Source organism: Microcoleus vaginatus PCC 9802 (genome assembly GCA_022701275.1).
GTDB classification, from domain to species: domain Bacteria; phylum Cyanobacteriota; class Cyanobacteriia; order Cyanobacteriales; family Microcoleaceae; genus Microcoleus; species Microcoleus vaginatus_A.
In genome coordinates, this window is the sequence record CP031740.1 from 3,076,243 (window position 1) to 3,133,913 (window position 57,671).

At 46.0% G+C, this 57,671-nt stretch carries 41 protein-coding genes, 3 pseudogenes and 1 riboswitch; of the genes and pseudogenes, 28 read left to right on the forward strand and 16 right to left on the reverse strand.

The window, feature by feature from the left end:
- Nucleotides 1-252: 252 nt before the first annotated feature.
- Nucleotides 253-1,386 carry a succinylglutamate desuccinylase gene (locus D0A34_12435; protein ID UNU19566.1) on the reverse strand — a complete coding sequence of 378 codons (1,134 nt, stop codon included), beginning with the start codon at nucleotides 1,384-1,386 and terminating at the stop codon, nucleotides 253-255.
- A gap of 209 nt (nucleotides 1,387-1,595) precedes the next feature.
- Between D0A34_12435 and D0A34_12440 the strand changes: the two genes are divergently transcribed.
- The 12 genes from D0A34_12440 to D0A34_12495 all read left to right on the forward strand — a co-directional run bounded on the left by D0A34_12440 (nucleotide 1,596) and on the right by D0A34_12495 (nucleotide 22,807).
- Nucleotides 1,596-4,343, forward strand: coding sequence for an RNA helicase (locus D0A34_12440; GenBank protein UNU19567.1), 2,748 nt, complete (start codon nucleotides 1,596-1,598; stop codon nucleotides 4,341-4,343).
- A gap of 408 nt (nucleotides 4,344-4,751) precedes the next feature.
- On the forward strand, nucleotides 4,752-7,493 hold the full coding sequence (locus D0A34_12445) for a hypothetical protein (protein ID UNU22271.1): 2,742 nt from the start codon (nucleotides 4,752-4,754) through the stop codon (nucleotides 7,491-7,493).
- A 457-nt stretch (nucleotides 7,494-7,950) separates the two neighbouring features.
- A complete protein-coding gene (locus D0A34_12450) occupies nucleotides 7,951-11,895 on the forward strand; it encodes a PAS domain S-box protein (protein UNU19568.1) in 3,945 nt (1,314 codons plus the stop codon).
- A gap of 7 nt (nucleotides 11,896-11,902) precedes the next feature.
- The gene (locus tag D0A34_12455) at nucleotides 11,903-13,327 is read left to right on the forward strand and encodes a hybrid sensor histidine kinase/response regulator (GenBank protein UNU19569.1); all 1,425 of its coding nucleotides are present in this window, start codon (nucleotides 11,903-11,905) and stop codon (nucleotides 13,325-13,327) included.
- Between the two features lie 210 nt (nucleotides 13,328-13,537).
- On the forward strand, nucleotides 13,538-13,930 hold the full coding sequence (locus D0A34_12460) for a response regulator (protein ID UNU19570.1): 393 nt from the start codon (nucleotides 13,538-13,540) through the stop codon (nucleotides 13,928-13,930).
- Nucleotides 13,927-16,497: a hybrid sensor histidine kinase/response regulator gene (locus tag D0A34_12465; GenBank protein ID UNU19571.1), complete on the forward strand. Its 2,571-nt coding sequence runs from the start codon at nucleotides 13,927-13,929 to the stop codon at nucleotides 16,495-16,497. Before D0A34_12460 ends, D0A34_12465 begins: the two co-directional genes overlap by 4 nt.
- Nucleotides 16,472-18,130: a response regulator gene (locus D0A34_12470; protein ID UNU19572.1), complete on the forward strand. Its 1,659-nt coding sequence runs from the start codon at nucleotides 16,472-16,474 to the stop codon at nucleotides 18,128-18,130. Before D0A34_12465 ends, D0A34_12470 begins: the two co-directional genes overlap by 26 nt.
- A 68-nt stretch (nucleotides 18,131-18,198) precedes the next feature.
- Nucleotides 18,199-18,714 carry a DUF1499 domain-containing protein gene (locus tag D0A34_12475; protein UNU19573.1) on the forward strand — a complete coding sequence of 172 codons (516 nt, stop codon included), beginning with the start codon at nucleotides 18,199-18,201 and terminating at the stop codon, nucleotides 18,712-18,714.
- 390 nt (nucleotides 18,715-19,104) lie between these two features.
- On the forward strand, nucleotides 19,105-19,959 hold the full coding sequence (locus tag D0A34_12480) for a DUF2382 domain-containing protein (GenBank protein ID UNU19574.1): 855 nt from the start codon (nucleotides 19,105-19,107) through the stop codon (nucleotides 19,957-19,959).
- Nucleotides 19,960-20,180: 221 nt separating this feature from the next.
- On the forward strand, nucleotides 20,181-21,074 hold the full coding sequence (locus tag D0A34_12485) for a DUF2382 domain-containing protein (protein UNU19575.1): 894 nt from the start codon (nucleotides 20,181-20,183) through the stop codon (nucleotides 21,072-21,074).
- A gap of 290 nt (nucleotides 21,075-21,364) precedes the next feature.
- Nucleotides 21,365-21,850 carry a glutathione peroxidase gene (locus D0A34_12490; GenBank protein ID UNU19576.1) on the forward strand — a complete coding sequence of 162 codons (486 nt, stop codon included), beginning with the start codon at nucleotides 21,365-21,367 and terminating at the stop codon, nucleotides 21,848-21,850.
- A gap of 495 nt (nucleotides 21,851-22,345) precedes the next feature.
- Entirely contained in the window at nucleotides 22,346-22,807 is a 462-nt protein-coding gene (locus D0A34_12495) for a VOC family protein (GenBank protein UNU19577.1), read from the forward strand.
- Between the two features lie 93 nt (nucleotides 22,808-22,900).
- On the opposite strand, the gene D0A34_12500 is transcribed toward D0A34_12495, so the two are convergent.
- The 4 genes from D0A34_12500 to D0A34_12515 all read right to left on the reverse strand — a co-directional run bounded on the left by D0A34_12500 (nucleotide 22,901) and on the right by D0A34_12515 (nucleotide 29,068).
- Nucleotides 22,901-25,486, reverse strand: coding sequence for a PAS domain S-box protein (locus tag D0A34_12500; GenBank protein UNU19578.1), 2,586 nt, complete (start codon nucleotides 25,484-25,486; stop codon nucleotides 22,901-22,903).
- 131 nt (nucleotides 25,487-25,617) lie between these two features.
- Entirely contained in the window at nucleotides 25,618-25,893 is a 276-nt protein-coding gene (locus D0A34_12505; protein ID UNU19579.1) for a hypothetical protein, read from the reverse strand.
- 544 nt (nucleotides 25,894-26,437) lie between these two features.
- Nucleotides 26,438-28,576 (reverse strand): PAS domain-containing protein, encoded by a 2,139-nt coding sequence (locus tag D0A34_12510; protein ID UNU19580.1) that lies wholly within the window; start codon nucleotides 28,574-28,576, stop codon nucleotides 26,438-26,440.
- Between the two features lie 147 nt (nucleotides 28,577-28,723).
- Nucleotides 28,724-29,068: a hypothetical protein gene (locus D0A34_12515; GenBank protein ID UNU19581.1), complete on the reverse strand. Its 345-nt coding sequence runs from the start codon at nucleotides 29,066-29,068 to the stop codon at nucleotides 28,724-28,726.
- A 455-nt stretch (nucleotides 29,069-29,523) separates the two neighbouring features.
- On the opposite strand from D0A34_12515, the gene cynS reads away from it, so the two are divergent.
- From cynS to D0A34_12530, 3 genes are all read left to right on the forward strand, one after another.
- Nucleotides 29,524-29,967, forward strand: coding sequence for a cyanase (gene cynS / locus D0A34_12520; protein ID UNU19582.1), 444 nt, complete (start codon nucleotides 29,524-29,526; stop codon nucleotides 29,965-29,967).
- A 227-nt stretch (nucleotides 29,968-30,194) separates the two neighbouring features.
- Nucleotides 30,195-31,577, forward strand: coding sequence for an ATP-dependent protease ATP-binding subunit ClpX (gene clpX / locus D0A34_12525; protein UNU19583.1), 1,383 nt, complete (start codon nucleotides 30,195-30,197; stop codon nucleotides 31,575-31,577).
- Between the two features lie 55 nt (nucleotides 31,578-31,632).
- Complete coding sequence (locus D0A34_12530) at nucleotides 31,633-32,235, forward strand: hypothetical protein (GenBank protein ID UNU19584.1); 603 nt, start codon at nucleotides 31,633-31,635, stop codon at nucleotides 32,233-32,235.
- Here D0A34_12530 and D0A34_12535 read toward each other — a convergent pair.
- Together D0A34_12535 and D0A34_12540 are read right to left on the reverse strand one after the other, a co-directional pair.
- Nucleotides 32,227-33,501: a serine/threonine protein kinase gene (locus D0A34_12535; protein UNU19585.1), complete on the reverse strand. Its 1,275-nt coding sequence runs from the start codon at nucleotides 33,499-33,501 to the stop codon at nucleotides 32,227-32,229. The two genes, D0A34_12530 and D0A34_12535, sit on opposite strands and share 9 nt — an antisense overlap.
- Nucleotides 33,502-33,584: 83 nt before the next feature.
- On the reverse strand, nucleotides 33,585-35,546 hold the full coding sequence (locus D0A34_12540) for a serine/threonine protein kinase (GenBank protein UNU19586.1): 1,962 nt from the start codon (nucleotides 35,544-35,546) through the stop codon (nucleotides 33,585-33,587).
- 134 nt (nucleotides 35,547-35,680) lie between these two features.
- Nucleotides 35,681-35,828, forward strand: a riboswitch (cobalamin riboswitch).
- 24 nt (nucleotides 35,829-35,852) lie between these two features.
- Here D0A34_12540 and D0A34_12545 point away from each other — a divergent pair.
- From D0A34_12545 to D0A34_12565, 5 genes and pseudogenes are all read left to right on the forward strand, one after another.
- Complete coding sequence (locus D0A34_12545; GenBank protein ID UNU19587.1) at nucleotides 35,853-36,260, forward strand: DUF1636 domain-containing protein; 408 nt, start codon at nucleotides 35,853-35,855, stop codon at nucleotides 36,258-36,260.
- A 190-nt stretch (nucleotides 36,261-36,450) separates the two neighbouring features.
- Nucleotides 36,451-37,486 (forward strand): annotated as a pseudogene (gene cobW / locus D0A34_12550) (cobalamin biosynthesis protein CobW).
- 182 nt (nucleotides 37,487-37,668) lie between these two features.
- Nucleotides 37,669-38,640: a GTP-binding protein gene (locus D0A34_12555; protein ID UNU19588.1), complete on the forward strand. Its 972-nt coding sequence runs from the start codon at nucleotides 37,669-37,671 to the stop codon at nucleotides 38,638-38,640.
- 189 nt (nucleotides 38,641-38,829) lie between these two features.
- On the forward strand, nucleotides 38,830-39,885 hold the full coding sequence (locus D0A34_12560) for a hypothetical protein (GenBank protein ID UNU19589.1): 1,056 nt from the start codon (nucleotides 38,830-38,832) through the stop codon (nucleotides 39,883-39,885).
- 159 nt (nucleotides 39,886-40,044) lie between these two features.
- Nucleotides 40,045-40,161 (forward strand): annotated as a pseudogene (locus tag D0A34_12565) (TenA family transcriptional regulator).
- A gap of 23 nt (nucleotides 40,162-40,184) precedes the next feature.
- Here the strand turns inward: D0A34_12565 and D0A34_12570 are convergent.
- Together D0A34_12570 and D0A34_12575 are read right to left on the reverse strand one after the other, a co-directional pair.
- The gene (locus D0A34_12570) at nucleotides 40,185-41,021 is read right to left on the reverse strand and encodes a metal ABC transporter permease (protein ID UNU19590.1); all 837 of its coding nucleotides are present in this window, start codon (nucleotides 41,019-41,021) and stop codon (nucleotides 40,185-40,187) included.
- Between the two features lie 128 nt (nucleotides 41,022-41,149).
- On the reverse strand, nucleotides 41,150-41,869 hold the full coding sequence (locus D0A34_12575; GenBank protein UNU19591.1) for a metal ABC transporter ATP-binding protein: 720 nt from the start codon (nucleotides 41,867-41,869) through the stop codon (nucleotides 41,150-41,152).
- A 90-nt stretch (nucleotides 41,870-41,959) separates the two neighbouring features.
- Here D0A34_12575 and D0A34_12580 point away from each other — a divergent pair, with 90 nt between their 5' ends.
- Complete coding sequence (locus D0A34_12580) at nucleotides 41,960-43,045, forward strand: metal ABC transporter substrate-binding protein (protein UNU19592.1); 1,086 nt, start codon at nucleotides 41,960-41,962, stop codon at nucleotides 43,043-43,045.
- 100 nt (nucleotides 43,046-43,145) lie between these two features.
- On the opposite strand, the gene D0A34_12585 is transcribed toward D0A34_12580, so the two are convergent.
- Both D0A34_12585 and D0A34_12590 read right to left on the reverse strand, forming a co-directional pair.
- Entirely contained in the window at nucleotides 43,146-43,406 is a 261-nt protein-coding gene (locus D0A34_12585) for a hypothetical protein (protein ID UNU19593.1), read from the reverse strand.
- A gap of 288 nt (nucleotides 43,407-43,694) precedes the next feature.
- Nucleotides 43,695-43,862 (reverse strand): metallothionein, encoded by a 168-nt coding sequence (locus D0A34_12590; GenBank protein UNU19594.1) that lies wholly within the window; start codon nucleotides 43,860-43,862, stop codon nucleotides 43,695-43,697.
- Nucleotides 43,863-44,007: 145 nt separating this feature from the next.
- Between D0A34_12590 and D0A34_12595 the strand changes: the two genes are divergently transcribed.
- Nucleotides 44,008-44,415, forward strand: a complete 408-nt coding sequence (locus D0A34_12595) for a transcriptional regulator (GenBank protein ID UNU22272.1) — start codon at nucleotides 44,008-44,010, stop codon at nucleotides 44,413-44,415.
- Between the two features lie 121 nt (nucleotides 44,416-44,536).
- Here D0A34_12595 and D0A34_12600 read toward each other — a convergent pair whose 3' ends face one another.
- The 4 genes from D0A34_12600 to D0A34_12615 all read right to left on the reverse strand — a co-directional run bounded on the left by D0A34_12600 (nucleotide 44,537) and on the right by D0A34_12615 (nucleotide 47,389).
- A complete protein-coding gene (locus tag D0A34_12600; GenBank protein ID UNU19595.1) occupies nucleotides 44,537-44,734 on the reverse strand; it encodes a copper chaperone in 198 nt (65 codons plus the stop codon).
- 174 nt (nucleotides 44,735-44,908) lie between these two features.
- Complete coding sequence (gene aroF, locus D0A34_12605; protein ID UNU19596.1) at nucleotides 44,909-45,769, reverse strand: 3-deoxy-7-phosphoheptulonate synthase; 861 nt, start codon at nucleotides 45,767-45,769, stop codon at nucleotides 44,909-44,911.
- 142 nt (nucleotides 45,770-45,911) lie between these two features.
- Entirely contained in the window at nucleotides 45,912-46,268 is a 357-nt protein-coding gene (locus D0A34_12610; protein UNU19597.1) for a hypothetical protein, read from the reverse strand.
- 356 nt (nucleotides 46,269-46,624) lie between these two features.
- Nucleotides 46,625-47,389, reverse strand: coding sequence for a sulfotransferase (locus D0A34_12615; GenBank protein UNU19598.1), 765 nt, complete (start codon nucleotides 47,387-47,389; stop codon nucleotides 46,625-46,627).
- 579 nt (nucleotides 47,390-47,968) lie between these two features.
- On the opposite strand from D0A34_12615, the gene D0A34_12620 reads away from it, so the two are divergent.
- The 5 genes and pseudogenes from D0A34_12620 to D0A34_12640 all read left to right on the forward strand — a co-directional run bounded on the left by D0A34_12620 (nucleotide 47,969) and on the right by D0A34_12640 (nucleotide 56,431).
- The gene (locus D0A34_12620) at nucleotides 47,969-53,209 is read left to right on the forward strand and encodes a hypothetical protein (protein ID UNU19599.1); all 5,241 of its coding nucleotides are present in this window, start codon (nucleotides 47,969-47,971) and stop codon (nucleotides 53,207-53,209) included.
- A 40-nt stretch (nucleotides 53,210-53,249) separates the two neighbouring features.
- Nucleotides 53,250-53,879 carry a prepilin-type cleavage/methylation domain-containing protein gene (locus D0A34_12625; GenBank protein ID UNU19600.1) on the forward strand — a complete coding sequence of 210 codons (630 nt, stop codon included), beginning with the start codon at nucleotides 53,250-53,252 and terminating at the stop codon, nucleotides 53,877-53,879.
- Between the two features lie 79 nt (nucleotides 53,880-53,958).
- Complete coding sequence (locus tag D0A34_12630; protein UNU19601.1) at nucleotides 53,959-55,017, forward strand: hypothetical protein; 1,059 nt, start codon at nucleotides 53,959-53,961, stop codon at nucleotides 55,015-55,017.
- A gap of 58 nt (nucleotides 55,018-55,075) precedes the next feature.
- Entirely contained in the window at nucleotides 55,076-55,681 is a 606-nt protein-coding gene (locus tag D0A34_12635; GenBank protein ID UNU22273.1) for a prepilin-type N-terminal cleavage/methylation domain-containing protein, read from the forward strand.
- 111 nt (nucleotides 55,682-55,792) lie between these two features.
- Nucleotides 55,793-56,431: pseudogene (locus D0A34_12640) on the forward strand (Uma2 family endonuclease).
- Nucleotides 56,432-56,630: 199 nt separating this feature from the next.
- On the opposite strand, the gene D0A34_12645 reads toward D0A34_12640, so the two are convergent.
- Nucleotides 56,631-56,873, reverse strand: a complete 243-nt coding sequence (locus D0A34_12645) for a hypothetical protein (protein ID UNU19602.1) — start codon at nucleotides 56,871-56,873, stop codon at nucleotides 56,631-56,633.
- 4 nt (nucleotides 56,874-56,877) lie between these two features.
- On the opposite strand from D0A34_12645, the gene D0A34_12650 reads away from it, so the two are divergent.
- The gene (locus tag D0A34_12650; GenBank protein ID UNU19603.1) at nucleotides 56,878-57,498 is read left to right on the forward strand and encodes a transcriptional regulator; all 621 of its coding nucleotides are present in this window, start codon (nucleotides 56,878-56,880) and stop codon (nucleotides 57,496-57,498) included.
- The last annotated feature ends 173 nt before the right edge of the window (nucleotides 57,499-57,671 follow it).

Below are 57,671 nucleotides of genomic sequence, written 5' to 3' on the forward strand. Positions count from 1 at the left end.
ATTTGCAGGGTCAAGACCCGTTTTGGGCGGTTTTGCAATGATGCGGTTCCTGTGCGCGATCGCACTTCAGCCATTCCTCAACCGCTAGCCACAGTTATCGATCGCGCTTTAATTGACAATCCTGATATTTATTATAAAAGTGCAGCGGTATTTAAACAAGCCCTATTCAATAGTATATCGTAATTTATGGTTCGACTAGCAATAGGTTTTCAGAAACGCGGTTTCTTGAATAAACCGCGTTTCTTGGTATTCTTAATCTGCCATCACAGACAACACATACTCTCCTTGATTTACTGACTGATTGGTCGAAACATCAAAAATGAAAACATCCGACTCAGCACAAACATCAACCAAACTGGGGAATTCCCCATTCTTATTAAAGCTGAGAATTTGATAAAGCCGATCGCCCTTTTTGACATAACTCCCCAACTCCACTCGATTTTGAATCATCCCGCCCGCCGGCGCGTAGTATTTGAACACCGAATTCTTGGGGGTAAAAATAACTTGATGGGCGGCAGTTTCCGGCAGGGGAAATCCATCTATTTTCACTAAACCCTTACTGGCTAAGTAATTTTTGATTCCCCGCAAGCCATTCGCCACCGACTCGGGACTCATTTCCATCCCCGAACCTAATTCTAAAGTCCAGGCTTCCACGTCAAATTCGATCGCACTTCCCAACTGGGCCAAAATCTTCTCCAAAGCCAGCCAAGGCTTGAGAAACGCCTCGTCAAAAGCATCGCCGTCGTACTCGTTCATCAAGATAGCGCGATCGAGCAAAAAAGCTTTCGCACTCTCCTGGCGGGAATTAAAACAGTAAAGGTAATCTAAACTTTGATTCGTAGAACTGTGCAAGTCCAGCACATAGTCAGCATCCAAACACAAAGATTGTAGCTGATATCGGTAAAGTTCGCTGTAGGGGCGGCAACTAGGAGCGTTAATTTTTTCCAACTCTTTCGCAAAACTCAAAGCAATAGCTTTTCTGTAATTAACTTTGACAGTATCGGCATCGAGATGGATGTGAGACTTAGCAAAACCCAGAATATCTTCCCCTTGTTTTTCAAAATCCCAGAAAATCCGGTTCCAATTTACCCCATCATAAAGATTGTAGCGACCCGGAGAAAAATGGTGCGATCGCTGACTGACACCCACAGGATTGCAAACCGGAACTAGCCAAATTTCGCCGCTTAACTGACTGCTGTCCAAAGACATTAAAAACTCAATTAATTGGTGAATCACAGCATTACCGCTAATCTCAGCGCCGTGCAGGTTAGATTGGAGATAAGCTTTTTTGCCGGGAATCGCACCTTGGAACTGATAGACTTGCAGTGAAAGCCGATCGCCCGAAGCAAGCTGCACCACAGGAATAGTCGAAATAACTGGAATCATAGAGAAGGAAGAGGGAAGAGGGAAGAGGGAAGAAGGAAGAGAGAAGAGGGAAGAAGGCAAAAATTTTTTTCTTTATTGTGCCAACTGCCAACTGACTTATTCCTTAATAGCCGATTTGCTGACGAAGGTCTAAAATCAATACAGTTCTCTGCTGCCTTGCTTTCAGCAAGATTTAAGCATACTTACCCTGAAACCTCATAATAATCCTTGTGTCAGACACTGCCCAGAACCGCCCAGAGCTGGATCTGAAGACCATATTTCCCTTCGAGCTAGATAACTTTCAGAGAGAGGCGATCGCCGCCCTCGATGCAGGTAAATCCGTTGTCGTGTGCGCTCCCACAGGCTCTGGGAAAACGTTAATCGGGGAATACGCCATCCATCAAGCACTCTCCAGGGGGCGGCGCGTCTTCTACACCACTCCCCTCAAAGCACTCTCTAACCAAAAGCTGCGCGACTTCCGCAGTCAATTTGGAGACGACAACGTAGGTTTGCTCACGGGCGACATCTCCGTCAATCGAGATGCGCCGATTTTGGTGATGACTACCGAAATATTTCGGAATATGCTCTACGGTACGCCGATCGGAGAAGTCGGTACTTCCCTCACCGGAGTCGAAACCGTGGTGCTCGACGAGTGTCACTACATGAACGATCGCCAGCGTGGTACCGTCTGGGAAGAATCCATCATCTACTGTTCGAGCGAAATTCAACTACTCGCCCTCTCAGCAACCGTTGCCAATAGCGAGCAACTCACAGACTGGATTAACAAAGTCCACGGGCCCACAGAACTCGTCTACTCAGACTTTCGGCCAGTGCCGCTGCAATTCCACTTCGCCAACCAAAAAGGGATATTTCCCCTGCTAGACGAGACCGGCAAAAGAGCTAATGTCCGGTTAGTCCCCAAAAAGAAGCAGCAAAAAGTAGAAAGAGGCAGCATCCCCACTCCGAGTTTGACCGATGTTTTGGCGCGGTTGGACGATCGAGATATGCTACCAGCAATTTACTTCATCTTCAGCCGTCGCGGGTGCGACCAAGCAGTCGCAGAAGTCGGCAATTTCTCCCTGGTTAACGAAGCCGAAACAGCCGAACTCAAACGCATCATTGACGATTTTTTACAGCGAAACCCAGAAGCCGAACGCTTCGGTCAAAAAGAAGCACTTTTAAAAGGCATCGCCGCCCACCACGCAGGCATTTTGCCCGCTTGGAAAGGTTTAGTAGAAGAACTCTTTGGCAGAGGTTTGATTAAAGTCGTATTTGCCACCGAAACCCTAGCAGCCGGGATTAATATGCCCGCCCGCACCACAGTCATTTCCACCTTGTCCAAGCGCACCGACAAGGGACACCGACTGCTAAACGCTTCAGAATTCCTGCAAATGGCCGGTCGGGCTGGTCGCAGGGGCATGGACAAGTTGGGGCACGTCGTCGCAGTTCAGACGCGCTTTGAAGGCGCAAAAGAAGCCTCTTATTTGGCAACAGCCAAAGCCGACCCCCTGGCCAGTCAGTTTACGCCCAGCTACGGCATGGTGCTGAATTTGCTGCAAACTCACACTCTCGACGAAGCTCAAGAGTTGGTAGAACGCAGTTTTGGTCAATATCTGTCTACCTTGTACTTGCAGCCCCAGCAATCAGAATTAGACCGGCTGCAAACAGAATTGGCTGTGCTGGAACAGTCCCTGGCCGCCGGAGGCAATGTCTCCACCCTGGAAAAAGAGCTTGCCCATTACGAAAAATTGCAGGGAAGACTCAAAGAAGACAAACGTTTGCTCAAAATTCTCTTGCAGCAAGCTGAAGAAGCGCGATTTAAGGAGATGTCCGTAGCTGTGGCTTTTGCAGTGCTCGGCACGGTTCTGAGTCTCAAAGGCAAGCACGTTCCGACAGCCAAACGATCGCACACAAATCCTGTACCCGCCGTATTGGTTGCCAAAATCGCAGGTTCCGGCCAAGCACCAAATTTGGTGTGCTTGGGCAAAGATAACCGTTGGTATGTCGTCGCCATTAGCGATGTCGCTACCCTGCACGCGGAATTACCTCGCTTGAGCGTTGCAGATACCTTGAACCCGCCGTCGGAAATGCCGCTGAGACTCGGCCAGTGCCGCTTGGCAAATGAAGAAACTGCTTCAATTGCTGCATCGATTCCAGAATTGCCGACACCGGAACCGAGTCCAGAGGCGATCGAGCAACAGCAGAAAATCGCAGCCCTAGAAGCTCAGCTAGAAGTTCACCGGGTTTTAGAATGGGGCAATCCCGGTACTTTGCTCAAACGCCAGCGCCGCCGGGAAGAATTGAAAAAAGAAATCCGCAAAAGCGAACAAGAGTTAGAAAAGCAGCGAGCTCGCTACTGGGAGCAATTTCTCAATTTAATTGACATCTTGCTGAATTTCGGCTGCTTGGAAAGAGTAGTTTCGGCAACGGGAAACCGAGATGACTCCTCCGACAGGTTGGTACCCACAATCTTGGGCCAAGCTTGCGCGGCTATTCGCGGCGATAACGAACTGTGGCTGGGTTTGTCCCTGATGTCTGCGGAGTTTGACGAACTCGACCCCCACCACCTCGCTGCTGCTTGTGCGGCCTTAGTTACAGAAGTTTCTCGGCCCGACAGTTGGACTCACTACTCGCTGTCGCCAGAAGTTTTGGCACCTTTGGACAATCTGCAAAAAGGCTTGCGCCGCCGGTTGTTTCAAGTTCAGTACCGTCATGAAGCTGCCATCCCGATTTGGCTCGAACGGGATTTAGTGACTTTGGTTGAGCAGTGGGCTCTGGGTGTTGAATGGCTGGAACTGATTAGCCATACGAGTTTGGATGAAGGGGATGTGGTGCGGATTTTGCGCCGGACTTTGGATTTCTTGTCTCAGATTCCTCATGTTCCTCATGTTTCGGATTCTTTGCGGAGAAATGCTTGTCGGGCGATGCAGTTAATTGATCGATTCCCCGTGAATGAAGCTGCAACGCCAGAAAATTAGTTGATTGACAGTTGACTGTTGAGTGTTGGCTGTTGACAGTTGACAGTTGAGTGTTGACTGTCCGGCATCTAAATTGTATTTTTGGTTTTTCAACCCAAATGCACGCAGATTTTAATCTAAAATCGTTTCCGGTTGCATCGGTATTGTTCAAATGTCCAAACAGTCCACACTCAACAGTCAACTGTCAACTGTCATCAGGACTACACCCAGATTTAAATCTAAAATCCCAAATCTAAAATCGCAAATCTAAAATCGCTCGATCGCACATTTTCCTGATTCAGGTTGCAGGGCAGGATAGAAAATTGTATGGTGCGGATCGATCGCTCTTAATTGTTATTGAATTTTTGTCTAGCGGTGTGCTGGGTAATTCTCCTATTTATGATGCAACAAATCAAAAAGCCTCATCAAATGCCTGATGCCTGCTCCCAGGCTCAAAGAATTCGCTTTTTTACTTTCTTGCAAAGAGTCTTAATTGGAACTCTAGCGAGTACATTACTCAATCTATTCATCCTATTTCCCTCTCCGAGTTTCGCAGAAGTAGTTCTGGGCGTTGTTCGCAGTTCCGAGAATTCTCCCGACTGGGTGAAGATTACCACGCGCCTCTGGGAAAGCGGCATTGCTTACAAACCAATCAATTTGGAAGAAATCAAAAATTTGGCGGATTTAGCAGGCGTTAACGTGCTGTTTTTGCCCAACATTGAAACTTTGAGTCCGGCGCAAATTAAAGTTTTAGAAGCTTGGACAAAACAGGGCGGCCGCTTGATTGCTTCGGGCCCAGTCGGCCGCAGTTCCCCGGCTTTGGTGCGCCAATCTTTGCGATCGCTCCTCGGGGCCTATTGGGCTTTTCCGTTAACCCAGCCGGCTACCCCGCAACCGCGCAGCCGCTGTCGGGATCTTGCTTGCACTACTTCTAGCAATTGGGTGCCGACTGCACAACAAAATGCTTCTGTCCAAGGTGGTGTCTTGATTCCGGCTGATGCGAACAGTCAAACAATTGCTACTTGGAAAGATAGTTCCGGTTCCTCCGCAGCCATCGCCACAGATCGCGCTACCTATCTCGGCTGGCGCTGGGGTAGCGACGGTTCGGGAAATGTAGATAAGGCTTGGCTGCAAGCCTCGATCGCCCGCTGGGGAGGCACAATCGCTTCAGGGCCTGTAGCGCCGCCCACTGCTGCCACGACCCCACTGCCAACTCCCCCCTCAAGAGTCACTAGAAATAGCCCTAGTTCGCCGCGTAGTACCCCGCTGAGCCGACTTTCTCCCTCTCCCTCGCTTCCCGATTCAGTTCCTCCAACTTTTACAGACCCTTCCGATCAGTCGGCGCCGCCCGGTTTGGACGTGCAGGTAAATTCCAATAAGCCGATCGTCAGCATTGAAGCGTACTTGATGCGCCAAGAACTCACTAACCTCCTCGGCCGGTTTGAAAGCGCCCTAACAGCATCTAATTCAGGCAATACCGCCATCAATCTCAATGCTGCTACCTCCCCTCAACTGGTGGCTGCAGAACAGGGCGGAGGCGCCCCGGCAAGCAGCCGCCTCCCTGTTCTACAAGCGAGCAGGACGGGGGCGATCGCCCAAGCGCGGCAGGTTTTGCAAACTTTCGACCAACTTCTGCAAGAGCAAAACTACGCCGAGGCTAGAAAGCAGTGGGTGGAAGCGCGGCAGTTGCTATGGCAAAATTACCCGAAGGAAGGACAGCGCGTTGGGGCGGAAATTCGGGCGGTTTGGCTCGATCGCGGGACGATCGTCGCAGCGCGATCAGAACAGGGTTTGGCGGCAGTGTTCGATCGACTCGCAGCCGCCGGTATCAATACCGTTTTCTTTGAAACTTTGAATGCCGGATATACGATTTATCCCAGTCAAGTTGCACCGCAACAAAATCCCCTAACAGTTGGCTGGGACCCGCTGGCATCTGCGGTTAAATTAGCTCACGAGCGAGGCATGGAACTGCACGCTTGGGTTTGGGTTTTTGCCACAGGAAATAAGCGCCACAATACTTTAATTGGTCAGCCTACTTCTTATCCCGGTCCGGTGCTTTCCGCTCATCCACAGTGGGCGAATATTGACAATAAAGGACGCACGCAAAATCCTAACGATGGTAAATTTTATATCGATCCGGCAAACCCGGAAGCGCGTAATTATTTGCTACGAATTGTCAGCGAAATTGCCAACAACTACAAAGTAGATGGGGTGCAATTAGACTATATTCGCTATCCTTTTCAAGATGACAATGCGAATTTTACTTACGGTTACGGGATTGCGGCTAGGCAGCAATTTAGGCAGTTAACTGGTGCAGATCCGGTGAATATTTCCCCCAGGGACGGCAGTTTGTGGCGCCAGTGGGTTGAGTTTAAAACTAATCAAATTAATAGTTTTGTAGCTGAAGTTTCTCAGCTTTTGCGGCAGAATTATCCGCGCACAATTCTGTCGGTGGCTGTGTTTCCGCACCCGGAAAGTCAGCGGATTTACAAAATTCAGCAAAATTGGGAAGTTTGGGCTCGTCAGGGCATTGTAGATTTGATTGTGCCGATGACTTATGCTTTGGATACGAACCGACTTCAGCGCATCACCGAACCGTTGGTAAAGGAACAAATTCTGGGTTCGGCTTTGATTTCTCCGTCGGTTAAGTTGTTGACTCTCCCGGAAGTTGTGGCGATCGACCAAATTCAAGCTTTGCGCGATTTGCCGACAGGGGGCTATGCTATTTTTGCCGTGGAAAGTATCAGCAGCGGGATGCAGGGGTTTTTTAACCGCACTCAAGGCACGCCAGTGCGTTCCACTTCTGCTACGGAGCCGATTCCTTACCGACAGCCGTTTGCGGCGGCGGCTTCGCGGTATACTGCTCTCAAGCAGGAATGGAGTTTTTTGTTGGCTAACAATCAGTTGCGGATGTCGGAATCTGAACTGAAAGTTTTGCAAAGTAGAGCGGATGAATTGGCGCAAGCTTTGAGCAAGTTGGCGGCAAATCCTTCTACGGAAAGTTTAGCAACTACTAAAAGATTGTTAAGGGGTTTTCAATCTCAATTTCAATCTTCGATGCGCTTGCATTCTGCTGAAAATAGCTATCAGGTGCAAACTTGGCAAAATCGTTTGGAGAGTTTGGATATGCTGTTACGTTACGGCGAAAGGATGGAGTTGAATCGCAGGTAAATACAGATTTTTGGGCAGAGTTCTTGTTTAGCTACTGTTTGTTCAAACTGAGATGTTGCACTATTCTCAATAACCCTTCTCTGGGCGGGCAGGATGCCCACCCCACAAGAAAATGTACTTGTTGTGGAACAGGCATCTTGCCTGTTCCACAATAAAATTCATCTCTTGTGGAACAGGCATCTTGCCTGTTCCTAAATAAGTAATTGAGAATGGTGCAATACATAAGATGATTTCGGCTTAGGCTGATAACGCCCACTTATCTGTATCAGTAGTTACGAAAAAACTCTGAGTATAAATCCGCTATATTGAGTTAAATTGATCGACGGTACTGTCGTCAGTAAACTACAGCATCAGGAGAAAAGGAATGGCAAAGGAAACATAATTTACACTCAAAACTCCCAACAGTTACCAATGCCCAATTCCCCATGCCCAATTCCCAATTCCTCTTAGGATGGCTATGTTTCCTAAACCCCTAAATCGTTTGGCTACAAAATTTATCGGCAAAGCTCCATTACAAACGGTGCTCGTGGTTCCTTTTTTAGTGCAAATAGTGGGCACGGTAGGAGTTGTAGGTTGGCTATCTTTCCAAAACGGTCAGCGGGCAGTCAACGAGGTTGCCGCTCAGTTGCGGGGAGAAATTAGCGATCGCATCAAAGACCGCATGGAAAATTATATGTCAATTCCCCACATTGTCAATCACCTGAATGTTCAAGGCATAAAATTGGGGCAGTTGAACTTAGAAAACCAGCAAAAACTAGAACATCATTTCCTAGAACAAATTCAATATTTTGATTCGATCAGCATCATTTACACAGGTAAAGAAAATGGAGAACATTCGGGAGCAATCCGCACTAAAGAGCGGACTTTGATATCTGCTGCCGACAGCTCTACTGGCAATAAATTAGCTCGGTATAGTGCTGACTCTCAGGGAAACCGCGTTCAATTAGTGCAAATTTCATCCGATATTTACGACCCGCGAACTCGCCCTTGGTACATAGCTGCGGCTGCGGCAAAAAAACCTATTTGGACTCCAATCTATACAGATTTTTTGACTAGGGAACTGGCAATTACTGCTGCTTTACCTATCTACGACGACGCTGGCAAATTGTTAGGAGTAGCGGGCAGTGATTTGCTTTTTTCCCGAATCAAAGAATTTCTCGTTAGCCTCAAAATTGGCAAATCAGGACAAACTTTTGTGATGGAGCGCTCGGGGATGTTAATTGCTACTTCAACGGCGAGTCAAGAATTCGTGGTAGAAGGTAAAGAAACAAGACGCATCAAAGCTTCAGAAAGCGAGAATCCGGTAATTCGACAAACCGCACAGCATTTAGATAAACACTACGACAGCTTAGCTAAAATCAATAATTCTCAACAGCTTACTTTTGATGTTGACGGCCAGCGAAATTTTATTCAGGTAGCTCCTTTTAAAGACGATCGAGGGTTGGATTGGCTAATTGTAGTAGTTGTACCAGAGTCTGACTTTATGGAGCAAATTAACGCCAATACGCGCACGACTTTTTTACTGTCGCTTGCAGCTTTGATGGGGGCGGCAATCCTGGGGATTCTTACTGCTAAATGGGTAGTTCAGCCGATTTTAAGATTGAATGCGGCGGCGAAAGCTTTGGCGCGGAATGAATGGGATACAAAGCTCACTCTAAATCGCCAAGACGAACTCGGAGAACTTGCGACTGCTTTTAACAGCATGGCAGAGCAATTGCAGCATTCATTTACTTCCCTCTCAGAAAGCGAAAGCCGAGTCAAACAATTTCTCAATGCAGTACCGCTAGGCATTTTTATTGCAGAGCCAAACGGTCAACCTCACTACATTAACCCTACAGGAAAAAAACTTTTATCTCAAGGAATTGTGGCAGCCGATGCCGAAAAACTGCGCCAATTATACCGAGTTTATTTAGCTGGGACTCAGGAAATTTACCCGGCGGAACGCGACCCAATTTTAAATGCTTTGCAGGGCAAAAGTGTAACTGTTGATGACATGGAAATCTCCTCCAATAACAAAACTGTTCCCCTGCAAGTTTGGGGGACTCCTATTTACGACGCCCAAGGAAATATTATTTACGGAATGTGCGCTTTTCAAGATATTACGAAACGCAAAATAGCGGAGAAATTATCAAGGGCATACAACCAAAATTTAGCAGTGCAAGTTGCAGAACGCACCGCAGATCTTGGCAAGGCCAAAGAAAAGTTTTCTAAAGCTTTTCGTTCGAGTCCGAATGCGATTACAATTACAAGAATTAGTGACGGTTGCCACCTAGAAGTTAATGATAGTTTTTGCCGAATGATGGGCTACACCCAGGAAGAAATTATCGGTAAAACAGCAGTTGAACTCAACTTCTGGGCGAGTTTGAAAGAGCGTGACCGCATGATTCAAATGTTAAAAGATAAGACAGCAATTCACAATTATGAGCTGAGGTTTCGCAATAAAAATGGTACAGAAAGAACGGCACTGCTGTCTATAGAAACCATCGATATTGATGGAGAAGCTTGTTTTTTGTCGATTTCTAGCGATATTACCGATCGCCAAAAAGCAGAAACTGCCCTCCGGGAAGCCGAAGAAAAGTACCGCAACATTTATGAAAATGCTTTGAATGGAATTTTTCAAACTGCTGTTGACGGGAAATACATCAGCGCTAACCCCGCTTTAGCAAACATCTACGGTTACGACTCGCCAGCAGATTTAATAGCAGCACAGCCGAATTTCAATAACCAGCTTTACGTGAAACCCAACCGCCGCGACGAATTTGCAGCGCTGATGAACGAGTGCGGGATACTATCAAACTTTGAATCGGAAATTTACCGCAAAGATGGCAGCATAATCTGGATTTCGGAAAATTGTCGCGCTGTCTGCGATGAAGCAGGAAATTTACTTTACTACGAAGGTTTTATTAAAGACATTACTGATAGCAAACAAGCGGAAATCAAAATGCAGCAGGCGAAAGAAGCGGCCGAAGCAGCAAACAAAGCTAAGAGTACCTTTCTCGCCAATATGAGCCACGAATTGCGATCGCCCCTGAACGCGGTCATAGGCTTTGCTCAAGTCCTGATCCGCAGTCAAACGTTGTCTCAGGAAAATCAAGAAGATGTCGGAATTATCCTGCGGAGTGGCGAACATTTACTGGCTTTAATTAACCAAGTTTTAGACTTGTCAAAAATCGAAGCCGGACGCACGACGCTTAATGCCAAAAGCTTCGATTTGTACCAACTAATCGACGATTTAGAAGATATGTTTGCTCTCAAAGCGGAGCAAAAAGGTTTGCAGTTAATCTTCGACAGAGACGCAGAAGTTCCCCATTACATTTGTACTGATGAAGTTAAATTGCGTCAAGTGTTAATTAATTTGCTCAATAATGCAATTAAATTTACTTCAGAAGGGGGAGTGTCGGTGCAAGTCAAAGGAGAAAGGCGGAATATACATAAAAACAGCACTGACCAATTGCCCAGCCCCTACTGGCTGCATTTTGAAGTTCAAGATACTGGTGCAGGCATTGCTGCTGAGGAAATCCATCAGTTGTTTGAAGCATTCGTGCAGACGAAAACAGGTAAAGATTCTCACGAAGGAACGGGTTTAGGTTTAGCTATTAGCCGCCAGTTCGTGCAATTAATGGGAGGTGAAATTACTGTTAGCAGCGAGATCGGAAAGGGTGCATTATTTCAGTTTTACATCCAAGTTCATCTGGTTGAAGCTAGTGATATTGAAAGCAAAAAAAGTCAACGTCGAGTTATTGCCCTCGAACCGAATCAGCCGAGTTATCGCTTGCTAATTGTGGACGACAAACCTTTGAACCGCCAACTGTTAGTAAAACTTCTCAGTCCACTCGGATTTGAGTTGAGAGAAGCTAATAACGGTAAAGAAGCGGTTGATATTTTTATGGAGTGGGAACCGCATCTGATTTGGATGGACATGAGAATGCCTGTCATGGACGGCTATGAGGCAACGAAACAGATTAAAACTACAACTGGCGGGCAAGCAACGGCGATTGTGGCCCTAACTGCTAGCGTTTTGGAGGAAGAACGGGCGGTGATTCTTTCGGCGGGTTGCGATGATTTTATGCGGAAACCGTTCCGAGAGGAGGATATCTTTGTGGCAATGGGAAAACATTTAGGAGTACGCTATATTTATGAAGATCCAACCCCAGTAAGTGTCGCAGGTGTAGAGGAGTCAAGTCAGGAGGTACTCACACCGGAGGCTTTTGCCTCTCTTTCTCCAGACTGGATGGCCCAATTCAAGCAAAGTATTTTGAGTGTGGACATGGAGGCGATCGCTAGTTCGATCGCACAAATCGGCACTGTCAATCCCTCTCTTGCGGGCAAGCTTCAAGATTGCATTAATAATTTTGAATATGACAGAATTTTGAACATAATCGAACTCAGCGAGGAACCGTAAATACCCGATGACTTCAACTTTACCTAGAACCAATCGAGCTAATATTTTAGTAGTGGACGATACGCCCGAAAACCTGCGGCTGCTGGCCGGAATTTTGAGCGAAAAAGGCTATCAAGTTCGCCCCGTACCCAATGGCAAGCTAGCATTGTCTGCTGCTCAAAAAATACCCCCGGATATAGTGTTGCTGGATATTATGATGCCGGAAATGGACGGCTATCAAGTTTGTCAGCAACTCAAAAGTTCTGAAATTACCAAAGACATTCCTGTTATTTTTATTAGTGCCATCAATGACGTGCTGGATAAAGTTAAAGCTTTTGCAGTGGGCGGAGTTGACTTTATTACTAAACCGTTTCACGTTGAAGAAGTTTTAGCCCGGATAGAAACTCATTTAAAAATTTGTTCACTGCAACAAACTTTGCAAGAAAAAAATCAAGATTTAGCAACGGCGCTGCACCAACTGCAAGCCACCCAAGAGCATTTGATTCAATCGGAAAAAATGGCAGCCCTAGGACAACTTATTGCTGGCATTGCCCACGAAATAAATACCCCCCTGGGCATTATAGGTTCCTCTATTAATAATATAGCTAATTTTTCCGACGATTTTTTAGAAAAATTTCCTGAAATTTATCAACAACTTTCTGACGAAAGCAAAGCTTATTTTTTAGCTTTACTGTACAGAGCCAGCCATCAAGAAGTTTTATTCACAAGCAGAGAGAAACGCAAATTTAAGCAGCAGTTGGCGGCGGATTTGATGGCAGAATCTGTTGAGAACTCTGAGGAAATTGCGGATACTTTAGTTGACATGGAAATATACGAAAAAATAGAAGAGTTCTTGCCGCTTTTTAAATCGCCGGATTGGGAAGTAGTTTTAAATAGTGCTTACCAGTTTGCGAGCTTTAAAAAAAGTATTAGCCTGATCCAAAGAGCAACAGCGAAGTCTGGGAAAGTAGTATTTGCCTTAAAAACCTACGCTCATTTTGATAGCAAACCAGAAAAAGTCCAGGCGAACTTGCACGATGGCATTGAAACGGTGTTAACCCTTTATCAAAATCAACTGAAACACGGTATAGAAATAGTTAAAAATTATGGAGATTTACCCCAAATTATGTGCTATCCCGATGACTTAAATCAAGTTTGGACTAATCTCGTTCATAATGCCCTGCAAGCCATGGATTATAAAGGTATTTTGACAATTGAAACTCGGCAGCAAGAGGCAAAGATTTTCCTCAAGTTTACTGATAACGGCAAAGGTATTCCCTCAGAAGTTATTCCCAAAATTTTTCAGCCGTTTTTTACGACTAAATCTGCGGGCGAAGGTAGCGGTTTGGGCTTGGATATTGTGAGAAAAATTGTGGAAAAACACGAAGGCACAATTGCTGTAGATTCTGTACCGGGGCAGACCACTTTTACAGTCTCGCTGCCTATTTATTAAACACAACTTACCTGTAGGAGGCTGATTCCCCGTGACACTCGTCGCTGTCTCGCTGACAAATACAAGATTTATTACAAGAAATTGGGTTTATCTTCGGAAGTCCTATTAAAATAAGATAGGGGACAGATATGCTGCATCCTTGCCCGAAATCAATAATGTAAAAGCAAGTCATGTCAGTAAACCTACTAAAATTTAAGCAGAGAGGAAAAGATGAATAAGCCTATAATTCTTTGCGTTGATGATGAACCGGATATCTTGAATACTCTCAAGATGCAGCTCAAAAATGAATTTAAAAATGCTTACTTTTATGAATTAGCTGAAAGTGGTGATGAAGCTTTAGATTTACTGGAGGACTTTCAAGAAAAAGCTCAGGTGATTGTGGTTGTTTCTGATTGGCTGATGCCTGGAATTAAAGGTGACGAACTTTTAATTAAAGTTCACCAAAAATATCCTAAAATTATTAAAGTAATGTTGACGGGACAAGCGGATGCAGCGGCTGTTCAGCGGGCAGTAGAAGAAGCAGATTTATACTGTTGTTTGTACAAACCCTGGCAAAGCAAAGACTTAATAGAGATTATAAAATCGGGGCTGGCTAAGTTATGAAAAAACCTGTGATTGTTTGTATTGATGATGAACCTGACGTTTTGAATAGTTTAAAGATTGAACTGAAAAAGGTGATCGGCGATCAGTGTATAATTGAAACCGCTGAAGGGGGGGCTGATGCTTTAGAGTTGCTGGCTGATTTGCAGGCAGATGAATACGAGATTGCTTTGGTGCTTTCCGATTATATCATGCCGGATATTAAAGGTGATGAACTGCTCAGAAGAATTCACGAAAACTCGCCGGAGACGCTGACCATTATGCTAACGGGGCAAGCAGATTTGGAAGCCCTGAGTAATGCTATAAAGTATGCTAAATTGTACCGTTATATTCCTAAACCTTGGCAAAATGAAGACTTAAAATTAACGGTAGTAGAAGCAGTTCATAGTTATTTGCAAGATCAAAAATTAACAGATGAAATTCATAAGCGCCAAGAAGTAAACGAGGAGTTAAAGCTAGTAAATGAGGCGCTGTCTGCGAGTGAAAGCCGCCTGAGTCAATTTTTAGAAGCTTTGCCAGTGGGGGTATCTGTTTATCATCCCGATGGTTCGATCGCCTATTTAAACCAGGCAGCGCGGGATTTGCTGGGTGCAGACACGATCCCGGAAAGCACTGCGGAACAATTAGGTGCCACTTATCAACTTTATGTTGCCAATACTGATGAGCTGTACCCGCCGGATAATCTGCCAATTTTGCGGTCACTGAAAGGAGAATCTGTCAAGGTTGACGATCTAGAAATCCGTCAAGATGGCAAAAGAATTGCGATCGAGATCAATACCACGCCGATTTTTGACGCTAGCGGAAATATTGTTTATGCGATCGCAGCTTTTCAAGATATTAGCGATCGCAAACAAGCTGAAAAAATACTAGCAGATTACCAGCACACATTAGAAGCCCAAATTGAGGAACGGACAGAACAACTGCAACAAGCCGCATTAGCTGCTGAAGCAGCAAACAAAGCTAAAAGCACCTTTCTTGCCAATATGAGCCACGAGTTACGCACCCCTCTCAATTCTATACTCGGGTTTGCACAAATCATGGAACCCAGCCCGGATCTTAGTGTCGAAAACCGAGAAAATATGAGAATTATTCGCCGTAGTGGCGAACACTTGCTCACCTTGATCAATGAAGTCTTAGACTTGTCAAAAATCGAAGCGGGGCGGATGACGCTCAACCCGAAAAACTTCGACCTCTACCGCTTGCTTGACGATTTGCAAGATATGTTTCAACTGCGGGTAGAGAATCAAGACTTGCAGTTGCGTTTCCAGCGCGATGCTGACGTTCCTCAGTACGTGCGAGCCGATGACATTAAACTGCGGCAAGTGCTGATTAATCTTCTGAGTAATGCGATTAAGTTTACGCAAACAGGCGAAATTATCTTAAGAGTTATAAAGTTAGAAAAATCGGGATATCTGGATTTATTGGATAGTCCCACCGCTTGCTTTGATACCACAAGAAGTATTCGGGATTTTTCGAGAACTAGCAGTGATTTTGCAAGGGATCGATGGAGGGATGAGGCTGAGGATTCAACTGTGCCAGCTTTTTTCCTTCTGTTTGAAATTGAAGATACAGGAGTTGGCATTGCTCCCGAAGAATTGGGCAATATTTTTAAGGCTTTTGTGCAAACAGCTTCCGGTAAAAAAAATCCGAAAGGTACGGGTTTAGGATTGAAGATCAGCCGTCAATTTGTCCGCCTGATGGGAGGAGAAATTGTCGTAGAAAGTGAACTGGAACTCGGCACCACTTTTAAATTTGAAATTCCAGTCGGTGCAGTTTATGCTGCTGAGCTTCCAGATCCGCAACTTAACCGCGAAGTTAGTGGGTTGGAACCCAATCAACCGTGCTACCGGATTTTAATTGTGGACGATCGCGAAGACAACCGCCAACTTTTAGTCAAAATGCTTTCTCCTTTAGGTTTCGGGGTGGAACAAGCCACCAACGGCCAGGAAGCAATAGAAATGTGGGAAAATTGGCATCCGCATTTAATTTTGATGGATGTGCGAATGCCAGTGATGGACGGCTACGAAGCTACTAAACAAATTAAGGCTAGAATCAAGCAGAGAGAGCAAGAGCAGCAAGGAAATGGGGAAATGAATATTTCCCATCCCGACTCCCCGATTCCGAAGATTATTGCTTTGACAGCTAGTACAATTGAAGGAAAGCGATCGTTTGCTTTATTGGTCGGCTGCGACGATTTTATTAGCAAACCTTTCCGCAAAACAGATATATTTGATACCCTCAGCAAACATTTGGGGGTGAAGTATGTCTACTCTAACTCAACGGACTTTATCTCAACAGGCGATCGAAATAATTTATCTGGCTCCCTCCCTAAAGCTGCGCTTGCTTATTTACCTACACTTCCCGCAGAATGGATAGACAACATGAAGCAGGTAATTCGCAGTGCTGATTTTGACTTAATTGTCAGAACAATTGACGAAATAAGGGAGCCTCATCCTGAATTGGCGGAAATCCTCCAGGGTCATCTCGATAATTTTGATTACCAGAAAATTCTCAATTTAATTGCCGAGGCGGAGGAATCAGATCATGCAGATGAAGGCGGAACAAACTGAAAACTATCAAGCAGATATTTTAGTAGTTGACGATACGCCAGATAATCTGCGTTTGTTGATTAGAATTTTGCAAAAAAATGGCTATAAAGTTCGACCAGTTACTAATGGTTTTTCGGCGTTAGATGCAATTCAATCTAGCGCACCCGATTTGATTTTACTCGATATTATGATGCCGGATATTGACGGCTACGAACTATGTAAGAAATTAAAATCAGAATCGGAATTTAGGGAAATTCCCATCATTTTTCTCAGCGCGCTAGAAGAAGGAATAAATAAAGCCAAAGCTTTTGAAGTTGGCGGAGCAGATTATATCACCAAACCTTTTCAAGTAAAAGAAGTATTGGCGCGAGTGAGCAATCAGCTTACTGTGCGTTCATTGCAAATACAATTGCAAGAAAAAAATCAAAAATTGACCGCTCAAAATATCCAGTTGCATCAGGAAATCGCGGAACGCCACCAGGTAGAAATGGAAACAAGATTGCTGCTGCAGGCCACTCAAGCTATTAGCAAATCTGAGGATTTTGAGTCGGCTATAGATGTGATTTTAGGTTTAATTTGCCAAACTATTGAATGGAATCTGGGCGAAGCTTGGATTCCTTGCAGTGAGGGGTTTTTAAAATGCGCTACAGGCAGGTACGTCAGCGACTTGAGGTTTGCCCAATTCCGACAAACAAGTTGGCAGTTGATTTTTGCTCCCAGTGTGGGACTCCCAGGCAGGATTTGGCAGTCGCAGCAGTCTGAATGGATCGATGATGTTTCTACTGCACCGGAACAAGTTTTTTTACGCGCGGAAATTGCGGTGAGTGTGGGATTGAAAGCGGCTTTTGGGGTGCCAATTTTGGCCGACAACCAAGTGTTAGCTATTTTGATTTTTTATCGCGAAAAAGTTCTGAAATGTCAGCCGCGCTTGTTGGAATTAGTGAGTGCGGTTGCTACGCAGCTAGGTTCGTTGATTCAGCGGAAACAAGCTGAAGCAGCGCTGAAAGTGCAACAAGGACAAACCGAGAAATTGCTGCTGAATATTTTACCGAAACCTATTGCAGATCGCTTGCAAAAAGAGCAAAAGTTGATAGCGGATCATTTTGATGAGGTGAGCGTCTTGTTTGCTGATTTGGTGGGTTTTACAGAGTTTTCGGCTCACAAAAGTCCGACGCAGTTGGTAGAAATTTTGAACGGGATTTTCTCGGAGTTCGATAGGTTGTCTGAATTGCACGGGTTGGAAAAGATTAAGACGATTGGGGATGCTTACATGGTGGTTGGGGGTTTGCCGACGCCGCGGGAGGATCACTGTGAGGCGATCGCACTTTTAGCTTTGGAGATGCAGGCAGCTTTGAGGAGGTTTAATGCCAAAATGGGAGAAAATTTTCAATTGAGGCTCGGAATTGACAGCGGTTCGGTGGTGGCTGGAATTATTGGGATTAGTAAATTTAGCTATGATTTGTGGGGGGATACTGTTAATGTTGCTTCACGCATGGAATCTAACGGATTGCCTGGTAAAATTCAAGTGACGGCGGCGACTTACGAGCGTTTGAAAGAGCAGTTTGTTTTGGAAAAACGGGGTTATATCCCGATTAAAGGTAAAGGAAGAATGCTGACTTACTGGTTAATTGAAGAACAAAAGAAATCTTTTTAGTTTTTTGATGTAAATTTCAATTAATATGAAAACTAGACCGCATTTATACTTTCAGGAGGGCTAATCCTTTGCAAACATTTGAAACAAAATCGCCGACAGCATGGAAAAAAGTTCTGGTTATTTTAATATCACTGCTAGCAGTAGCGGTACTGTCGATCGCTAGTTTTATCGCTATACCAGGAGAAAAAACAATGTTTGCTGGAACAAGACCTGCCAATATCGGGATTCAGTCAGGAAAACTCGCAGCGTGCCCGAGTGCCGCCAACTGCGTCAGCAGCTTCAGTCAAGATGCCGAACACAAAATTGAGCCTTTGGGATACACTTCGTCCCAGAGTGAAGCGATGGTAAAGCTCCAAGGGGCGATCGAGTCCTATGGAAAAACTAAAATTATCACGGCAACTGATAATTACCTCTATGCGGAGTTCACCAGCGCTTTAATGGGCTTTGTTGATGACGTTGAATTTTTGGTAGATGATGAAGCAAAAGTTATCCATGTGCGATCGGCTTCGCGTCTGGGAGAGTCGGATATGGGAGTTAACCGCAGTCGGATAGAAGCTATCAGAACTCAATTCAATCAACTCTGAACTTAAAATTTCTAACTTTCCGGAAGCCCCTCTCCTGCAAGATGAGGGGCTTTGATATTTGGCTATTACTATGTAATGTTGATTTTTCACCACCTAGTTAACAATTATTAACAGTAGGCACAGCGCAAAGGAGTCTCCTGCAGGGGGAGTAGGACACAGCAATGCGGTGCCCCTACGGTTGGCTTTGAGTTTTAATACTTGTTATAAGATTGATGATTGTATAGTTTTACAATCTTTAAAATAGCTGAGCGCGCTAGCACAGAAGCAGAGAGGCCGTAGTATTCCTATAGTATTAAACACCCTAAATTATACACTTCTGACTTTAGGGAGAGGGAACTGAACGAATTAATTTCTACTATTAATGGAAGTAGAGCAAAGAGGAAAAAACACATGGCACTTCAAAGATTGGCAGAATTTTATCCTAACTATCAGGAAGAGATCTTTGCTGGAGACGACATCAAGGGATTTGATGTTTATGCTGGCGACTCTGATGAAAAAGTAGGCACTGTTTATGATGCTTTGGTTGATGACACTGGTCGTTTCCGCTATCTGGTAATTGATACCGGTATTTGGATTTTTGGCAAAAAAGTATTGTTGCCAATCGGCTCGGCTCGCTTCGACTACGGAGCCCGTCGCGTCCACGCCACAGGTCTTCGCAACAAAGCTCAAGCAGAACAATTGCCGGCTTACAATGAATTAGAAGCAGTAGATTACGATCGCGAAGAACAGGTAAGAGGCGTCTACCGCACTCAAGAAAGTGCCGCTCCAAGCACTGCAACTGCTGCTAGCTATGATCGCAGCAGCTACAACTACGATATGGACCGCCCCCTCTACGAAACCAACGAACAGCAGCACCAAAATCTCAAGCTTTATGAAGAACGCTTGATAGCCAACAAACACCGCGCAAAAACAGGCGAAGTAGCTGTTAGCAAGCGCGTGGAAACTGAAACAGCGCGAGCTTCAGTACCCATTGAAAAAGAACGAGTCGTAATTGATCGAGTAACCCCGGTAGAAGCAGGTCGAGTAGTTTCAGTCGGTGAGGCTGACTTCCAAGCAGGGGAAGTTGCACGCATGGAAGTCTACGAAGAAACGGCTGACATTCACAAGGAAGCTTTCGTCCGGGAAGAAGTCAACGTCAGAAAAGAAGTTGTTCGCACCACTGTTGAGGGCGAAGAAACCTTGCGTCGTGAAGAATTAGAGGTTAAGACCGATGGAACTGCGGTTGTAGATAATAAAAACATCTAAACCAATCGCAACAGGTATTGCATAGGAATTTCGCCTTAATCACATAATTCTGTCAGGGCGCAGGTTTGATTTGATTGGTAGCGATGGCGCAATTCCTATGTGAGCGGCGGCGGGGGTACAACACTTGTCTACTTTTGGCAAAGTTGATGCACTTTCCCCGCCTTTACCAATTTACCGTTACCACCTCATAATAAAAATCCCTAAGCAGGAAAGTTTAAAAAATGAACGGTCAAGCATCAGCAGAAAAGATAGCAACTGCCCAATCAATAACCCGTCTCAACCGGGTGCCTGAAAAAGTCAGAACTAAGCTAAAAAGTTTTACCGTCAAAGACAACAAAGGTCAGTTGGTAGGCAAAGTTAAAGATGTCTATTTTGATGCTAAAGGTCAGTTAAACTTTGTGGTAGCCGGGCTAGGTAGCGAAAATACCCGCGCTTTTTTATTAAGTATTAAGCTGCTCAAAAAAGTCGATTATCACCAAAAATCGCTGTTTGTAACTATTAATTCGGATCAAGTCGATCTGCTGCCGATTGTTTCGGCAAGTGGGGGTCATCCCTATTTAGAAAATGCGTCTGAAACGCATAGTGAATTTAGCAACAGTGAGTTAACCAATCCCTCAACAGTTATGTCAAATCTAACAGATGCCGATCGCACAGATGCAAATTTGGAGACAGATGAGGATGAGGAAAACTTCGATATTGTCGATCAAGAAGTAATTCGCCTGCTAGAAGAACGATTGGTGATCAATCGCAGCAAGCGCAAAGTTGGCGAAGTCATAGTGCGTAAAGAAATTGAAACTCGGATGGTACAAGTACCCATCCAGTGGGAAAAGCTGATTGTCGAACAAGTCGGCGACGATCCGAAGGTGTTGGCAGAAATAGATTTAGGCGAGGGCAACATCACCGGTATAGATTTGACGGAGATTAAGAGCGATCGCCAAGAACCGACCGTTAAGGCTGAATTTACCTCTGTGCAGAAAGCTAGCAAGATCTTAAATTCGATCGCCTCTCAACCCCGTCACGGTTGCGTCAAAGTCCGCCTAGAACTCGTTCTCGAAGACAAGCAACTGCAGGATACTTACCAAAAATGGATGACGGAACACCACTCCGAGAGTTAAAATATTCGTCCTTTTCCCTCTAGATTTTAGCTATTAGCGAGAAACATAAATCTAAGAGGGGACTGGCGCGAGTCGTGCTGGGGAGAAAGTTCACCGCCATCTACTAAGATCATGTTCGGTAAATTAACCGTAATTTTGGTAGGGGCGGGTTCACCCAGATCTATAATATAAGCGTGAGATCCCTCAACCCGCCCCGACCGGAATATTGAAATTTTTAGCGCTCAACCTCTAGACAAAATTGTACCCACTTGCGGTAAAATTGTGGTGGTCAAATTTAAAAGTATTTGAAAATGCCCAGCACAATCTCCGACATTAAAGTAAAAACGATCGCAGGCGAAGACAAGCAACTAGGAGAGTACGCTGGCAAGGTACTCTTGATAGTTAATGTAGCTTCCAAATGTGGTTATACACCTCAATACAAAGGGCTCGAAGAATTGAGCCAGAAGTACAGCGCCGCTGGACTCCGTGTTTTAGGATTTCCCTGTAACGACTTCGGAGCTCAAGAACCCGGAAGTAATCCAGAAATCGTCAATTTCTGCACTACAAAATACGGCGTCACCTTTGAATTATTTGACAAAGTACGCGCTAAAGGCACTCAGCAACACCCGCTGTACGCTAAGCTTACGAGTGCAGTCGATCCCAAGGGTGAGGTTTCCTGGAATTTTGAGAAATTCTTAGTTAGCAAACAGGGTGAAGTGGTTGCCAGATTCCGCAGCAGTGTTGGCCCCGATTCGCCCGAACTAATCGCTGCTATCGATCGAGAATTGGCAAAATAAGAAGTTCGGCAAATAAGCAGTGTACAGAATTTAACGGATTAAACGGATGGATGTTGAGGGAAGAGGGAAGAAATTAATAGGCTTTTTTTCTAATAAGTTGAGATCTGATTTTTTTCTTCTCTTCCCCATTGTGTGTAAGCACTCAGCAATTAACAATTACCGATGATTTTATTATTTAAGTGGAGAACGGTTTAATTTAATGGAAAATACATCGGGATTAGATTTAGTTGTAGGTGTACTTGCCTTCGCAATTCTGGCAGGTGGTCTAGTCATGCTATTTGTAGGCATGGCCTCCTTTCCTAAAGAAAAATAATAATACTAATGGATATTATGTGTGAGGGCACGACCATAATAAAAGTGCTTGTAGTGAAAACTTAAGTCCTCATAGAAATCTGAGGACTTAAGTTTTCACTACCCACTTAAAACGGTTATTTTACAGGGCACCATCTGAATAAATCTAACAGCATTCAATTTGAACATTCGCAATTGACAATCATGCACACTACCGAAAACAACGTCAAACTTGCCCTCGCGCCGGGGAATTTGCGCCGGGTTCACCATATCGCTTTAAACGTGCGCGACATGAAAGCTTCCCGCGACTTCTACGGTACAATTCTCGGCCTGCACGAACTAACAGGTGCAGAAATTCCCGCAACTTTAACAGAAATGGTAGCCGCTGGTAAAGTCGCTAATTTCGTTACCCCTGACGGCACTGTTATTGACTTATTTTGGCAGCCCGACTTAGAACCGCCAAACCCAGACCCGGAGAAAGCTTTTACCCGCGCCAACCACTTAGCCTTCGACATCGAGCCGGATTTGTTCGATCGCGCTCTGGAAGTGCTAAAGTCAAATCAAATTGCGATCGACAGTGGCCCCGTCACTCGCGCTACAGGACGCGGCATTTACTTTTACGATCCTGATGGATTTATCATCGAAATCCGTTGTGATGCAGTTTAAACAGTCGCTCTCTGGTTCTTGGTAGTCCGGGTGCACCCTACATTTACTCTTTGGAGCGCGGTGATTCGTAAACATCCTACCTTTAAAGTTGTTTTATGTTCCCTCTTGGCTAATAGGTTGCTTCGGCCAAGTAAACCGAAAAGTTGCTCCCTCACCTTCGGCAGATTCGAGGGAAATACTGCCCCCTTGACCTTCGACAATTTTTTTCACCAGCGACAAACCAATCCCAGTATTTTCTACTTTATCGCGAGCTTCCAAGGTCTGAAAAATCACAAAAACTTTATCGTGATATTGAGGAGCAATCCCCGGCCCGTCATCCTCTACAGAAAACTCGTAAAAATCCTCTAACTCTTTAACCGATATTTTTACATGACCCGATTCAGCTCGGTTGTGCTTAATTGCGTTGCTAATTAAATTAGCAAAAACCTGCTGTAGTGGCAATTTTTCGGCTACAAAAGTCGGCATTCCCGGCTCAACTTTCACCTCAAATTCAGACGGCGGCGCCAACGAATCAATAATTTCTGCTAATAAATTCTCAACTTTTACCATCTCTGAAGGCACTTGAATCCGTCCGACGCGGGAATATTGCAGCAGTCCCTCAATCAAACCTTCCATCCTGTGAACTCTGCCACGCAGCAGGTTCATTTGGTGGAGAGTATCCTCTGTCATCGACTCGCTGAGGTCTTCTTCTATCCAACTGCTAAGATTTGCGATCGCCCTGAGCGGCGCTTTCAAATCGTGAGAAACTACATAAGCAAACTGGTCTAATTCTTGATTCCGCTTTGTTAAAACATTCGTCGTTTGAGCCAGACTTTGGGCTGTCAGCCTCAATTCTTGAGCGCGCAACCGCAGCGATTCCTCCACTTTTTTGCGCTCCCTAATATCTTCTACCACACCCATCAGAAACTGACTGCCATCTTGTTCTCGCAGCAGCGAAACCGTTAAGTTTGCCCACACCAACTCTCCCTCTTTGCAGATGTAGCGCTTTTCCAGAGAGAAATTTTCAATTTCTCCTGCTAACAATTGGCGCAAAAGTTCCAGTTCGCTTGCCAAATCTCCGGGCCAAGTAATGTCCTGAAATCTTTTCTCCCCCAATTCTTGGCGGCTGTAGCCCAAAATTTCGCAAAGTTTTTGATTGACTAACAGAAATTTGCCTTCCACACTGGCTTGAACCATGCCGACTGCCGCCTGCTCAAAAGTAGCGCGAAACCGCTGCGCGCTTCGGGCCAAAGCAATTTCTGAGCGTTTGCGATCGCTAATATCGTTGCTGATTTCCAAAATAGCCACGGGTTGATTTTGATCGTCGTGCTGCAAAGTCCATCGGCTTGCGACCGTTATTTTTGTGCCGTCTGCCTTGGTACGCACCAGTTCCCCTTGCCAAGAACCCCGCTCGAAAAACACTTTTTGAATTACCTCAAAAGGTTGAGTCCATTCTGTTTGTAAAAGCTGGTGAATATTTTTTCCTATGGCTTGCGACTTCCGCCAGCCGTAGAGCCACTTGGCACCCGAATTCCAATAAGAAATCGCCCCGTTCAAGTCTAGTACCGCGATGGTATCGTTTGCCAAATCCAGCATTTGCGCTTGCTTTCGCAGAGTTTCCTCGGCTTGTTTCCGTCCTCTGGCATCGCGGCAAACTGCAATAAACAAGTGTTGATCGGCCAGACGCATTTCGCTGACAGCCAATTCCATCGGAAACTTAGTTCCGTCGTGGCGAAGTCCCACTGTTTCTTGCTGGTAAGTCTTCAGCGTAGTATCGGGATGTAACACAAAATATTCGATTGAATAATCCCCCACGCTGCTGTACGGCTGCGGTTGAGCTATCAGCCGCCGCAGGTTCGAGCCAATTATTCGATCGGCTTTGTCGCCAAAAATCTTTTCTGCTGCCCTATTAAAAGACTCAATATTTCCCCGTTCGTCCAAAGTAATAATCCCGTCAGCCGCATTATCTACCACAGCTTGAATGCGACTTTTACTTTCTTCTAAGCCCGCTTCCCGCTTTCTCAATTCCTTCTCTAAACTATCAAATAAATACCAGGAAGCCCCTGCACCCAAACAGTTGAAAAGCAAACCAGCAAATTGCAGGAAATTAGTGAAATTTCTCAACTCCTGTACTTGCTGATCTACAACTTTTTGGTACGCTTCGCTGGCCTCAGCAAACGCCTTAATTTTTGCGCGGAGGTTATCCATCTTCAATTTGCCTTGAGCGAACACCTGAATTATTTCCGGCGACTGTAAGCTGGTTGCCGAATTGTCGAGCTTATTCAAAGTGTTTTGCAACAAATTTATATACTGTTCGCTACTTTTTTTAATTTCTTCAAATCGCTGAGATTGCAGTTTATTTTCTTGAACTATAACCTGGACTTTAGCCAGCAGCGGAGGCAAACTCTTCTTTGCTTCTAAGTAGGGTGATAGAAATTCGCGGCGTTTCGTCAACCCGTAACCCCGAATGCCCGTCTCTGCATCCACCATCGTCGCTAACAAGCGGTTAGCTTCCTGAAGTATTATTTTATTAGTATCTGATCCCTTTCTTATGTGTAGGGCCCTATCGCGGAGACCTGCAATTCCTATCAGCGAAGCAAAGAGACAAATCACGGGGATAGAAACGATGATTGTTCCCCGTTGGCGAATTGGTCGGTCTGTCCATACAAACTGGACGCAGCGATCGAGCAAATACTTCACGGATATTGAAGGAGAAAGTTTGCTGCCAGTATATCGCTTTTTGGCAGTTTAGGCTATGGATAAGTTTGTTTTGTTTAGTTTGACGAGCGCCGGGGACTAACCGTGGAAACTAGATTAGACCCCTGCGATAGCTACCTGCTGACACTAACAGCAGATTTTTTGGCACGGTGTTTAAACTGAGGCACGGAGAAAGAAAGGACTTTTTTAGACACCGAGACAGCAGGCGAAGCAGAAAGGATCGTTTCTGCTTTACCTTCGTTTTCGCCTGCGGCTTCTGCTTTTAAACTAGAGTCTGTTTCGCAAGTGTTTGGAACACTTGTAACTACAGTAGTCCACCTGCCTGTAGCCGGATCGCGATAACAAGTAAAAGGATTTATTTTTAGCGGTTGACTGCAAGGTTTAATCATGTAGATGCACTCCTTTGATTCTGAGAAATTGTGCATTGCTTTCAGCAGCAGTGCTATCTCGCCAGTAGAAGCAGTATGAAGGCAAAAAGCAGAATTGTGTTTCTGCGTCCAGAGACTTTTGAGAATTCCTGATTTCCTGTTAACTTTTGCCTTCTACTGCTTCGCGACCATAGCATTACTTTTACCAAATTGCCTTTCTGGAAGCAACCCCCCACCCCCTTAATTAGGTTGAGGTGGGATTTGTAAATGCAGCGAGGCGCTTGATCGTGCCTGCAAGACAATTTTGAGATAATATAGGTATTCTAGGCTGAAAAAAAATGCTACTGTGTGATCGACAACAGAGGTGGAGCGCGATCGGTGTCACAATTAAAAAGGGAATGGGTAATGGCTAATGGCTAATTGGTAAGGGGGGAATGGGTAATTGGGGAATTATTCCCTCTTTTGCCATCCGTTAAATCCGTTAAATCCGGTACACAATTCCTGGCCCAACCCCCACCCGTTAAATCCCTTAAATCCCCTACATTTATAGTGGCCCAACTTGCTTCTAACTAATATCAACTTCTGCCTTTAAATTAACAGTAAAAGTAGAGCCAACATCCAACTGACTCTCAACAGTGATATCGCCGCCCATCATCTGACAAAACAAACGGCTAATGGCCAATCCTAAACCGGTGCCGCCGTACTTGCGAGTAGTCGAAGCGTCCCCTTGAATAAAAGGTTGAAACAAACCCTGCTGCTGTTCGACCGACATTCCAATCCCCGTATCAGATACCTGCAAATAAACCCAATCGCTGCCGCCTGCTGGTTCACGAGTCGCGCTCAACAGAACCGTTCCACCTTCGGTAAACTTCAGGGCATTCGAGAGCAAATTGAACAGAATTTGCCGGACTTTAGTCAAATCTGCATACATCACTCCCAAATTTTCAGAGCAAGAAACTTGCAATTGATTGTGATTTTTTTCGACCAAAGGGTGCAAAGTTGCAACGACTTCTTCTATTAAATTACTGAGATCAAATTTTTCTAAATAAAGCTCCATCCGACCGGCTTCTATCTTAGAAAGGTCTAGAATATCGTTAATTAAAGTCAGCAAGTGTTTGCCGGCGTTATAAATTTTTTGGGTATCGGGAATGATGTCTTTGAGTCCCGATTCCAGTGCTTCTTCTTGTAGCATTTCGCTGTAACCGATAATCGCGTTGAGCGGCGTGCGGAGCTCGTGGCTCATATTGGCTAAAAAAGTGCTTTTAGCTCTCGAAGCTGCTTCAGCTTTGTGTAAGGCTTCTTGCAAAGCTATTTCGGCTCTTTTGCGCTCGGCAATTTCAATGCGGAGCAGTTTATTGGCGGCGGTGAGTTGAGCGGTGCGCTGATCGACGGTCATTTCTAGCTGCGCTTTGGCTTTGGAGAGTGCTTCCTGAGCTCGCTGGCGCTCAAATCCCTCGATCGCCAGGGCTACCAAATTTGCCAAAGAATCGGCGAAGGTGCGCTCCTCCAGAGCCCACTGGCGGGGCGCGCCGATATGTTCGAGAGAGAGTATGCCCACGATCTGACCGCCAAGCCTAATTGCTACATTTAATATGGATGAATTGGGCTTGTTGGCATTCGGCAGCACTGCGGAATGTTCGGCTAGCGAAGATGAGTGGGACAAATCTGTTTGTAGAGATTTTTGAGTCTTTGTCGCAGGTTCTAAAGCATTGTTCGATCGCAAATTGTCGCCTGGTGCGTCGCCTTCAACATCTGAAATTGAAAATTTTAAATCGCTTGCGGATATGGACGGGCTGCTCAAATGATTTTCCTGGGTGCGATCGTACAAGTCGAGACAAACTAATTTGAGGCTGGGGATTTTAAACTTAGAATGATTAACCCCCTCGTGTTGCTGTGGGGCGGCGGCCTCTGTATCGAGTGGCTCTGTTTGGTTGTGGGCGATCGCTCTCTCCGTAAAATTTAGCTGCGGATCGATCGGGTAGCGAGTTCCAAATCTTCCATGGTTGTAAAGCCAGACGCTGACTTTTTCCACATCCAAAGTCCGGGCGGCAGCCTCAGTAATTTCGCGAATTCCCACATTCAGCGCACCGCTATTGAGAGTCCTCTGCCGACCTAGCTGCAACAAAGCCAAACTCTGGCGGCGGAGCCGCTTTTCGCTCTCTTGGAGGGTTTGTTCTGCTTCCTTGCGCTGGGTGAGGTCGTACAAGGCGCACAATGCCGTCTGCTGCCCGTTAAACACCAGCGACTGAACCGAGATCATCGCCCAGAAAGCGGTGCCGTCTGATTTTTTGCAGTGGAGTTCGTAGTTTTGGAGGTATCCGTTTTTAGCAAGTGCCTCAAGTACCTTTGGGCGATCGGCGGGGTTGAAGTAAAAGTCTGGAGTGCTGCAGCCGATCAATTTTTCTAGGGGTATGTTCAGGAGAGAAGCCAATTGAGCGTTCGCATACATAATTAAGCCGTCAGCGAGGCGAGAAACTAATACCGGCACGGGAGTTGCCGAGGCGATCGCCCGAAACTGCTCTTCGCTTGAACGCAGCGCCAACTGAGCTTTGCTCAGCAAGTGAGCTTCCATCGTATCTGAATGTTCGGTGGTAGTCTCCAGCAAAAGTTCTAGGTCAACCTTTTCGCGCTTCAAGTTTTCAAGTTCCGCACTCAGCCGCTGAACGTCGAAAAGTAGCTGTTCTGTCGATGGTTCTTCCTGCATAGCAATTGAAAATTGGTAATTTTTAGTCTGTTATGAAGTTTTTTACGGTTTTGTGCTAGTTTAACTATGACTTATTCCGATTAACTTCAGCCACCCTCATCCTGGTTCCCGGACTTAGCCGGGGATTCATCTTTACCTTTTTCGCTACTATTCCAATTCTAAGTGCAAGGAAGGCATCAGCCGCTGCAAGTTTTTCAGGGATTTTATCTGCCAGGGGATCTGTTTAGAACCTTTGATGGCGATTTGAATATTTTTTTGCTGGCGCACTTTGATCACAAATTTTGAGACAATATTCATTCCAGAACTATTTAAAAATTCTAGCTTTCGCAAGTCTAGAGTCACCGTGTTTGGGCAGGAGTCAGCCACTTCGTTGAGCAGATTGACGATCGGTGCGTATTCTTCCACCTGGCTGAGTCGGAACGAGCCGCTACAGGTGACTGTTTGCGTAGCGCGATCGTACTGGATCGTGTAATCTTTGGTCTGAATCTCCATACTTTTGTCAGTTGCTGGTTTTGAGTGGTAAAGGGGCTTTGCCTGCGTGAGCGAGGATTGAGCTTCAGCCTAGCACGATCAAAATTCAGCCGTTTGCGGAATGCCGAATGCCATTGCGGGTGTAACTTTTATTACATATACTGCCAACTGTACCATTGTCGCAGGGCCGTTATGAGTTATTTTAGGATTTATCAGTTGTATCAGTTGTGATACCAGTTGGAAAAAAGAATGCAACTGTTGACTAGCTCTCAACCCTGGTAGTCATCAGTCATTGCCAATCTCAAATCTCAAATCTCAAATCTCAAATTGTATGAGTTGTGGGGGTTAACGAGACCAACTTTTGCTGCTGTTCCGAGCTATCAATTCGATTTTTTTTCTCAACTTAGTATTGACAAAATCACCAAAATGTGAGACATATTTCACATCTGACACAGAAGTGAAGGGGAGAATATTTAATGGCAATTTCAGGAATTACAGAAAAGCTTTTGGCGGCTAAAAAAGCTAAGGGAATTAGTTTTGCAGATTTGGAAAAAGTTTTGGGGCGCGACGAAGTTTGGATTGCCGCGGTTATTTACCGTCAAGCTACCGCATCAGAAGAGGAAGCCGAGAAAATTGTCTCGGCTTTGGGGCTAGATAGCGAGACGGCTGCGGTTCTCTGTGAACCTCCGTTAAAAGGTTCTTTGGATGCCTCGGTTCCAGTTGACCCTCTGCTTTATCGATTCTATGAAATAATTCAGGTTTACGGGATGCCGCTCAAAGCAGTGATACAGGAAAAATTTGGTGACGGGATTATGAGCGCGATCGACTTTACTATGGATGTCGAGAAAGAAGCAGACCCAAAAGGCGATCGAGTGAAAATAATTATGTCGGGAAAATTTTTGGAATACAAAAAATGGTAAGCCCGGGCAGCTTTACTTTCAAGTGAAAAATAAAAATTCAAATTTGCTCCAATGACTCATGACTAATGACTAAAGCCTCAAAAGTGTTAACTTAGAAATAGAGATCGCGAAGCTTGACTGGCTTGGGTGTCCGATCGGGAAACCCTTCTAGGGCAAAGCTAAGGTCGCTCCCGCGGCAACTTCCCCAGTCGAAACAAGCAACCGCAACCGTAAATTAAGAGGCAAATATGTCAAAATATGACTCCCATCTCAGATGCTCGTTTTGCGGCAAGTCGCAAGAGTACGTCCGCAAGTTAATCGCTGGGCCCGGCGTCTACATTTGCGATGAATGCGTGGAACTGTGCAATGAAATTTTAGAGGAGGAGTTCTTTGACTCCAGTAAAACAATTGGTCAACAGATTCCCCAATCAGAGGTGCGAGAGTCTCAGGGACAAGGAACGCGGCGCCCGGGTCGATCGAATAAATCGAAAATCGTTTTAGCTCAAATTCCGAAACCAACAGAGATTAAGCAGCATTTAGACAACCACGTCATCGGCCAGCATTCAGCAAAAAAAGTCCTTTCTGTAGCAGTTTACAACCACTACAAGCGCTTGAGCGTTGACCAAGCTAAAGATAGCGACAAGTCTTCCCCTGACAGCGATGTAGAACTGCAAAAATCCAACATCCTCCTAGTGGGCCCCACAGGTTGTGGCAAAACTTTGTTAGCGCAAAGTTTGGCACAAATGCTCGAAGTGCCGTTTGCGGTAGCGGATGCGACGACACTGACAGAAGCTGGATATGTCGGCGACGATGTAGAAAATATCTTGCTGCGGCTGTTGCAAATGTCAGATTTTGATGTTGAAGCGGCGCAGCGTGGCATTATTTATATTGATGAAATTGACAAGATTGCTCGCAAAAGCGAAAACACTTCGATCACTAGGGATGTATCGGGAGAAGGAGTGCAGCAAGCGCTGCTAAAAATGTTGGAGGGAACAGTGGTTAACGTGCCCCCGCAAGGCGGCCGCAAACATCCTTACCAAGATTTTATTCAAGTTGACACTAGCAAAATTCTATTTATTTGTGGCGGTGCTTTTGTCGGTTTGGAAAAAATAGTTGAACAGCGTTTGGGCAAAAAATCTTTGGGCTTTATTCAGCCAACAGAAAGCGACAGCAACTCGACTTTGCCGGCGAAAGACAAGCGGGCCGCTGATATTTTGCAGCAGGTACAGCCGGACGATTTAGTCAAGTTTGGTTTGATTCCTGAGTTTGTCGGGCGGATACCGGTGGTGACGGTGATTTCGCCGCTGGATGAAGCAGCTTTGATGCAGATATTGACCGAGCCCCGGAATGCGCTGGTGAAGCAGTATCAAAAGCTGTTGAAGATGGACAGCGTGGAATTGGAATTCCAGCCGGAAGCGCTGCGGGCGATCGCCCAGGAAGCCTATCGTCGCAAAACGGGCGCGAGAGCTCTCCGCAGCATTTTAGAGGAGTTAATGCTGGATGTGATGTACGAATTGCCTTCTCGTAAGGATGTGGCTAACTGTATGATTACTCCTGAAATGGTCGAGAAGCGATCGACTGCTGAATTGCTGTGGCATCCCGCTTGGCGCAAACAGCACGAAACTGCATAATTTATAGTTTGTAGGGTGCTTGTGGCGCACCCTACAAGCTTGGCAAATTTAGTTTATGACAGTTAAAAAAATGTCAGCCAATGTAGCTAAAGCCAGTAAAAAATCGAGATTGTCAGTATCCAGTTTGCTGCCGAGGATTGCAATTTACAGCACAGTCGTGGCTGGCCTCATGGCGTCATTTTACGATTTCCCACTCAATACCATCGTCCCGCCCCCCTCCCCGTCAAGGGGTAAGAATTTTTTTGAAGCCATACAATATATTTCAAGCATCAATAGAGCGCAGCAAGCTTACTATGCAGAATACGGTCAATTTAGCGATTCCATTGCAAAATTGGGTATTGGAATTAAAGAACAGACTAATAACTATTATTACACCCTCGTCTCATCAATGGGCCCGGTTCAAACTAGGCACAATCACCGCAAACCAGCACAATTTGAAAGCGCGATCGCGATTGCCCAACCTAATGATATTAGTATCGGGAAATCCTACACTGGCGCAGTGTTTGCTTTTAAAGAAAAGGGTAGCAATATTATAACAACTATTGCTGCAATTTGCGAGAGCGATCGAATTAATGCAAGTTATGCAGAAACTTGGAATCCGCCAACTTTTGACGGCAAAGAAATTCACTGCCAGCCCGGTACAACTATCTTAAGGTAAGACCTTGAAACTATTTTGCGCCACTCTTTCACCGTCTAAGTAAAATTCAAACTTCCAATTTCCCGGCTTGTCATCCTTTTGAAAATTGTACCAACACCAAGTATTTAATCGATCGCCCGTCGTTTTTAAATAAGATTGACTTTGGGCTGCGAATAGTCTTTGAGGGTTGACAACCTTACAATAACTTCTATATTCTCCTTCTGGCAAGTTAGCAGCACTTACAGCAAAATAGACTTTTTTGTTTTGCTTCAAAGACCAAACATCCCTAGGTTTCGTTGATTCTAATTCGTCAGTTAACATTACTTGAGTCTTAGGGTTAAAATTTTCTGAGTTGATTACTCGTTTGAGCTCTACTGCTGTTTGAGGTTCGGGAGATTTCCAAAAAAGCGGAATAAAAATAGCAGAAATTGCTGTTAATACTCCGACTGATATCAATACCGGTTTTAAGTTGTTACGTTGCTGAACTACTTCGAGGGGAATCAAAGCATTTAAGGCCGCATCTGCGGAAGGATAGCGGTTTTTGAAATTAGGTTCCACCATTTTTTGCAACCAGTCAAGAAATTCTGGAGTTAGCTGTGGCAACCGATGTTTAAAATTAATCCGCCCGGTATCGTCCATCAAACTGCCAATTTCGGTAGAATTGATGCCGATTAGCAAGCAAATTAGCGTCGCGCCGAGACTGTATAAATCCGATGCAACAGTTAGCTGCCGATTGAACATTTGTTCTGGCGGCATAAAGCCCAAAGTGCCTTTAACAACGCTGCTGGCGGCCACTTCTCCCCCGCCGATTCTAGCAAATCCAAAATCGACAAGGCTGACATTCATCCGGTCATTTACCAAGATATTTTCCGGTTTTAAATCTCTGTGGATGACTGGCGGAACGCGGTTTTGCAAATATTTGAGTATTTCTAAAACAGAGATAGCAATTTGCTTGGTTCGCTGCGGTGTTAGCTGGCGCAAAATAGCGAGAGAATCGGCATTTTTGTATTCCTGAACCATGCAGAAACCCGATGCAGTTTGGAAGGAATCTAAATAGCGGGGAATGTTGGGATGATCCAGTTCTCGCAAAATCTGAATTTCTTGTTCGCACGCTTGATATTGATCCCAATTAGCGTCTGTTTGGGCAAATTGAAATTGTTTGACAGCGACGGAACGTTGGGTATTAATTTCGGTAGCGAGATAGGTAACTCTCCCGCCGGCGCGATTGTGTCCGAGTTCGCGAGTTACTTGATAGCCGTAGTTAGAAAAGTCAGGAAAAGCGTTCATAAATTTGTAAGGTTTGTAGTAATGACTTCAGTCTTTAAAATTCTTGAATAATCCGAACTAAAGTTATTAGTAGGAACGGTTGATTATGGTTTAATCAAATATGGCTTGGATTTGCGGTAGCCAGCAATCATTCTGTTTCTTTTAAGAACAATCAAGTAAATTAAGGGAATAGCGGTGACGAGGAGAGGGGCAGTCGCACTTGCTGCTAAAACTAAAACTTTTAAGGGTTCGATCGATCCCATCTCATTTGCCAACCTTAAGTACCGTTGAAATACGGCTCCTAAACTGATATAAAATCCAGCGGTTAAAAATGCGATTGCTACAGCATCTTTCTTAAAAAAACCTATTTTAATCTGTTCGTAACTCCTGGCTTTAGCTAAGGTATAAACTACCTTAAAACAACCCAAATTAGTAACCAAAAGCACAAATATCAATGCTATACTCGACGGTAAATAAAAGACTATCAAAAGTCCACAAGCTACAAAGGTCAGGATTGTCAAACTCCTACTCTTCTCAACACCACCTGAAGCACCAACTATAGCTGAAATCACCAAACAAAAAAGTAAAGCGATTTCTTTACCCGTACTATTACCAAAACCACTACCAACAAGTGATGAAAAAGTAGTCGCTGCCAGAAATATTGCTGTAATTCCTAAAGTGGCTCCTAAGATAGATTCAAACCAATTTACAGTTTTATTTACTTTTGTATATAGAGTCTTTTCTTTTTCTGTATAGAGCGTCTTTTCTGCTGCTGCAAAACCCGGAAGTAGGACAGCTATTAACGCGAAAAACATCTGTGGGTCCATCGGGTTGCTTAGCAGCCAACCGACGCAGATAAATACCAACATAAAACTCCCTTTATCTTTAAACAAATATGGCATTTGCTTTGGTTCTGGAAGAGGAGCGGTTTTAACTTCAACCTCAATTTTATGGGTATCTGGATCGGAATTAACGTGGAGTATCATCTGGCGATGATAAATTTTATTTGCTAACAATTTGCTCGTATCTACCGTTATTTTGCACCTGACCTCATTGCCCTCAAATTTCTGCGGTTCAAAGGAGATGCAAGGGTGGTCGTAAGGAGTATGTGGCGGATCGTTCGGGTGCGGTGCTACTTCCCATCGACCTGCTAAAATTGTATCGGGAATAGGGTTGCTAACGGTAACGATTTGTGTTACTTTGTCTCCATATTCTGCGGCGGCGAATTGAATTCGATCGCGCTCAATTCTCACTTTCGGCAACCTGCTGACATCCAAAGATTCTAGCGCAGTTAAAGCATCCGCAGCCGATGGATATCGGTCTTGCAATCTCGGCGCTACCATTGTTTCCAGCCAGTTCATCCAACCACGCTGTAACGGCGGGACTAAATGCCGGAAATGAATGCTATAATTATCATCAATCAAGTTGCCTATTTCCCCCGATTGTGTACCACTTAATAAGCAAATCAGCGTCGCTCCCAAGCCGTAAAGGTCGGATGCTTTTGTTAATTTTCGGTTGAACATTTGTTCGGGTGGCATGAATCCCATCGTGCCTTTGACGACGCTGCTAGCCGCGATATTTCCACCTCCTAGCCGAGCAAAACCGAAGTCTACTAAGTAAACATTTAACTGTTGGTCGATTAACAAGTTTTCCGGTTTGATGTCGCGGTGAATTATCGGCGGTTTCTGAGCTTGCAGGTAAACTAAAATCTCTAAAGTGGCGATCGCAATTTGTTTGATATCCGGCGGCGAAAAAGTCCGGGCGACAGCAGATTCGGCATTTTTGTATTCCTGCACCATGCAGAAACCGCTGTCAGTCTGGAAAGAATCGAGATAGCGTGGAATGCCAGGAAGATCCAGATTTTGCAAAACTTTAATTTCTTGTTCGTAAGCTTCGTATTCGGTCCAGCTAGCACCTAATTGAGCAAATTGAAATTGCTTAATTACAACGGATTTTTTTGTGTGAATTTTTGTAGCGAGATAGGTGACGCGGCCGCCCAAACTGTTGTATCCGAGTTCGCTACTTATTTGATAGCCATGTTGGGAAAAGTCAGGAAAAGCGTTCATAGGTAATTACTATGGTTGGTAGTAAGGACTTTAGTCCTGAAGACGTTATCTTATAAGGACTAAAGTCCTTACTACGAAGGAAACGATCGCTATTACTAACATAACTTTTTTGAAAAAAGGTGGCAAGTGCGGTATGATGTGATTTCGCGATCGGTTCTAGCGGGGAGCAGTCGCTAGAGGAAACGGGGAAAGTTCGGTGCAAGTCCGGCGCTGTCCCGCAACTGTAATGAAACCGTTGTGGTTTCTCAAGTCAGAATGCCCGCCGATATCTAACTCACTTTTGAACGCATCTGCGAGGTACGGATGATGGATGGAATTAACACGGCTGTACGCACAAAGCACAGTCTACTTGTTTGCACTGCTTGCGCTAGTGTTTGGAAAAACGGCAAGCGCGAAGGCAAAAGCGGCGGTCAACAATTCATGGAAAATTTGTCGCAACTCGCTAAAGATTGGGAGTTTTCTGATAAGTTTGAGATTCAAGAGGTTGAGTGCATGAGTGCTTGCAGTCACTCTTGTGCGGTGTGTTTTGCTGCTGTTGGAAAGTACACTTATCTGTTTGGCGATTTACCAGCAAATGAGTCGGAAAGCGTCGAGGCGGTACTCGAATGCGCGGGTCAATACTATGCTAAACCGGACGGTTTGTTGCCTTGGTCTGAGCGTCCTCAAGCTCTGAAAAAAGGCGTTTTGGCGAAGATTCCACCGCTACCAAATTAGATAGGTTTGTAGTAAGAACTTTAGTTTTTTCCCTTTCGTTCCTAGGAAGAGCCTGGTAACGCATATGCAGAGGCTCTGCCTCGTATTAAAAGCGCTCCTTTATTCCAGCGAGGCAGAGCCTCTACATCGGTATTCCCCGGCAGAGCCTCGGAACAAGATATCCCACTACCAAATAAGCACAAAATTATCAATGCACAAAATCCCTGTTACTGTCATCACTGGTTTTCTCGGTAGCGGAAAAACTACCTTAATTCGCCACTTATTGCAAAATAATCAAGGTCGCCGCATTGCTGTTCTGGTTAACGAATTTGGCGAAATCGGAATTGACGGAGAATTGCTGCGCGATTGCCAAGTTTGCGACAAAGAAGAAGAGGTCAGCAGCAATATTGTAGAACTAACAAATGGTTGTCTTTGCTGCACTGTTCAAGAGGAATTCTTGCCGACTATGCAGGAATTATTGAAGCGCAGAGAACAAATTGATTGTATCTTAATTGAGACTTCGGGTCTCGCACTTCCTAAACCTTTGATTCAAGCTTTTCGCTGGCCGGAAATTCGCACCGGTGCTACTGTAGACGGTGTTGTTGCTGTTGTCGATTGCGAAGCTATTGCTAGCGGTACTTTTGTCGGTGATATCGATGCTTTGATGGCACAGCGACAGGCTGATTCTAGTTTAGATCACGAAACTCCGATCGAGGAATTGTTTGAAGACCAGTTAGCCTGTGCCGATATGGTACTTTTAACGAAGGTCGATCGCGTAGATGCGGAAACTCACAAGAAAGTCCAAAGCTGGTTGCAGCAAGAGTTGCGTCCCGAGTGTGAAAATTGTGCCTTGCAAAGGTGGCGAAATTAACCCCGATGTGCTCATGGGATTTAATGCCGCAGTTGAGGACGATTTGGAGTCTCGCCCCAGTCACCACGACACTGAGGAGGAGCACGAGCACGATGATGATATTAACTCGACTTTCTTTATTGCCGATCGCGAATTTGAACCTGAAGCTTTGGTGAAAAAACTGCAATCCTTGATGCAGCAGGAGGAAATCTATCGGATTAAAGGGTTTGTGGCGGTTCCCAAGAAACCGATGAGGATGGTGTTGCAAGGTGTGGGCTCGCGCATAGAATATTTTTACGATCGCCCCTGGCAACCTTCCGAACTCCGCCAAACCAAATTAGTGCTGATCGGTCGAGAGTTAGAGCGCGATCGAATTGCAGCTATGATTAACAATTAATTGTCATCTGAGAGGGGCGGGTATATCGATATTTTGAATTGCAGCAAATATTATTGGTAAAACTCGCCCCTACAAGCTCTGACGAACAATTTATTAACATTCTTTAATATTGTGGGCGCTGCCAGCAAGTCTGGTGTAGAATAGCGATAATGGTTATCATTGTACAATAATCGAGGTCAAGTATGGTGACTGCTGGGGCGATCGAATCAGTTCCTGTTACCGTTCTCACGGGTTATCTCGGCGCAGGCAAAACTACGCTACTGAACCGCATTTTAACACAGGAACACGGCAAAAAAGTTGCAGTCATCGTCAACGAATTCGGCGAAGTCGGCATCGACAACCAACTGATAATTGATGCCGATGAAGAAATTTTTGAGATGAATAACGGCTGCATTTGCTGTACAGTCAGAGGCGATTTAATTCGGATTATCGGCAACTTAATGAAGCGGCGAGACAAATTCGACCACATAGTCATCGAAACCACAGGTTTAGCCGACCCCGCACCCGTAATTCAAACATTTTTTGTAGACGAAGATATGCGGGACAAATTGCTGCTAGACGCAGTTGTCACCGTAGTCGATGCCAAGCACATCTGGCAGCACTGGGACGCAGACGAAGCTCAAGAACAAATTGCCTTCGCTGATGTAGTTTTGGTCAACAAAACTGATTTAGTAACTGACGAAGAATTGGCAGAGTTAGAAAAGCGGATTCGCGCGATGAATGCAATGGCCAAAATTTACCGTACCCGCAACGCTGAATTAGCAATGGATGCTTTGTTGGGCGTCAAAGCATTTGATTTGAACCGGGCATTAGAAATCGAACCCGACTTTTTGGGCGAACACACTCACGAACACGACGAAAGTGTTACCTCAGTAGCCATAGTAGAATCCGGCGCCATTGATCGCAATAAATTTAGCGATTGGATGGAGGAATTGTTGCGAACTCAAGGCCCGAATATATTTCGGACAAAAGGCATTTTGAATGTCGCCGGAGACAACCAGCGATTTGTTTTCCAAGGAGTACATATGGTGTTTGATGGCCGACCAGATAGACCTTGGAAAGCTACAGAAACTCCGAAAAACGAGCTTGTATTTATCGGTCGCGACTTAAACGAAAATCAATTGCGAGACGATTTTCGGAAATGTCTGGTTTAACTGACATATTGAAGCATTTTTAATAAGCCTTTTAGGAACAGTCAAGATGCCTGTTCCACAAGAATAAAATTCATTTCTTGTGGAACGGAACAGGCAAGATGCCTGTTCCACAGGAATAAAATTCATTTCTTGTGGAACGGGCATCTTGCCCGTTATTAAGAAGATTGCAACATTTCAGATTCAATAAATATGGCTAACAAAAAGACAAATAAAAGTGAACAAACCCTGCAATTTCACGCTAAAGAAATGCTGTCTGACTACGTAACTGCTGTTACGTGGTCGCCGGATGGTACAACTTTAGCAGTCTGTTCTGCTGCAGGCGAAGTGATGCTGGCGGCAGTAGGGCCCGTTAATGAATTGTCCTTGCAAACGCTACAAACTGCCACGGGTAAATCAGCCGATTGCTTGTCTTTTTCCCGCGACAGTCAATTCCTAGCGGCTGGCGGACAAGATGGAAAAGTGCAAATTTGGCGCACCGATTCTGGGGAATTAATTGCTGATTTGGATAACCAGCGCGTCTGGGTTGATAAGTTAGCTTGGAGTCCCAACTGCAACCAGTTAGCTTTCAGTATGGGCCGCTACGTTCAAGTCTGGAATGCTGAGGAGAATGTTGTTGAAGTAACGCTGAATTTCGACTCATCATCTATCTTAGATTTAGCATGGCATCCTATGGTTCAATATCTGGCAGTTAGCGGCTATCAAGGCGTCAAAGTTTGGCATGGTGAAGACTGGGACGAAGACCCGGAAATTTTATCAGTACCCTCCGCAACAGGTGCAGTTTCTTGGTCGCCACAAGGGGAATATTTAGCTTGTGGCAATATGGACAATACTCTAATTGTTAATGAATGGGGCAATTTTGAACCCTGGGTAATGCAGGGTTTTCCGGGGAAAGTTCGGGAGTTAGCTTGGTCGGATAAAACTAATTCCTTGGGTGCGTCTTTGTTAGCCGCGGCGAGTTCCGAAGGCATTTCAGTGTGGGAAAAACACGCTGATGAAAGTGTGGGTTGGGATTCTTGGGGGTTAGAAGTGCATGAAAAAGTTGTAAATGCGATCGCGTTTCAACCTAACACATTTTTATTAGCTTCCGCAGCCGCAGACGGTCAAGTTTGTTTGTGGTCTGAAGCAGAACAATTGCTGCAAATTCTAGAAGGTGCAGAGGGCGGTTTTTCTTGTCTCGCATGGCATCCCGCAGGCCAGTTTCTCGCCGCTGGCGGCTGTGGTGGCGAATTGCTGGTTTGGTCATAAATCTATGCGCGGCAAAGAGTTCAGGGGGTGCTAAGTTGGTAGTAGGGCGATCGCACCAGGTTGACCAAAACATAAACCATTGAAAACTTGGTCTTGACAAAATACTAGATTACAATAGCATTTTAGTGGCTGGACTATCCTCAAAGGCGATCGACAATTATCACCCAACAGCAATTTCTCGAACAACTCCATAGTATTCTCGACCAAAACAACCTGCTGAAACACCCGTTCTACCAAATGTGGAACGAAGGTAAGCTCGACCTCGCAATCGCACAACAGATAGAGTGCGTCCAGGACTGTTATCCTCTCTTCCTGGTCAAAATTCCTTGACTGGGACTGAACAGCAAAGCCCCTAAAAATAACCCAAAAATAACTAATACAATTGCCGCCCCAGACGGCATATTAAAATAATAGCTGAGATACATACCAGTCACGCTAGCTGTAATCCCAATAATTGCTCCCAATCCCATCATTAAATGTAGCTCTTTTACCAACAAATACGCCGTTATTCCCGGCCCGATTAACAGAGAAATTACTAACAGCGCCCCCACAGTTTGCAAACTCGCAACAATCGTCAGCGTAATCGCCGAAATCATCCCCAAATAAATCCAGTTTACAGGCAAACCGGACGCTTGCGCCCCCAGCGGATCAAAAGTATAAAAGAGCAATTCTTTGTAAAGGAGTTTAACCGCTACCAAAATAATCAAAGTTATGACAAAAGTCTGCTGCACGTCAGCAGGTGCAACTGACAAGATATTCCCGAACAAAAACCCGTCTAAATCTAATTTGGTTGTCCGCAACAGGCTAATTAGGGTGACGCTAATTGCTAAAAAAGTAGATAAAATTAATGCCATCACAGCATCAATTTTTAAACGAGATTGGGATTGAATCCACGCCATAATTACCGCGCTGATAATTCCCGATATAAACGCGCCGATCGAAATATTGAAACCTAAAGAAAAAGCTACTGGCAATCCTGCTAATACTGAATGGGCAATCATGTCAACCATCATTCCCATTTGCTGTACAATTAAATAGGAGCCCACAACGGCGCAGAGAATTCCTAGCAAAATGCCGACGGCGATCGCATTTCGCATGAACTCGAATTTGAGTGGCTCAATTAGTAGGTTTAACATTGAATTAGGCCAATAATAGGATTTTTTCAACTACAATCAACTGCACAGGGGGGACGCCCGTGCCACAATCAACTGCACAGGCGGGACGCCCGTGCCACAATCAATTTTAAAGATAAATCTTTTTTTGCTTACGCTGAAACTAAACTTAAATCGTATCCATAGGCTTTTTGAATATTGGCTGCGGTGAGCACTTCCCGGCAGGAACCAGTTGCAATTAACTGCTTATTTAGCAATAATAAATGGTCGTACTGTTTTAAAGTTTCGCCTAAATCGTGGCTAATTACTAGCAATGTTTTATTTTCAGCTTTTAGTTCGGCAAAAATATCGAAAATAATCTCTTCTGTTGCTTTGTCGATCGCGTTAAAAGGTTCGTCGAAGAAGAATAAATCGGCTTGTTGGGCGATCGACCTTGCTAAGAAAATCCGCTGCTGCTGCCCGCCAGACAGTTCGCCAATTTGCCGATCGCGCAAATCCCACATTCCCACCCGCAGCAAAGCAGCTTTGACCAATTCTTGGGACTGCTTCGAGGGCGATCGAAACCAACCAGTCTGGACAGTTCGCGCCATCATCACCGCATTCCACACCGTAATCGGATAATCCCAGTCAATTTGCGATCGCTGCGGCACATAAGCCACCCGCGACAACTGTTGCTTCAGCAACCGCCCCTGATATTTCACCAAACCCCGACAGGTGGGGATCAATCCCAGCATCGCTTTCACCATCGTGCTTTTCCCCGCGCCGTTGGGGCCGAACACACCGGTTAATTGTCCGGGATCTAACTGGAAATTCACACTGCTGAGGGCCGCAATTCCGCGATAATTGACAGCCAAGTCTTGCACTTCTAGCATAATTAGAGATTTTGAGAACGATTCTTGTTCGTAGCTACTAGAATAGGATAACTCGAAAAAGCAATAACGATTATCGTTCCAAAGGTGAAAATGTTAAAGAACTTGGCTGGAAAAACCCGCAGATTGTGGGGTACGGCTGTTTTGGCCATTGGCTGCGGAGTGGTTGCGTGCAGTGGAGGACAGAACGCAAGCAATGGAGCGCCACAGAGTCCCGCCACAACTCAAACTCAAGCCAGTCCTGGCGGCAACTTGCCCAAAGTCGTCGCCACGACTGGCGTTATCTGCGACCTAACTAAAGAAATAGCTCAAAGTTCGATCGACACCACCTGTCTGATCAAGCCGGGAGACGACCCTCACGCCTATCAAACCAAGCCGGAAGACCGCAAAGCGATTGAAACAGCAAATCTGATTTTATACGGTGGCTACAACCACGAACCCAGCATCATTAAGTTAATTCAATCCAGCAGTAATTCCGCGCCCAAAATCGCCGTCCACGAACTCGCCGTTCCCAAACCGCTGATGGGCGAACACGAGCACGAACATGGTGAAGAGAAAGCGGAAAACAAATCCCACGCAGAAGGCGAAAAAGTCCCTGACCCTCACGTTTGGCATAATCCTCAAAATGGCCGGCGCATGGTAGAAACAATTCGCGATGAATTGATCAAAGTTTCCCCCAACAATGCTCAACTTTATACAAAAAATGCAGCAACCTTAACAGATGAGTTGCAAAAAATAGATACTTGGATAAAAGCTCAGATTGCGACTATTCCCGCAGAAAAACGCAAGTTAGTAACAACTCACGATGCTTTGAGTTACTATGCCGATGCTTACGGTTTGGAGATTGCTGGAGCTTTGCAGGGTGTGACGACAGAGGAACAGCCCACCGCAGCAAGAATTGCCGAATTATCCTCAGAAATTAAGACCGCAGGAGTGCCGACAATTTTTGCCGAAACTACAACTAATCCGAAGTTGATGGAGACTGTGGCGAGGGAGGCAAATGTCGAAATTTCCGACAAGGAACTTTACAGCGACGAGTTGGGCGGCCCCGGCACGGGTGCTGATACATATCAGGGAATGCTGAAAAATAATACTTGCGCGATTATTTCTGGCCTCGGTGGTAATTGTACTTCCTTTGCAGGAGAAACTGCACCAAATCCCAAACCAGAGAATTTCTAAAGTGCAGCAAGCACCTTACATTTGCGGGGTACACCGCAAAACGCAGCGCTCCCAATCGCAGGGGTTTTCGATTGCAAACGCTGCGTTTGCAGCGATGACTTTAAGGTGAATTTTGCTCCTCGGTACTGGGGGGTTTTTGGCCAATTCCCAATTGCTTCTTAGAGGACTTTAAGTCTTTCCAAAGCATCTTAATATCTTTATAGGCTTTCTCAGCGCTAATTTTCCCCCCTGTTTCCAGCGAGCAAATATAAGTTATTTTCTGAGCAAACTCCTGCAAGTTGGCATTAAACGCCAAGTTTTCTGGCGTGAAATCACCGTAGTAGCGATTGCGAGGATGTAAAAAATCTTCCCGCTCTTTCATTGCCGCCTCCTAATTAAACTTTTGGTCTTCAGCTTTTGGTTCGGTCTCTGTTTTTAATAGCACTATTGGTACTCAGTATCGCGGCGCTAACTTGCTTCTATTGTATGGCGTAAGTAGCAATTGTGCTTTTTCGCTCTGTATTGAGTCTATTAATGCAATCTTAACCTTAATTTAGCCTTATTTTAACTTTTATTTAACCTAAAAGCACAAAAAGGGGAAATGCCCTGTTCGCATCTCCCTTTCGATATATTTTAGAGTAGTTGATTAATCTTTTTTGAAGCCGAATATTTATTTGTGGCATTCGCAGCCGGTGTGGCCACAGCCGCTGCCGTTGGGGTGGCCGTCAGCGCAAGCACTGGAACAGTATGTTTTGCCGTCTTTTTCAATGGCTTCGCTGACGTTGACAACGCACGAGCATGAAGGACAGGCACATTTTGTTTGGGTGGCGGTAGTCATTTTAAATTCTCCTGGTGGGGTTGTTTGTCTCTACTAATATCTGAACATATATTCAGGTATTAGTCAAGGAATGTAAAAGTTTTGTTACAAAAGGTTTGTCGATCGCACTAAAATGAAAATGAGAATTAAAACCAGGCGGGAAAAGATGTCACCTAAGTCTGCTGTTAATGGAGCGATAAGTCAGCCTCGCGAACAAAACGATACACCAACGTGCGATCCATCGCACCTAGTTGACTGTTGGCGGGCCGGGGACATCCAAACACAAGTTCTCAACACCGCAAAAGCCCAGCGGATGGCAGAGTTTTTCAGCCTTTTGGGAGATGCGAATCGCCTGCGGTTGCTATCTGTATTGGCAAAACAAGAACTGTGCGTGTGTGACTTGGCTGCGGCGTTGAGTATGAGCGAATCCGCAGTATCGCATCAGTTGCGGGCATTGCGGGCGATGCGGTTGGTAAGTTACCGCAAGGTTGGGAGACAAGTTTTTTATAGTTTACTCGATCGCCACGTTTTTGAACTTTACCAAGCAGTCGCCGAACACTTAGACGAAGAATAATCTTTTGGGCCTTGGGCAGTAGGCATGGGTAATGGATTTAAAATTTTGTAGGGGCTGGCTTTACCAATAATCTCGGCCTAAGACCAATAATCTGGTAAACCCGCCCCCACCTAACTAGATATTAATCTTTGACGGTGTGACCTGTCACCACAACCGCCTGTTTAATTGATTCTTCAGAAGCTTGAGCCTCAACCGTAACAGTCTTAGCTGCGACATCCACATTGACCGTAGCATCGGAGTCAACAGTTTTGATGGCTTTGGTAATTGTATCGCCACAGCCGGAACAGACGATCGAGGGAACGTTAAGTAGTATTGCCATAAGTCAGCAAAATTTCGTAGATGACAGTATTATTTTTTATTTTAATCTAAATTCGTGAAACACGCGCTTTTCCCGATTTCGGCAGGGGTTTAAACCCCCTGCCTCAAAGCTCAATTCGGTTAAAACCGGCTTGAGAGTTTGACGTTAAAAGTTATACGTTATTTCCTACCAATATCACTTCCAACTTAATACCTGTGAAGGCAAATTAATCTCCGGTATGCACCGCCCAACGGCGGCGGCTACAGGCCGCAAACTCGCAACTAAATCTACCATATCTGGCAAAGAAAGAGCTTGCCGCGCGTCAGAAACCGATTTTTCTGGTTGCGGGTGACACTCAATAATCAATCCGTCTGCACCGCAAGCAACCGCTGCTTTGGCTAGTGGTGCGACTAATTCTCGCTTGCCGACGGCGTGAGAAGGGTCTACGATTACTGGCAAATGAGTTAACTGTTTCAGCGCTACGACTGCACCTAAATCTAATACGTTTCGCGTGTAATTGTCGAAGCTGCGGATGCCTCTTTCGCAGAGAACTACATGAGGATTTCCGTGACTGAGAATGTATTCGGCGGCCATCACAAATTCTTCGATTGTGGCTGACAAGCCGCGTTTTAGCAGAACGGGTTTTCCGGCTTGACCGATCGCCTTTAGTAACTCGAAGTTTTGCATATTCCGACTGCCTAGTTGCAGCATATCAGCATAGGTGACAACTGGTTCGATTTGGGCGATCGACATTACCTCTGTCACGACGGGTAAACCGTAACGCCGGCTGACATCGGCTAAAATTTCCAGTCCCTCAATTCCCATCCCTTGAAAAGCATAGGGAGAAGTGCGGGGTTTGTAGACTCCGCCTCGCAAAGCTTGCACGGAGGCGGAGGATAGTTGGCGGGCGACTGTTTCCATTTGTGCGGAACTTTCGACGGTACAGGGGCCGCCGATGATTAATAATTCTTCGCCGCCGACTGAGACTGTTTCTGAGAGTTTGACAATTGTTTGGTGTTCGGGATGAGATTTGGTTACGAGTTTGGCTTCTAGCATGAGGGCATTCTCCGGGAAATTTAAGTGGGTGGTTGACAACAAAAAACCCGGAACTTTTAGGAGTTCCGGGTTGGTGCGAAAAGACAGCGCGACAATTTACCCAGAACTTTGGTTGGGCCAAAAATAAAAGCCGTAATACCAGTTACTGAATAATGTCATTGCTGTTTTCGCTTGTACTGGATTGGTTGTTGGGAAAAGAACTAGAAACAACAAAACCGCAGGTGTTAATCTGCGGTTCGCCCGGATGTTCACAGTGAATTATAAATTCACTCCGGGCGAACTTAGGGATACCAAAAATAAAAATAGCTGTTGGCTGTGAACATAGGTGAAGTGCTGCGCTTTGTGGATTAAACACAATACTATTCGACAAGCTAGCACAGGGAGAGGGGGATGTCAAGTTATTTTTTATCAAATGTTGGGAAACGGTAATGCCCATTGGTGTCATCAAATTAAGCCGACTATCTGCCAGTCCGCGAGTCCGCCAGGGAATGAATTCCACGGGGCTTATAGCGAAAGTCCTCGCTATGAGGACTCAGAAGCCGACTATCTGCCAGTCCGCGAGTCCGCCAGGGAATGAATTCCACGGGGCTTATAGCGAAAGTCCTCGCTATGAGGACTCAGAAAAAGATTTTTAAACTGATTAAGCTGTCGCGCATTTAAATTGCATATTCGAGGCGGGCGGGACGCCCACCCCACTCATTGTTTGATTGTTTTTTAACAGACAATTTAAATGCCGCAACAACTTAGTCCTCTTCAGAGGACTTTCGCTTTGAGGCAGGGGTTTCAACCCCTGACGGACTATGGGTTTTACCTTAAGTTGAAACCAATGCGCCTTGCGGTTTCCCTACTATGATGTTAATCCCAGCCGAAATCTCGATCGCACAATTCGGCTAGTCTTTGGTTGTGCGATCGAAAATATGCTCTCAATTGCTCGTATACTGTCTCGCTGATGGGGGGATATTGGGTGGCGTTGTACTTTTCGTAGGTTTGTAGTTGCTGGGGCGGTAAGTCTAAAAATTCGAGGACGGTGTTGAGGATTTCCGATGGGTTGCTATACAAGTCTTCGCTTTTGAGGATTAAAAGTTGTGATTTGGGAAAAAGTTTCATCCAGGCTGGGAGTTGATCGGCGTAAATGCCGCGGGTTAGATAGCTGTGGTGTTGGTGTTCGTAACTATAATATTTGGGGTTGGCTAGGAGTTTTTCTATTTCGCCTTTGAGTCTTTCGGGCTCGGCGGCGATCGCGTCTTCTAATGAGAGAGTTTCGTAGCCTATTTTGATATAGTAATAATAGTGGGAAATTGCCCGTTCTACGGGGTTTCTCAGCAGGGCGATTATTTTAACTTGGGGACAGAAATCATAAATTCGCTGGGGAACGTGCGGGTGAAATATGTAGTAAGGACTGGCTTCTCCGGTTATTTTGTGGGAACCGTTTTCGGGCTGGGGAAATTGGGCATAGTACCAGTCTGGGCTTTTGTCGAAGTTTAAGTCAAAATAATGTACTTCTTTTTCGGTGGCGGGGGCGATTTGGGGATGTTGGATTAGGTAATTGTACAGAGATGTTGTGCCGCCTTTTTGGGCACCGATGATGATGAAGTCTGGGGGTTTGGGAGTTTGTTTCATGGGTTGTATGTTTTATATTTGGCACTTGTACTGACAGTGTGCCGGAGGGTAAAATGGAAAGTCGATCGCACTTGGAGGCATTACGGAAATGCGATCGCACTTGGAGGCATTACGGAAATTCGATCGCCCGATTTAGACTCGATCGCACTGATAAGCCTAACCACTCGATCGCCCGATCTTGATTGTAGATTCCGGTGGTTGAAACAGCTAGCAAGGCGAGCACATAAACAAAGCCGACAAGATAAGGGCTGGAAAATACATCGGATATGATCGCGATCACTGTTTTGGGGTGATCAAATTCACTCTCGCTCTGGCCACTGACATTTCTATTTAACTAGATTAGAGTGGAGTTAGGGAGTTCTAATCCCTGCACCGCAAATCATTCGCTGAAAAATATATTATCGGCGGTGATTTTGGTTGCAGGTTTGGGGGTTTTATTTTTCAGCCAAAGTACAGATTTAAATTTGTGCAAGAGGCTGATATGCAACTTGCAAAAAATGGGAACAATAAAGATGGGATTGTACTGTCGAGCAGTAACTACCTGCAATACCATCACTGAAATTATTCAGGAAGGCGTCAATGTTTAAGAGCAAATTATCCAAAGTTATCGTATCCCTGCTGCGGCGGATTGCTGGTGTTACCAGATCCGGGGCCAAGCGGCTGATGAGAGCAATGCTGCAAGCGCTGATGGCTATGGGCCGCAGGGCAAGACTACCGATGGCGGGGTTTGTGCTGCCGACGGTGACGATGGTGTTGCTGGTAGTGATTTTGTTGACAGTGGCGATTACGCTGCGATCGTTCGATCGGGCTAATACGGCGCGTAACGTGCGCGTGAACCAGCAGGTGCTGGCGGCCGCGACTCCCGCGCTCGATCGGGCAAAAGCCAAAATTCAATATCTGGTGGGGGAAGGCAACCTAGTGACGGGTACTCCCTCAGATCGACAATTGTACCTGGCAATGTCGTCTTACCCAGCCGCCCCAACTCCTACAGACCCAGATTTGTACACATTTGGAGACGAAGAACGCCTCGTACTCAGAGCAGATCTTTCGGGAAATGGTATCAGCCTTAATGACGACCCAAAAGGCTCGCTTTTTAGCGCGCCCGGAGTAGAAAATGAAGCGCTAAATACTGCATGGAGATATCCCGTCGATACCAATAACGACGGTATATTTGATACTTTTACTCTTTACGGAATCTACTTTCGTACTCCAAAAAGTGTAAATCCAAGACCGAGAAAGGAACTGGATGCCAGAACACCCCCCATGCGAACAGGAACCACCAACCCAGCCTGTGCCCAAGGAGAGGGTACGGTTGCAAGTTTGGTAGGGGACTCTGGTTGGGAAAGAATAAGTGGCAGGCTCCAGAAAAGTTTCTTTGTTTACACGGTTAACGTACCGATTACCCAGACAGAAGCTAACACATTGGGTGCGGCGAAGTATCAAGCTTTCCCCGGAACCCCCAGCATATCGGCTCTCGAATACCAGCAAGATCAAAGCCGCATTCCCCTCAGCAACAATGCGGTTGTATATGAAGACGACTTAGATATATCGCCTGGGCCTCCGTTGAATCTAAACGGGCGGATATTGACAAATAGCAACTTATTGGTATCAGGATTGGGTGGCGCCAGAAACATCAGACTATTTGAAGTCAGCAGCAAGCAATCTTGTTTTTACGATCAAGAAAATAGCAGAATTATCGTAGGCGGTAATGTTGTTAACGGGTGGTCGGGCAGCAATGCGCCGACAAATCCGGTTGAAGTACATCTTTTCAAAACTCTAACCGACACCAACCAACCCAATACAAATGCACCCACAATTGACACCGCCAATCAATCTGTCGCAGAAAACAGTCTTCAGGTACTGTACAATAACAACGCTTACTCCGAGCGGTTAGCTGCTCTGGTAGACGGTCAAATAGAAGCAGATCCAACAGGTACTAACGATCCAGTTTCTGTTCAGCAAGCAAGGCTGGCCCCCAAGAGTCAGAGTCGCGAGCAAGCATTACAAGATTATTTTAAAGAACGGCTGCGGAAAGTTACTTTTGCAGAAGCGCCCCTCGCCAGCGCGGTCAACGGAAAGTATTTAGATCCGAATGTACCGACGACTTCCTACAGAATTCAAGACGCCGGTAACAACAGTCTCAGACCCGCAAATCCTTCTTGGAGCCTTCCTAATGGAACGGCGACAGTAGGCGCTCCATCAGGGGCGGGACTCACTATTCGTCCAACTCAGCTACCAGCCGAAGACCCCGAGGAGTTAGAACTTACTGAGAGCGAAGATTTCTTGGGCAATCGAGTCACAGTGGGTAACAACTTGCCAGCACTGCGGTGGGACGGCACAAGCTTTACTAATGATCCTCAGCAAGTAGATGGCACCACTAAATGGGCAAATAACGGCCCAGTTCGCACCCGCACACCGCAAGTGACTAAACTTGCTGACGTGGGAGCAACAGCCCGCGGCAACGGTTTAGGCGAAGCACCAGGCAACCCAAACTCTTTCAGCGATGGTTTCTGGGAAAAAAGCGCCGCTGAAAGACCGCGAAGTCCCCTTGACGGTGTTGGTGGTCTGCGGGTAATTACCAGTGCAGGAGTGTACGATCGCACTAATTCTTTCCTACCGCCCCCTACCTGGATACAGCCTGCTGCTGCTGCCGGTGATGCGAGATTGAAAAGCGGCCCCGCATCGAGGGGGACTGCTTTCACTGCCCTAAATACTTACGACGACCCGGAAACTCCGGCTGTGGAACAGTACCGCGTCGTGTGGCCCGACTCGATGCCGATGTCACCGCTGGGCCCGGGGTCGCAAGTATGGAACAACGGTAATGTAGCGGCGGGTGCTATTGCTCCCGGAGCTTGGGGAAAGTGGGACCCCACTTGGTCGCCGGCGGCGATCGCCCCCGCTCTGCCAGACGCCACGGTCCTGCCAGCAGCAGAAACAAATCCTAATTTTGTTGTTGAGCAAGCCACCACAGCTCGCAAATTTGCCAAAGGCGACTTGCGGATGCGGGCAACGGCAGTTTATCACTACGCAAACAACGCCTTCGACCCAGTAGCACTAGCACCAGGAGCTCAACCAACTCAAACCCCCCTGGCCTGCGTCAGCAGCTACTACGACCCCAGCAACGCTTCCACAGCGAGAAACATCTTGACGGGAGCGCTGCCCGATGTCAGTGGACAGGGAGGGAGCGCACCAGAGGTCGCAACACGCCAAGCAACACTGGGAAGACAGCAGGCTTTTATTGGCTCTAACAACGGCATCACCTACGGCCCCCCTACAAGAGGGCAACCCGGTGCTTCAAACCCCCCGAACGCTGCTGGCTTGCTAACTGGTGGAGACGCTATTTTGGAAGCCCAGGCCAACATGGTTTTTCCAGACGGTAGGTTTGCCAACGGGCCGTTGAGAACCGCCCTCCAAGTGGCTCCAGCCGCTCGCACACTAGCACAACAAGCAGCTATTGACTCAACTAATTGTGCTCTACAAATACTGGACGGCTCGATCGCTCGTGCTCCTGCACTGATTCCTGACGGCGCAATTCAAGAAGTAGCATTTGTCAACGGCAGAGAAGTCAAGGCGATCGATCGTGACAACCAGACCACGATCGTCAACGAAGCTTTTACGCTCAGCAGTCCCCTCCCTCAGCCAGCTCCAGCCCCCCAAGCAGCACAATTAACAGGCAATTACAACCAACCCCTAGAAGAACGGGAAGCCCTAGAAATTCGGGCCACTCAGCTAAATATCAATGTTTTGCGCGGAACAAACATTGCAGGACCAAACGCTACGGTGACTGAGTGGTTGCTGCCAAACAGCGGGATTATTTATGCTAGCCGGGACGACGCGCTGCCCGATCGCAGCGCTCGATCGGATACTCGATTGACGGATAGAACTATCAGTCCTGGAGACAATCTGCTCGACCCCACCCGCAAGCCTAACGGTATTGTCCTGATTAACGGTCAGCAGCTATTTCGCGGTGGCGCCGCCCCCACACCACCCCCAAACCTAAATGCTGTAGTCATAGAAAAAGGACTCACCCTGGTATCGAATTTGCCGGCTTACATCAAAGGAACCTTTAACCTTCACGGCAACTTCCCGCCCGCTGCTCCGGGTACTACACCCGCTTTTGCACCAGTGGAAGAGTTTACGACTATTGTGGACCCAACCTGGGGAAATTTCTACACTCGCCCCACCCTTAACACCAACTTTGCCTGCCGCGCTGGCGATCCGAGGCTTCCGGACTGTACCGTGGGAGACTTTTGGAGACCGGCAACAGTGCTGGCAGATGCAGTCACCCTGCTATCGCAAAATTACCGTTTTGGCTTCCGCAACGAGGGAGATTTTGACCTGAGAAACAATGCGGGCGCTGCTGCTGTATTGCCCCGCAGACAGCAAGGATTTTTCAACAACAACTTTGTTACTAACGGACTTTCGAGCCGGGCGTTTTCAGACAACCTCAATTTACTAGGTACCACAGGTGCTAGCACTACACCGGTGACAGACGCTACCTACGTGGCTGCGGCTCCCGCGCCCCGGCTGTGGAGTTCCTACTTCAACAACTTTGTCACCCCGGTGCAGCGGCGCGGGAATTTCCCAGGGTATTTAATGGAAGTTTGCACAAAAATCCCGGTGGCTGCGTGTACCGATGCTGACTGGTATGTCGATCCGCTAGCAACAGCGCCAGTGACAGCAGCAGCCGCGATGCTACCGGCCGCAGGGGGCCCAAATTATGTGTCACCCGTTACTACCCCTACTACCCGTTTTAAAGCTGGGTCAACGTTCGATCCCCCAGTGCCAGCATTGCAGCGATTCCCCCGCCGCGTAGCTTTTTCAAGAGCAGCAGGTACTTCATCGTTAAACACGCCCACTAATCCACAGCCTTTAGGGATTTCTGCTGCAAACGCTATTGGTAGTACTGCTGCCCCTAGACCTGACTCTCTGTGGTTTGCGGGAACTACTGGGACGGGTGCCGTCAGCTTTGATGGCACAAGTCTCCCATATGTGGTAAACCCTTCCACCCTTCCTGCCAACACCAGAGACGGCGCAAATGTACCACTGTCAACTTTAGTGGCATCAACACCCGCAACTTCGGCAATAGGAGGGGCACCAAATCCCGCGCCAGTTGCACTACCACCCCCACCCTATAATGGGTCACAGCCGCAATTGCTCCCAGTCCCGCAGATCCAAACTTTGTCAGCAGACGCCGCTCCAGGCGGGAATACAATGCCAAGAGGTACAAGGACTCTCCGAGCAACGGGATGGATACCCCAAGCTGTAAATACCACCTTTAATCTGATCATTGGAGCTGGCGACACTCCTTCACGGACACTCAACGGTACCAGTGGAGACTTTAACGGCGGCTTGCAAAACTTGCCCCGATTCCTGGAAAGCTGGAATAACGGGGGAGTGACTACTAATATCAGAGGCTCTTTCATCCAGCAAAATCGCAGCGCTTTTAGCACAGCACCTTACCAGCCAATTCTGCCACTAAACCCATCTGGCTTAGCGAGCCTGTTTCAACTTCAGGGAGTCCCTCCGGTCCTAAATATCACAAACACATACAACACAGATGCTGGTGCCGGGTTGATTCCCTACTTCAGCCCGCCCGCCCGGAACTGGGGTTATGACGTGGGCCTGCTATCTCAGCCACCTGACTTGTTTACTCAAAGGTTCACGACTCCTTCGACAAAGACTCAGCCTGCTGAGTATTTCCGGGAAGTACCTCGCAATGACCCGTGGGTAACAACTTTGATGTGCGGCACTGTAGCTCCCGATCAGCAGCCGAATGCTAATCAAAATGCCACTTCCCTTCGCAGTGGCTGCCCTTAACCCTCTAACTTTCCGCCGCCCAATTACTGGAGTCCTATTTATGACTAAGCGACAACAACAGCAAAATTTATCCCAGTCACGAGATGGTGGCTACACGATTATCGAGTCATTGGTAGCGATGATTGTAGTTTCGGTGCTGATGATTGCGATCGCCCCGGTGATGGCTTTCTCAGTAGCGACTCGCGTACAAGCGCGGCGGACGGAACTCGCCACACAGGCGGCGAGAACTTACATCAACGCTCTCAGAACAGGTGCTATAAAACCAGGTGTACCAGGGTTCCCAATACCCGCACCAGCAGGCGACTTGGGGGGTGCAGCAGTTCCCACAGTCGCCGACACATACTGCGTTGACCTGGATGGAGACATGGCTGGAGGACCTTGTGCCCCCAGCAGCACCAAAGACTTTCGCGTTCAGGGCGCTTGGCTAAATAAAGATGCTACTGGTAGCGATCTCACATCAAAAGGCTACCAGCTCTTAGTCCGGGTTTACAGGGCTGATTCCTTTGATGGCACTGTAACTTTGAAGGCTCCAAAGAATGCGACAAAGCAATCTGTTGTGGGTTCTGGTTTGGGCGATCGGACAATGCCAGTAGTAGAAATGTCTACAGAGATTCCCCCCACGGGAGCTCCCTCGTATAACTCAATCTCCGATCGTCTCAAAAAACCATAAACTACTGTATGCCCATAATTACAGTGAGTGTTATTAGATTAAAATCCCTCCCAACCACTCGCCAAAGGAAACAGTCAAAATGAAAACTTTACTCAGGTTGCTTCTCAAAACTCAGCACCAGCGAAACCGCTCAGGACCAGCTCAAACAGAAAAGGGCATGACTCTGGTCGAGCTATTAGTCGGAGCAATTATGGCGTTTATAATCATTACGCCGATGCTCGGTTTTGTAGTCGATATGCTGAATACCGACAGGAGGGAACAAGTCAAGTCAAATACCGAGCAAGACATTCAGGCGGCCGTTGATTTCATCGCCCAAGATTTGAGCCAAGCTATTTATATTTACGATAACGCTGGAATTACTACTATTAACAACAGCACAACTCCGCTTCCTAGCGCTCCAAACGCAACTCCTATTCTGGTATTTTGGAAGCGCAAGCAGATTAGAAATGCTGTGTCTGTCGATACGAATCCAACTACTCGCGTACTGCCCAAGGATTGCACGCAAAATACTTGCAATGATACGTACACTCGCTCCTTAGTGGCTTACTACCAGGTTACAGAAAACAATCTTAATTCTATTTGGTGTCAACCATCAGGAGCCCCTTGTCCCACACGGATTGAGCGCTATGAAATTAGCGAGGGCATCATGGAAAACCCAGCAGCAACGACTGCAGCCACTCGTTACTTCGATAATGCGGAGGCAAATGACGGTCAAAGACATAGTGCAGCTTTTAATTTAAATTTTGACTGGAACAAGCCAACTGAGAACGTGACAAATCCAGCGGGTTTTGCGGGGTTAAACCCTCAAGTGCTAGTTAATTATATAGACCAAAGTCCATTAGTACCAGCACCTGCAAACGACGAGTGCCAAAAAGCTCTAGGCAATCCCACAGCCCAAGTACCAGGGACAACGACAACCTCCCCAGTCTTAGAAACAACTTTAAAAATAGCCAACCCAGACAATACAAATAGCTTTTACGCTTGTGTAGATACCTCTCAAAACATAGCCAGAGTAACTATCAGAGGAAACAGCCTCCGCCGCCTTCAACCCAACAATGCTGATTTCCAAACCAGCAGATCGGCGTTTTTTCCAACAGCAAGCGTTCAAGTACAAGGTCTCGGTGGGCGAGGAAGATAACTGATTTCTAAAACTGATTGCTGAAGCGCGCCACTAGCAGATAAAACAGGAGATGAAAATGAAAACCCCAATATTATTAAAAGTTTTGCAGATTTCTGCAACAAAAGCAAACCCCAATTACAAAAATACTGCATCCAGAAAGGGCGATGGAGGATTCACGCTTTTAGAAGTGCTGGTGATAGCGTTGATCGTAGGTATATTAAGCTCGATCGCCGCTCCCGGTTGGCTGGCATTTATCAACAGACAAAGAGTTCGCACTGTGAACGATCGCGTTTTCCAATCATTACGACTTGCACAAAGTGAAGCAAAGCGAACTAAGCGCGAGGTCAGAATTGAATTTGATACAACTGTTGATCCGCCAAAAGTTAAGTTTGACCCGCCACTAGCTACGGGTGGTAGTGAGCAAAAGTTAGATGCTGGAGGCGAAATTAAACCCGGCACTATTGCACTTACCGTTAATACACCTGCTGCTCCTACCACGCCTCCAAACTCGATCGTTTTTGATTACCAAGGCAATCTCACCGCAGGTATAACTCCATTTGTAGTCTCAGTTGCTCCTGTTGACGGCGGTACAAAACAGTGTGTAATTGTTGCAACTCTACTAGGAGGAATGAGGACTGATGAAGGGACATTCAATCCTTCAACAGGACAGGGTTGCCCGTAGCCCCGCAGATATTTTTTAATATCTAACAACAATTCCGCATAAGTGCAGAATTGCTAAAATCTATTAACTTAAATTATTTTATATTTCAAATCATATTAAAACAGTCAAAATATGCAGCTAGAACTAAAACAAATAATCATTCATCCAGGAAATCAACTATTACTCAAAGACCTAACCTGGCAGATGTTTGAAACCCTACTAACAGAATTAGGAGAAAGTCGCGCATCCCGACTTTCATACAGCAAAGGAACATTATAAATCATGGTTCCGCTAATGGAACACGAAGTTACCAAAGTCCTGATTAGCGAATTAGTAAAAATTCTGCTTGAAGAATTAGGTATCGAATTTTGACCTCTGGGTTCCACCACATTCAAAAATGAAAAAATGGCTCAAGGAGTAGAACCAGACGCCTGTTTTTACATCCAAAACGAAGCCGCAGTCAGAGGCAAAAACCGCATCGACTTAGAAACAGACCCACCTCCCGATTTAGCCATAGAAATCGACCTCACCTCCCGCACTCATTTCAACAACTACCAAGCATTAGGAGTTCCCGAATTGTGGCGCTACAACAGCCGCAACCTGCAAATGGGCGTATTGCAAAATGGAAAATACATACAGTCCGATCGCAGTCTCCAGTTTCCCAACTTCCCCATCACCGAGCTCATCCCCCAGTATTTAGAACAAAGCAAAACTGTCGGCAGAAACGTCGCCCTGAAAGCCTTTCGATCTTGGGTAAAAGCGCAAATTTAGCGGGGCGATGACAAAATTGCAGTAGCGAAACCGCACTACCGTTTCCTGACAACCGTTTCCTTACCTGCTTTTTTAAATTGGTGAAGACTCAGACCAACAGCCACAAATAGGGGTTAAATTTTAGGTATGTACTTACCCTCGATTCGCTCTTAAGCTTAGGAAAGAGTGAATCGAGCGCAACAACATACCTTCCGGCGATTTATGCGATCGGGCTATTTAGGCGATCGGGCGATTTATGCGATCGGGCGATCGACAAAACTGCTGTAGCGAAACCGCACAACCGTTTCCTGACAACCGTTTCCTTACCTGCTTTGTTAAATTTGCATAAATTTTCAGTAAATACCGATCTATACACTCCCCAAACCCAAAAGTTAAAATATAGCCAATAAAAAATAGCTCCTCCTAGCTGTTTTTTTTGCCAGCTAAATATCAGGGAGTGCATCTACGTGTCAATAAATAAAACGCTCAAAGGCAGAGCCACTACACCTGCCGCAGGTTTTACAATGATTGAGCTATTGATAATTATTTTAATTATAGGAATATTTAGTGCGATCGTCGCTCCCTCTTGGCTAATGTTCATCAACAACCACCGTTTAAAGGCATCGCTCGATCGAGCTTATTGGGCAATGGAACTTGCACACAGCAACGCCAAACGTGACAAAATTTCATGGCAAGCCAGCTTCAAAGAAGTAGGAAAAAATGTACAAATAGCAGTTCACCCAGCCGACATTTCCCCAGCCCAAGTACCAGCCAGTCAATGGAAAAACCTAGAACCGCAAATTCAAATAGATCCAGATGAAACAACAGTGCTCCAAGTAAATGAAAACAACGAGCAAAAAACAAACGGCCCAATCCGGCGCGTCATGTTCAACCATCGAGGTTGCCCCGTATCTCGAAGCGACCACGACTGCACCCTAACGAGTATAAGAGCCAAAGGAACCCTAACCCTATATCATCCCAACTTAAGAAACAGTCAACGCTGCATCATCATCTCCACCCTCCTAGGCCATAAACGCACCTCCCAAAGACAATCAAAACCCAACGAAAACAAAAGATATTGTTACTGAGTCACTGATGTAGCGTGCGTCAGGGAAAACGATATTACCCGAAATCAGAGCACGGCAGTGCCCAAGGCGTGTCAACCTCAGCCAACCATCTGCCAGTCCGCGAGTCCGCCAGGGATGAATTCCACGGGGCTTATAGCTAAAGTCCTCTCAAAGAGGACTGAAGAACTCATTAG

Bases quoted from the DNA above. Each gene is read 5' to 3' on its own strand.
- D0A34_12435 (UNU19566.1), bottom strand. From the start codon at position 1,386: ATGATTCCAGTTATTTCGACTATTCCTGTGGTGCAGCTTGCTTCGGGC.
- D0A34_12445 (UNU22271.1), top strand. From the start codon at position 4,752: ATGCCTGATGCCTGCTCCCAGGCTCAAAGAATTCGCTTTTTTACTTTC.
- D0A34_12450 (UNU19568.1), top strand. From the start codon at position 7,951: ATGTTTCCTAAACCCCTAAATCGTTTGGCTACAAAATTTATCGGCAAA.
- D0A34_12455 (UNU19569.1), top strand. From the start codon at position 11,903: ATGACTTCAACTTTACCTAGAACCAATCGAGCTAATATTTTAGTAGTG.
- D0A34_12460 (UNU19570.1), top strand. From the start codon at position 13,538: ATGAATAAGCCTATAATTCTTTGCGTTGATGATGAACCGGATATCTTG.
- D0A34_12465 (UNU19571.1), top strand. From the start codon at position 13,927: ATGAAAAAACCTGTGATTGTTTGTATTGATGATGAACCTGACGTTTTG.
- D0A34_12470 (UNU19572.1), top strand. From the start codon at position 16,472: ATGCAGATGAAGGCGGAACAAACTGAAAACTATCAAGCAGATATTTTA.
- D0A34_12480 (UNU19574.1), top strand. From the start codon at position 19,105: ATGGCACTTCAAAGATTGGCAGAATTTTATCCTAACTATCAGGAAGAG.
- D0A34_12485 (UNU19575.1), top strand. From the start codon at position 20,181: ATGAACGGTCAAGCATCAGCAGAAAAGATAGCAACTGCCCAATCAATA.
- D0A34_12490 (UNU19576.1), top strand. From the start codon at position 21,365: ATGCCCAGCACAATCTCCGACATTAAAGTAAAAACGATCGCAGGCGAA.
- D0A34_12495 (UNU19577.1), top strand. From the start codon at position 22,346: ATGCACACTACCGAAAACAACGTCAAACTTGCCCTCGCGCCGGGGAAT.
- D0A34_12505 (UNU19579.1), bottom strand. From the start codon at position 25,893: ATGATTAAACCTTGCAGTCAACCGCTAAAAATAAATCCTTTTACTTGT.
- D0A34_12510 (UNU19580.1), bottom strand. From the start codon at position 28,576: ATGCAGGAAGAACCATCGACAGAACAGCTACTTTTCGACGTTCAGCGG.
- D0A34_12515 (UNU19581.1), bottom strand. From the start codon at position 29,068: ATGGAGATTCAGACCAAAGATTACACGATCCAGTACGATCGCGCTACG.
- cynS (UNU19582.1), top strand. From the start codon at position 29,524: ATGGCAATTTCAGGAATTACAGAAAAGCTTTTGGCGGCTAAAAAAGCT.
- clpX (UNU19583.1), top strand. From the start codon at position 30,195: ATGTCAAAATATGACTCCCATCTCAGATGCTCGTTTTGCGGCAAGTCG.
- D0A34_12530 (UNU19584.1), top strand. From the start codon at position 31,633: ATGACAGTTAAAAAAATGTCAGCCAATGTAGCTAAAGCCAGTAAAAAA.
- D0A34_12535 (UNU19585.1), bottom strand. From the start codon at position 33,501: ATGAACGCTTTTCCTGACTTTTCTAACTACGGCTATCAAGTAACTCGC.
- D0A34_12540 (UNU19586.1), bottom strand. From the start codon at position 35,546: ATGAACGCTTTTCCTGACTTTTCCCAACATGGCTATCAAATAAGTAGC.
- D0A34_12545 (UNU19587.1), top strand. From the start codon at position 35,853: ATGGATGGAATTAACACGGCTGTACGCACAAAGCACAGTCTACTTGTT.
- D0A34_12555 (UNU19588.1), top strand. From the start codon at position 37,669: ATGGTGACTGCTGGGGCGATCGAATCAGTTCCTGTTACCGTTCTCACG.
- D0A34_12560 (UNU19589.1), top strand. From the start codon at position 38,830: ATGGCTAACAAAAAGACAAATAAAAGTGAACAAACCCTGCAATTTCAC.
- D0A34_12570 (UNU19590.1), bottom strand. From the start codon at position 41,021: ATGTTAAACCTACTAATTGAGCCACTCAAATTCGAGTTCATGCGAAAT.
- D0A34_12575 (UNU19591.1), bottom strand. From the start codon at position 41,869: ATGCTAGAAGTGCAAGACTTGGCTGTCAATTATCGCGGAATTGCGGCC.
- D0A34_12580 (UNU19592.1), top strand. From the start codon at position 41,960: ATGTTAAAGAACTTGGCTGGAAAAACCCGCAGATTGTGGGGTACGGCT.
- D0A34_12585 (UNU19593.1), bottom strand. From the start codon at position 43,406: ATGAAAGAGCGGGAAGATTTTTTACATCCTCGCAATCGCTACTACGGT.
- D0A34_12590 (UNU19594.1), bottom strand. From the start codon at position 43,862: ATGACTACCGCCACCCAAACAAAATGTGCCTGTCCTTCATGCTCGTGC.
- D0A34_12595 (UNU22272.1), top strand. From the start codon at position 44,008: ATGTCACCTAAGTCTGCTGTTAATGGAGCGATAAGTCAGCCTCGCGAA.
- D0A34_12600 (UNU19595.1), bottom strand. From the start codon at position 44,734: ATGGCAATACTACTTAACGTTCCCTCGATCGTCTGTTCCGGCTGTGGC.
- aroF (UNU19596.1), bottom strand. From the start codon at position 45,769: ATGCTAGAAGCCAAACTCGTAACCAAATCTCATCCCGAACACCAAACA.
- D0A34_12615 (UNU19598.1), bottom strand. From the start codon at position 47,389: ATGAAACAAACTCCCAAACCCCCAGACTTCATCATCATCGGTGCCCAA.
- D0A34_12620 (UNU19599.1), top strand. From the start codon at position 47,969: ATGTTTAAGAGCAAATTATCCAAAGTTATCGTATCCCTGCTGCGGCGG.
- D0A34_12625 (UNU19600.1), top strand. From the start codon at position 53,250: ATGACTAAGCGACAACAACAGCAAAATTTATCCCAGTCACGAGATGGT.
- D0A34_12630 (UNU19601.1), top strand. From the start codon at position 53,959: ATGAAAACTTTACTCAGGTTGCTTCTCAAAACTCAGCACCAGCGAAAC.
- D0A34_12635 (UNU22273.1), top strand. From the start codon at position 55,076: ATGAAAACCCCAATATTATTAAAAGTTTTGCAGATTTCTGCAACAAAA.
- D0A34_12645 (UNU19602.1), bottom strand. From the start codon at position 56,873: ATGCACTCCCTGATATTTAGCTGGCAAAAAAAACAGCTAGGAGGAGCT.